This window comes from Rhizobium sp. LC145, from assembly GCF_001005825.1.
In the GTDB taxonomy this organism is placed as follows: domain Bacteria; phylum Pseudomonadota; class Alphaproteobacteria; order Rhizobiales; family Rhizobiaceae; genus Neorhizobium.
In genome coordinates this window covers 116,667-174,337 of record NZ_LBHV01000008.1, presented here as the reverse complement: position 1 = coordinate 174,337, position 57,671 = coordinate 116,667, and the positions used below count along the sequence as shown (strand labels likewise).

Annotated in this window: 42 protein-coding genes, 1 tRNA gene and 2 riboswitches (2 of these 45 cut by a window edge); of the genes, 14 read left to right on the top strand and 29 right to left on the bottom strand. The window is 60.7% G+C overall.

The window, feature by feature from the left end:
* The 7 genes from trxA to metA all read right to left on the bottom strand — a co-directional run.
* Window positions 1–130, bottom strand: the 5' portion of a protein-coding gene (gene trxA / locus YH62_RS20930; RefSeq protein ID WP_046796216.1) for a thioredoxin. It extends 863 nt beyond the left edge of the window; the window shows 130 of its 993 coding nt (coding positions 1–130); the start codon lies at window positions 128–130; the stop codon falls past the left edge of the window.
* A gap of 57 nt (window positions 131–187) precedes the next feature.
* Entirely contained in the window at window positions 188–697 is a 510-nt protein-coding gene (locus YH62_RS20925; RefSeq protein WP_046796215.1) for a prolyl-tRNA synthetase associated domain-containing protein, read from the bottom strand.
* Window positions 698–812: 115 nt separating this feature from the next.
* Window positions 813–2,408, bottom strand: coding sequence for an EAL domain-containing protein (locus tag YH62_RS20920; RefSeq protein ID WP_046796214.1), 1,596 nt, complete (start codon window positions 2,406–2,408; stop codon window positions 813–815).
* Between the two features lie 170 nt (window positions 2,409–2,578).
* Window positions 2,579–2,653 (bottom strand) — tRNA-Gly (locus tag YH62_RS20915).
* 270 nt (window positions 2,654–2,923) lie between these two features.
* Window positions 2,924–5,209, bottom strand: a complete 2,286-nt coding sequence (locus tag YH62_RS20910; RefSeq protein ID WP_046796213.1) for a CDC48 family AAA ATPase — start codon at window positions 5,207–5,209, stop codon at window positions 2,924–2,926.
* A gap of 82 nt (window positions 5,210–5,291) precedes the next feature.
* Entirely contained in the window at window positions 5,292–6,317 is a 1,026-nt protein-coding gene (locus YH62_RS20905) for an aldose epimerase family protein (RefSeq protein WP_046796212.1), read from the bottom strand.
* 86 nt (window positions 6,318–6,403) lie between these two features.
* Window positions 6,404–7,330 (bottom strand): homoserine O-succinyltransferase, encoded by a 927-nt coding sequence (metA, locus tag YH62_RS20900; RefSeq protein ID WP_046796211.1) that lies wholly within the window; start codon window positions 7,328–7,330, stop codon window positions 6,404–6,406.
* Window positions 7,331–7,387: 57 nt separating this feature from the next.
* A riboswitch (SAM riboswitch) is annotated at window positions 7,388–7,465 on the bottom strand.
* 177 nt (window positions 7,466–7,642) lie between these two features.
* On the opposite strand from metA, the gene YH62_RS20895 reads away from it, so the two are divergent.
* The 7 genes from YH62_RS20895 (at window position 7,643) to YH62_RS20865 (ending at window position 16,006) form a co-directional block, all read left to right on the top strand.
* Window positions 7,643–8,299, top strand: coding sequence for a thiamine diphosphokinase (locus YH62_RS20895; RefSeq protein ID WP_046796415.1), 657 nt, complete (start codon window positions 7,643–7,645; stop codon window positions 8,297–8,299).
* 5 nt (window positions 8,300–8,304) lie between these two features.
* A complete protein-coding gene (locus tag YH62_RS20890; protein WP_046796414.1) occupies window positions 8,305–10,122 on the top strand; it encodes an ABC-F family ATP-binding cassette domain-containing protein in 1,818 nt (605 codons plus the stop codon).
* Window positions 10,123–10,280: 158 nt separating this feature from the next.
* A complete protein-coding gene (locus tag YH62_RS20885; protein WP_046796210.1) occupies window positions 10,281–10,727 on the top strand; it encodes a response regulator in 447 nt (148 codons plus the stop codon).
* 41 nt (window positions 10,728–10,768) lie between these two features.
* A riboswitch (TPP riboswitch) is annotated at window positions 10,769–10,872 on the top strand.
* A 39-nt stretch (window positions 10,873–10,911) separates the two neighbouring features.
* Complete coding sequence (thiB, locus tag YH62_RS20880) at window positions 10,912–11,919, top strand: thiamine ABC transporter substrate binding subunit (protein ID WP_046796209.1); 1,008 nt, start codon at window positions 10,912–10,914, stop codon at window positions 11,917–11,919.
* A 4-nt stretch (window positions 11,920–11,923) separates the two neighbouring features.
* Complete coding sequence (gene thiP / locus YH62_RS20875; protein ID WP_046796208.1) at window positions 11,924–13,546, top strand: thiamine/thiamine pyrophosphate ABC transporter permease ThiP; 1,623 nt, start codon at window positions 11,924–11,926, stop codon at window positions 13,544–13,546.
* Window positions 13,533–14,255 (top strand): ATP-binding cassette domain-containing protein, encoded by a 723-nt coding sequence (locus tag YH62_RS20870; protein ID WP_046796207.1) that lies wholly within the window; start codon window positions 13,533–13,535, stop codon window positions 14,253–14,255. Before thiP ends, YH62_RS20870 begins: the two co-directional genes overlap by 14 nt.
* Before the next feature lie 284 nt (window positions 14,256–14,539).
* Window positions 14,540–16,006: a M48 family metalloprotease gene (locus tag YH62_RS20865; RefSeq protein WP_137326724.1), complete on the top strand. Its 1,467-nt coding sequence runs from the start codon at window positions 14,540–14,542 to the stop codon at window positions 16,004–16,006.
* 107 nt (window positions 16,007–16,113) lie between these two features.
* Here YH62_RS20865 and YH62_RS20860 read toward each other — a convergent pair whose 3' ends face one another.
* From YH62_RS20860 to YH62_RS20840, 5 genes are all read right to left on the bottom strand, one after another.
* Window positions 16,114–16,977, bottom strand: coding sequence for an RNA polymerase factor sigma-32 (locus YH62_RS20860; RefSeq protein WP_046796206.1), 864 nt, complete (start codon window positions 16,975–16,977; stop codon window positions 16,114–16,116).
* Between the two features lie 314 nt (window positions 16,978–17,291).
* On the bottom strand, window positions 17,292–17,861 hold the full coding sequence (locus YH62_RS20855) for a CarD family transcriptional regulator (protein ID WP_046796205.1): 570 nt from the start codon (window positions 17,859–17,861) through the stop codon (window positions 17,292–17,294).
* Between the two features lie 387 nt (window positions 17,862–18,248).
* Window positions 18,249–18,587: a ferredoxin FdxA gene (gene fdxA, locus YH62_RS20850; RefSeq protein WP_046796204.1), complete on the bottom strand. Its 339-nt coding sequence runs from the start codon at window positions 18,585–18,587 to the stop codon at window positions 18,249–18,251.
* A 224-nt stretch (window positions 18,588–18,811) separates the two neighbouring features.
* Window positions 18,812–19,168, bottom strand: a complete 357-nt coding sequence (locus YH62_RS20845; protein WP_046796203.1) for an RNA-binding S4 domain-containing protein — start codon at window positions 19,166–19,168, stop codon at window positions 18,812–18,814.
* A gap of 7 nt (window positions 19,169–19,175) precedes the next feature.
* Window positions 19,176–22,211, bottom strand: coding sequence for a helicase-related protein (locus YH62_RS20840; RefSeq protein ID WP_046796202.1), 3,036 nt, complete (start codon window positions 22,209–22,211; stop codon window positions 19,176–19,178).
* A gap of 717 nt (window positions 22,212–22,928) precedes the next feature.
* Between YH62_RS20840 and YH62_RS29600 the strand changes: the two genes are divergently transcribed.
* Window positions 22,929–23,084 (top strand): DUF3309 family protein, encoded by a 156-nt coding sequence (locus YH62_RS29600; protein WP_071006158.1) that lies wholly within the window; start codon window positions 22,929–22,931, stop codon window positions 23,082–23,084.
* 35 nt (window positions 23,085–23,119) lie between these two features.
* Window positions 23,120–23,374, top strand: a complete 255-nt coding sequence (locus YH62_RS20830; protein WP_046796200.1) for a YMGG-like glycine zipper-containing protein — start codon at window positions 23,120–23,122, stop codon at window positions 23,372–23,374.
* 243 nt (window positions 23,375–23,617) lie between these two features.
* Here YH62_RS20830 and YH62_RS20825 read toward each other — a convergent pair whose 3' ends face one another.
* Together YH62_RS20825 and YH62_RS20820 are read right to left on the bottom strand one after the other, a co-directional pair.
* The gene (locus YH62_RS20825) at window positions 23,618–24,343 is read right to left on the bottom strand and encodes a beta-ketoacyl-ACP reductase (RefSeq protein ID WP_046796199.1); all 726 of its coding nucleotides are present in this window, start codon (window positions 24,341–24,343) and stop codon (window positions 23,618–23,620) included.
* 125 nt (window positions 24,344–24,468) lie between these two features.
* Entirely contained in the window at window positions 24,469–25,650 is a 1,182-nt protein-coding gene (locus YH62_RS20820) for an acetyl-CoA C-acetyltransferase (RefSeq protein ID WP_046796198.1), read from the bottom strand.
* 241 nt (window positions 25,651–25,891) lie between these two features.
* Here YH62_RS20820 and phaR point away from each other — a divergent pair, with 241 nt between their 5' ends.
* The gene (gene phaR / locus YH62_RS20815; protein WP_046796197.1) at window positions 25,892–26,473 is read left to right on the top strand and encodes a polyhydroxyalkanoate synthesis repressor PhaR; all 582 of its coding nucleotides are present in this window, start codon (window positions 25,892–25,894) and stop codon (window positions 26,471–26,473) included.
* 147 nt (window positions 26,474–26,620) lie between these two features.
* Here the strand turns inward: phaR and rpmF are convergent, their stop codons facing one another.
* The 3 genes from rpmF to mtgA form a co-directional block, all read right to left on the bottom strand.
* A complete protein-coding gene (rpmF, locus tag YH62_RS20810; protein ID WP_025425225.1) occupies window positions 26,621–26,806 on the bottom strand; it encodes a 50S ribosomal protein L32 in 186 nt (61 codons plus the stop codon).
* 147 nt (window positions 26,807–26,953) lie between these two features.
* Window positions 26,954–27,601: a glutathione S-transferase family protein gene (locus YH62_RS20805; RefSeq protein WP_046796196.1), complete on the bottom strand. Its 648-nt coding sequence runs from the start codon at window positions 27,599–27,601 to the stop codon at window positions 26,954–26,956.
* Between the two features lie 73 nt (window positions 27,602–27,674).
* On the bottom strand, window positions 27,675–28,379 hold the full coding sequence (gene mtgA, locus YH62_RS20800) for a monofunctional biosynthetic peptidoglycan transglycosylase (protein ID WP_046796195.1): 705 nt from the start codon (window positions 28,377–28,379) through the stop codon (window positions 27,675–27,677).
* 179 nt (window positions 28,380–28,558) lie between these two features.
* Here mtgA and YH62_RS20795 point away from each other — a divergent pair, with 179 nt between their 5' ends.
* Window positions 28,559–29,473, top strand: a complete 915-nt coding sequence (locus YH62_RS20795) for a polyprenyl synthetase family protein (protein WP_046796194.1) — start codon at window positions 28,559–28,561, stop codon at window positions 29,471–29,473.
* A gap of 11 nt (window positions 29,474–29,484) precedes the next feature.
* Window positions 29,485–30,126, top strand: a complete 642-nt coding sequence (locus tag YH62_RS20790) for a LysE family translocator (RefSeq protein ID WP_046796193.1) — start codon at window positions 29,485–29,487, stop codon at window positions 30,124–30,126.
* A 34-nt stretch (window positions 30,127–30,160) separates the two neighbouring features.
* Here the strand turns inward: YH62_RS20790 and YH62_RS20785 are convergent, their stop codons facing one another.
* The 6 genes from YH62_RS20785 to YH62_RS20760 all read right to left on the bottom strand — a co-directional run bounded on the left by YH62_RS20785 (window position 30,161) and on the right by YH62_RS20760 (window position 38,704).
* Window positions 30,161–30,820 (bottom strand): OmpA family protein, encoded by a 660-nt coding sequence (locus YH62_RS20785; protein WP_046796192.1) that lies wholly within the window; start codon window positions 30,818–30,820, stop codon window positions 30,161–30,163.
* Between the two features lie 76 nt (window positions 30,821–30,896).
* The gene (gene ispG / locus YH62_RS20780) at window positions 30,897–32,147 is read right to left on the bottom strand and encodes a flavodoxin-dependent (E)-4-hydroxy-3-methylbut-2-enyl-diphosphate synthase (protein WP_046796191.1); all 1,251 of its coding nucleotides are present in this window, start codon (window positions 32,145–32,147) and stop codon (window positions 30,897–30,899) included.
* 112 nt (window positions 32,148–32,259) lie between these two features.
* Window positions 32,260–33,453 (bottom strand): MFS transporter, encoded by a 1,194-nt coding sequence (locus YH62_RS20775; protein WP_046796190.1) that lies wholly within the window; start codon window positions 33,451–33,453, stop codon window positions 32,260–32,262.
* The gene (locus tag YH62_RS20770; RefSeq protein WP_046796412.1) at window positions 33,450–34,262 is read right to left on the bottom strand and encodes a DeoR/GlpR family DNA-binding transcription regulator; all 813 of its coding nucleotides are present in this window, start codon (window positions 34,260–34,262) and stop codon (window positions 33,450–33,452) included. Before YH62_RS20770 ends, YH62_RS20775 begins: the two co-directional genes overlap by 4 nt.
* A gap of 114 nt (window positions 34,263–34,376) precedes the next feature.
* Window positions 34,377–37,838, bottom strand: coding sequence for a pyruvate carboxylase (gene pyc, locus YH62_RS20765; RefSeq protein WP_046796189.1), 3,462 nt, complete (start codon window positions 37,836–37,838; stop codon window positions 34,377–34,379).
* Between the two features lie 122 nt (window positions 37,839–37,960).
* Window positions 37,961–38,704 (bottom strand): LuxR family transcriptional regulator, encoded by a 744-nt coding sequence (locus tag YH62_RS20760; protein WP_046796188.1) that lies wholly within the window; start codon window positions 38,702–38,704, stop codon window positions 37,961–37,963.
* 416 nt (window positions 38,705–39,120) lie between these two features.
* Between YH62_RS20760 and YH62_RS20755 the strand changes: the two genes are divergently transcribed.
* Window positions 39,121–40,881 carry a glucan ABC transporter ATP-binding protein/ permease gene (locus YH62_RS20755; protein WP_046796187.1) on the top strand — a complete coding sequence of 587 codons (1,761 nt, stop codon included), beginning with the start codon at window positions 39,121–39,123 and terminating at the stop codon, window positions 40,879–40,881.
* Window positions 40,882–40,971: 90 nt separating this feature from the next.
* Here YH62_RS20755 and YH62_RS20750 read toward each other — a convergent pair whose 3' ends face one another.
* Entirely contained in the window at window positions 40,972–49,479 is an 8,508-nt protein-coding gene (locus YH62_RS20750; RefSeq protein WP_046796186.1) for a glucoamylase family protein, read from the bottom strand.
* A gap of 413 nt (window positions 49,480–49,892) precedes the next feature.
* Between YH62_RS20750 and YH62_RS20745 the strand changes: the two genes are divergently transcribed.
* A complete protein-coding gene (locus YH62_RS20745; RefSeq protein WP_046796185.1) occupies window positions 49,893–51,056 on the top strand; it encodes a M20 aminoacylase family protein in 1,164 nt (387 codons plus the stop codon).
* Between the two features lie 420 nt (window positions 51,057–51,476).
* On the opposite strand, the gene YH62_RS20740 is transcribed toward YH62_RS20745, so the two are convergent.
* From YH62_RS20740 to YH62_RS20720, 5 genes are all read right to left on the bottom strand, one after another.
* The gene (locus tag YH62_RS20740) at window positions 51,477–52,451 is read right to left on the bottom strand and encodes a threonine/serine dehydratase (RefSeq protein WP_046796184.1); all 975 of its coding nucleotides are present in this window, start codon (window positions 52,449–52,451) and stop codon (window positions 51,477–51,479) included.
* Between the two features lie 32 nt (window positions 52,452–52,483).
* Entirely contained in the window at window positions 52,484–53,917 is a 1,434-nt protein-coding gene (locus tag YH62_RS20735) for an aldehyde dehydrogenase family protein (RefSeq protein WP_046796411.1), read from the bottom strand.
* Window positions 53,918–53,986: 69 nt separating this feature from the next.
* Window positions 53,987–54,829 (bottom strand): endonuclease/exonuclease/phosphatase family protein, encoded by an 843-nt coding sequence (locus YH62_RS20730; RefSeq protein WP_046796410.1) that lies wholly within the window; start codon window positions 54,827–54,829, stop codon window positions 53,987–53,989.
* 69 nt (window positions 54,830–54,898) lie between these two features.
* On the bottom strand, window positions 54,899–56,359 hold the full coding sequence (cls, locus tag YH62_RS20725) for a cardiolipin synthase (RefSeq protein ID WP_046796183.1): 1,461 nt from the start codon (window positions 56,357–56,359) through the stop codon (window positions 54,899–54,901).
* 75 nt (window positions 56,360–56,434) lie between these two features.
* A protein-coding gene (locus tag YH62_RS20720; protein ID WP_046796182.1) for an aspartate aminotransferase family protein crosses the window boundary here: on the bottom strand, window positions 56,435–57,671 show its 3' portion. 122 nt of this gene lie beyond the right edge of the window; 1,237 of the gene's 1,359 nt are visible here — the last part of the coding sequence; its start codon lies beyond the right edge, outside the window; it ends in the stop codon at window positions 56,435–56,437.

Here is a 57,671-nt window from a genome sequence, read left to right as displayed (position 1 = left end):
CGTTGATATGGTTGCCGCCATTACCTGCGGACGCGGCAGCGGGCTGGGAGCCGTAGTTTGCCGAGGCGGTCATCTGGCCGCCATAGGAGGCACCGTAAGACCTGCCATATGGATTGTTGCTGCCGCTCATAGATGTTCTCCCGGAACGCTTTGGATATCAGGCTCTCTTGACCGCAAAGATCGTATGTCAGTCCGTCACTTTCAAGACAAGCGGCTCATGGCCGGTCGCCTTGAGAAAACGGACGAGGTCGTCGCGGCCGATGGAGGTCGTCGCATCGTTCGACAGCGGATGCCCGTTGATGATGTCGTGCTTCATCAGATCTTCATCCAGTACGAAGGTAACATTTCCATCGGTGTCGTTAAAGGCGCCGAAAACCGTCACTGCGCCTGGGATGACCCCGAGATATTCCATCAATTTCTCCGGCTTGCCGAAGGAGACCCTGCTGGAAGCCCCTATCGCCTTATGAACCGCCTTGAGGTCCACCGTTGCGCGCTCCTCCACGGTCAGAACGAAATACTGGTCCTTCTTGTCCTTCACGAAGAGGTTCTTCGTGTGCCCGCCGGGAATTTCATCACGCAGGCTCTCCGATTCCGAAACGGTGAAGACCGGCGGATGGTTCTTGGTGGAATGGGCAATGCTCAGATCATCGAGGAAACGGAAGAGATCCTCAGGCTTTTTCGGCGTGGAATTGTTCATGAGTTCGCGGGAGGGACTGGATTTTTGAGATGAGCCGGCGGGAACCGGCAGGTGGGTGGCACGACTATAGCTGCATTGCACTGACCGGCCAAGCGAATGTCTGTTCCTCGCAAGATCAGGCGGCACTTGCCCGGATTCTTTCCGGCGCGGATCCATGCCGCGCCTTGGATTGCCGATGGAATTTGATGAACTCGGCTGCGGGCAAGGGTTTGGAAAAAAGCCACCCCTGGCCAAAATCCACATCATGCTCCTTGAGGTATTCCGCCTGGCGCTCGGTCTCGATCCCTTCCGCCACGGTGAAAAGCCGAAGCTCCTTGGCCATGCCGATGATATACGGAGTAACGGAACTGGTGGCGGCCTCTATTCCGGCCGTATCGACGAAGGATTTATCGATCTTCAGGGCATCCAGCGGCAACTCCTGGAGATATTGCAGGCTCGAATAGCCGGTTCCAAAATCGTCTATGGCAACCGAATGCCCGCGCTGCCGTGCGATCTGCAGGGTCGTCCTGGCCGCTTCGATGTCGATGAAGCCGCGCTCGGTCGCCTCCAGCCAGATTTGCTCATGCCGGATGCCCGTGCCGCGAAGCCTGCCGTCGATGACATCGAGGATGCGGCCCGAAGCCATGTCCGCCGCACAAAGATTGATGGCGATGTGGACCGTACGATCCTCCAGCAGCATCGTCTTGAGATCGGCGATCACTGCGTCGACCACCTGGTCGGTGATCGGCATGATCAATCCGGTTTCTTCCGCAAGCGGGATGAACAGATCGGGCCGGACGAGAGAACCGTCTGGCCTCTGCCAGCGCACCAGCGCCTCCGCACCAACACATATGCCCGATTTGAGCTCGACGATCGGCTGATAATGGACGATGAATTCCCGCTTTCGGACCGCAACCTCCAAATCCGCAAGCGGGGAGAGACGCTTCCTGGAAAGCCAGACAATGGTTCCGACAACGAAGGCGGCGATGAACGCACCGATCGGCAGCAGGAGGAGTTGCTCGCTCCTGACCTTGGCGGCCAGATTGGCTTTCGGCTCCGTAGCGACTGCAACGAGGCTCTCACCACGCGACACTGCGAACATCGTGTTCCCGGCCACGCCGCTGCCCGCCTGTCCGAGCACCGAGCGCACGAGGGCTGGATCGGGGCCGTTCAGCCCGTCGAGCAGCATGCCGTCCTCATTGAGGACCGCCAGTGATATGGCGTCGTCGACCAGGATGTCCACGAAGCGGGAAGGGACCACGAGCGCATTATGGCTGCCGAAATGCATGGCCGTCATGCGGCGCCCGTGGCTGATGGCCGGCTGGACGCGAAGCGTAATCTCCATTCCGTCCGGCGTCACGTAGTCGACATGAGACTTGGCGATACCCTCGTCGCTCCTGCCCCAGGACGTGCATCTGAGTACGCCGCCTTCGAAATAGCCTACTTCCTCGATCGAAGGCGTGTTAACGGTCATCATCCGCATCCGCCTGATATGCTCCTCCGAGCATCGTGGAAGATCAGCAGCATCTGCCGCCTTGAGTGCCTTTCGAGCATCGTCGAAGGTTCTGCTCGCTCGCAGATAAGCCTGTTCCGCCGAACGCGTCAGGACCGCAAGCTCCTTATTGAGGGCGATCGCCCATGAAACATAGGCCATGGCGGCAACAGGAATCGCGGCGCCGAGAAGCCCAAGCACGATCGCGGTGGCGATTATGCGCGAACGCCGCATCTCCATGTCGCCGCTCCTTGCTCCATCACGGCATCTTGCTCGGGATGAATTAAGAAATCCTGAGACGACATTCGATGATGACTTCACAAGCGGGAGGAGCGCGGTCTTCTTTCACGCGTCAACACATACGCCGAAATCAATCTTCGGACGGTAAATCAATTTCTTTGGGAGAAAACTGGAGCGGGCGAAGGGATTCGAACCCTCGACCCCAACCTTGGCAAGGTTGTGCTCTACCCCTGAGCTACACCCGCTCATCAAACCTCGATCCGGGGTAGACGCTGGACCGTGGGCCGCGGCTTCTCGCCGGCGACGGGCGCTATATGGCGCAACCGAATTTCAAATGCAACAGAGAAATGACGAGAACGGCCAAGAATTTTTTCACCTGCGGAAAGCTCGGATTGAGCACAGCGCTTGAAGCGGGGCCATCCGAGGCATTCCCTCCGGTAAGGAAGTTAGCCTACTTACGGGCAGGGATTCGCAAGCTGGCCCGCAAGCTCGCCTCCAGCAAGCCTCCGCAGGAACTATTCTGCGGCCTGGCGAAGCGGCACGAAACCGATCTGCTGGCGATTGGGCCCCTGTTGCTTGAGGGTGCGCTGTATCTCCTCGTATTCCCGCTCCATTTCGGGCGTCACGGAAGGCCTGGTTTCGGAGAGCGCCTGCTCGAAATGCTTGCGCGTAACCTCCTGAATATCGAGCTTTTCACGTAAGGCCAAAAGTCCGGCCCGCCGGGTGAGGTCTTCCAGGTCCGCTCCGGTATAGCGCTCGGTCGCCTGCGCCAAGTGGTCGAGATCGACGTCACCGGCAAGCGGCATGTTCCTGGTGTGAATCCCCAGGATCTTCCGCCTGCCCTTTTCATCCGGGACCGGCACATAGACCAGTTCGTCGAAACGGCCTGGTCTCAGCAATGCCGGATCGAGGAGGTTCGGTCGGTTCGTGGCCGCCATCACTACGACCCCCTGAAGCTCTTCCAACCCGTCCATTTCCGCAAGCAGCGTATTCACGACGCGCTCCGTCACCGCGGGTTCTCCGATGCCGCCGCCTCGTGCCGGCGCGAGCGAATCGATCTCGTCGATGAAGACGACGGTCGGCGCCACTTGCCTAGCCCGCTGGAAAAGACGGGAAACCTGTTGCTCCGATTCGCCGTACCATTTGGAAAGGAGATCGGAGGACTTGGTCGCAACGAAATTGGCCTCGGCCTCCCGTGCCACGGCCTTCGCGAGGAGGGTCTTACCTGTTCCCGGCGGGCCGAACAGAAGGAATCCCTTGGCCGGTCGAATACCTATCCTGCGGAAAGACTGGGGCGATTTGAGCGGCAGCTCGACGCCCTCCCTCAGGCGCATCTGCGCCTCATCCAGTCCGCCGATATCAGCCCAGCCGACATCCGGCACCTGGATCATGATCTCCCGCAGCGCACTTGGCTGAATGCGCTTCATCGCGCTCAGAAAATCATCCTGCGTGACGCTGAGATTCTCCAGCACCTCCGAAGAGATGCCCTCGCGTAGGTTCAGGTCGGGAAGGATGCGCCTGAGCGAATCCATGGCCGCTTCCCTTGCCAATGCCCCGAGATCGGCTCCCACGAACCCATAGGTGGTTCGGGCGATCTCATCGAGATTGACATCCTCCGCGAGCGGCATGCCTCTCGTATGTATGGCCAGGACTTCCCGGCGGCCTTCCTGATCGGGAACGCCGATGACGATCTCGCGATCGAAGCGCCCAGGCCGCCGCAGGGCCTCGTCAATGGCATCCCGCCGGTTCGTCGCGCCGATCACCACGATGTTCTGACGAGGCTCCAGCCCATCCATCAAAGTCAGAAGTTGGGCGACGATCCTTCGCTCCACCTCGCCGGTCACCTGCTCGCGCTTCGGTGCGATGGAATCGATCTCGTCGATGAAGATGATCGCGGGCGCACTTTGGGCTGCCTCCTGAAAGACCTGCCTCAGCCGCTCCTCGGACTCTCCGTACCGGCTACCCATGATCTCCGGTCCGGCTATGTGGAAGAAATTCGCTTCCGTCTCGTTGGCGACGGCACGCGCGAGCAGCGTCTTGCCGGTTCCGGGCGGACCATGCAGCAATACCCCCTTGGGCGGCTCTATTCCCAAGCGCTGGAAGAGCTCGGGATGGCGAAGCGGCAGCTCGATCATCTCGCGCACCTGATCCACCGAAGAGCCGAGGCCGCCGATATCGTCATAGGTCACATCGGCTCGCCGGGCTTCCTTCGGCTCTTCGTATTGCGGCCGCAATTCGATCACCGTGCCCTCTCCGACCTGGACGACGCCGCGCGGCTGGGTAGAAACGACAGCCAGCCTGATCTCCTGCAACCCATAGGCCGGAAGGTCGACCATGCCGCGCAGCAATTCCTCCGGAATGCGGGAACTGCCCGCACGAACCCGCTGGTAGATCGAGGTGGAAATAACATCGCCGGCGACCATCGGCCGATGCAGGAAGGTGCGTTTCAGGGCCTCGCCGGATCCTTCCAGGCGAAGGTTCTTCTGCGCCGGAGCCAGCACGATGCGGGTGGCGGGCCGTGCCTCCGCCTTGCGTATCTCGACGAAATCGCCGCTGGAAACGCCCGCATTCACGCGCTGCAGGCCATCAAGCCGAACGAGCTTGAGCCCCTCGTCTTCGGGATAGGCGCGCACGGCGATAGCAGGCGTATGCCGCTTGCCCATGATCTCGATGATCTCGCCTTCGCGGACATCAAGGGCCGCGAGCGCTTCCTGGCTGAAACGTGCCAAGCCGTGACCGGCATCCTGAGGTCTGGTATTGGCGACTTGAAGCTTTACGCCCTGTTCCTCGGCTTCAGGCATCGGATCCTCCCTCGGAAGTCGATCGGCTTCCAATCAACGAAGCCGCAAATCGATTGTTCCCAAGCCGAGGCAAATGTCCTGATCAGCTTTTCGAGAAGACGTAGTCCGTTTCCTGGCGCAGCACCTCGCCGGGCCGCAGCACGGCGTTCGGAAAATTCTCGTGGTTGATGGCGTCGGGCCAGACCTGGGTTTCCAGGCAGAAGCCTGCGAAGGGGCCGTAACGCCGGCCTTCCAATCCCGGCACCGGAACATCGAGCTTGAAGGCGGCATAGAGCTGCACACCGGGCTCCGTGGTCCGCACCTCCAGCGAAACACCGGAATTGACGCTGCGGGCAAGCGCCACCGAACGTTTTTCCATGCGCTCGGAAGAGAGGCAGAAGTTATGATCGAAAAGCACCTGCTCGCCATTCTCGGAGCGCTTCATCGGCCCCATTTCCCTCAAATCGAAAGCGCTGCCGTCAACGGACCTGATCTCACCGGTCGGAACCTGTCTTTCATCGAGCGCAAGGAAATGATCGGCGGCGATCATGATGTCGTGACCGAGTGCATCCTCCCGCCCATCGAGATTGAAATAGGAATGCTGGCAGATATTCGCGATGGTCGGCTTGTCGGCCGTCGATTCGTAGATAACCGACAAAACCCCGTCGCCATGCAAGTGATAGGTGGCGGTAACGGTGCAATTTCCGGAATAGCCGGCCCGTCCGTCCGGATCGACGATCCGCAGCGTGACCTTGTCGGAGGAGAGATCAACGATTTCCCAGTTGCGCTTGCCCAGGCCATCGCTTCCGCCGTGCAGATGCGTCACACCCTTCTCGTTGAGTTCGAGCTGGTAATCCCGACCTTCGAGCGTGAACCGACCGCCACCGATGCGGTTGGCGCAACGGCCGGGCGTCGCGCCGAAATAGGAGGAATAGCGGGGATAATCGTCGAACGTGTCGAAACCGAGCACAAGCGGCGGCTGATGGCCTTCAAGCCGCAAATCCTGGATCACCGCGCCCCATGTAATGACCTTGGCCGTCAACCCACCGCCCGAAAGCACGACGCGGTAGACTGTCTCGCCCGCGGCCGTCTGACCGAAAACTTCGCGTTGATTTGCCTCGCCCGCCATGTCTCATCTCTCCCGTTCGATCGACCGGCGGCAAACTAGGCTGATTTCCCGCCTCTCCGCAACGGCTCCCGGCGGAAAAGCTTTTCCTAGACCCGTTCGGCGCCGATCTTCTCGGACTCGTAGGGAGTGGTCTGATAGATCTCGTTGATCCAATTGCCGAAGAGGAGATGTGCGTGGCTGCGCCAACGGTTCTGCGGCGTGAGCTCGGGATCGTTGTGCGGGAAATAGTCGTGCGGCATCTTGATCGGGATTCCGGCATTCACATCACGGAAATACTCATCCGCCAGCGAAGTGGAGTCATATTCCACGTGATTGAACATATAGAGACGCTTGCCGGCCTCCTCCTGCACCAGGCAGACGCCCATCTCATCAGATTCCATGAGGATGGCCAGTTCAGGCACCTTTTCGATGTCGGCCCTGCGCACTTCAGTCCAGCGTGACACCGGCACCTGAAAATCATCCGAGAAACCGTTGAGGTAAACGGACGAGGAGGCGAGATTACGGTGGCGATAGACACCGAAAGCCTTCTCCTTCAGCTCGTATTTCGGCACGCCATGGAAATGGTAGATCGCCGCCATCGCGCCCCAGCAAACGTTCATGGTCGAGTGCACGTTCGTCTGCGTCCAGTCGAGAATCTTCCGCATCTCGTCCCAGTAGGTGACCTCTTCAAACGGCAGCGTCTCGATCGGTGCGCCGGTGATGATGAAACCGTCGAACTTTCGGTGCTTCACCTCTTCCCAAGTCTCATAGAAGGAAAGCAGGTGATCTTCGGAGGTGTTCTTGGCCTTGTGGCCGCCGATGCGAACTAGCGACAGCTCGACCTGCAGCGGTGTCGCGCCGACCAGACGCGCCATCTGCAGCTCGGTCTTGATCTTGTTCGGCATGAGGTTGAGAAGGCCGATCTGCAGCGGGCGGATGTCCTGCCGGACTGCCGCAGTCTCGGTCATAACCCGTACACCCTCCTGAACGAGCGTGTCGAAGGCAGGTAATCTATCGGGAATTTTGATCGGCATGTATCAACCCACAAATGAAAAAACCGGCGGCGGAAAAAATCGCAGCCGGTCCGTGGGAAGCATCTTCTCGCGGCCCTTTAGCGACTTTTTTTACGTGGCTGCAAGCCGGCCGGCCAAATCACCACGGAATTCTCGATGCTTCAATTACGCCTTGCTTCGATGTCCGTCAATGGGAGCAAAATCTTCCACGGGCACAGGGTGTCATGAAAAACCTTGCGCTGCATCCCACCCTTCGCGGGAGAGAGGCGAATGAAGGTGGATAAGGCAAGCGGAACGCGGCTTTCCCTTTTGCCGCTGTTTGCGCTATGGGCAATGCCCATGACCACTTCGACCTTCACCATCCTGCTCGGCGGCCACCTCGCCATCACGGACCGTCTTCGTGCAGAGCTTGCCGGCAGCCGCTTCATCGCAGCCGATAGCGGCATGAAACACGCCGAGGAGCTTGGCGTCACGCCGGAACTATGGGTCGGTGATTTCGATTCCACCGATGCTGCGCTCGCAGCCCGGTGGCCGGGCGTGGAGCGGCAGCCCTATCCCCCCGCCAAGAACGAAACCGATGGCGAGATCGCCACGGCGGAGGCTACCTTGCGAGGAGCCAACCGGTTGATCTTCGCAGGCGCCATTGGCGGCGAGCGGAGCGACCACCTGCTTCAGCATTTCGTCTACGCCATGAGCCTTGCCGAACGAGGCCTGGACATTCTCCTGACCTCCGGTGAGGAAGAGGCCGTCCCGCTTCTACCTGGCAAGAAGGTTCTCGATCTGCCGAAAGGCTCGCTGTTCTCCATCATCGGCTTCTCGGCACTGGAAGGGCTCGACATCACCGGCGCCAGATATCCCTTGAAACAGTTTGGGCTGCCTTTCGGTTCGTCTCGTACAGTTTCCAATATCGCGGAAGGTCCGGTGGAGTTTTCGCTTTTCGTCGGCAGGGCCATGATCATCGCCCGCCCCCATGATTTTTCCGGAGCCTGATGCCCGTGGCACCTCCCATCCTCAAACTCGATGATATCTTCCTGAGCTTCGGCGGCACGCCTCTGCTGGCCGGCGCCAACCTTCAGGTGGAATCGGGCGATCGAATCTGCCTCGTCGGCCGCAACGGCTCTGGAAAGTCGACATTAATGAAAATGGCGGCCGGCATGGTCGAGCCTCAGTCGGGAGAGATCTTCCGCCATCCGGCGGTGACGATCCGCTATCTGGAACAGGCACCGGATTTCGCGGGCTTTTCGACAGTACAGTCCTATGCGGAAGCGGGCCTGGGACCGGGTGACGATCCCTACCGCGTCACCTACCTGCTGGAGCATCTGGGCCTGACGGGTGAAGAGGACCCGAAAACCCTCTCCGGCGGAGAATCCCGCCGCGCGGCGCTCGCCCGGGTCATGGCTCCGGAACCCGATATCCTGCTGCTCGACGAGCCCACCAACCATCTCGACCTGCCGACCATCGAATGGCTGGAAGAGGAGTTGCGCAAGACGAAGAGCGCATTGGTGCTCATTTCCCACGACCGGCGCTTCCTTGAAAAGGTATCGACGGCGACGGTCTGGCTGGATCGGGGCACTTCCCGCAGGCTTGACAAGAGTTTTGCCCATTTCGAAACCTGGCGCGACGAGGTGCTGGAAGCGGAGGAGGTCGAGCAGCACAAGCTCGGCAAGGCGATCGAACGCGAAGAACACTGGCTGCGCTATGGCGTGACGGCCAGGCGCAAGCGGAACATGCGCCGGCTTGGCGAACTCCAGTCCATGCGCGTAACCTATCGGGGCCACAAGGGGCCGCAAGGTACCGTTCAGGCATCGGCGAGCGAAGCGCGCGAATCCGGCAAGCTCGTCATCGAAGCGGAAAACATCACCAAGGCTTATGATCGCCCCATCGTGGCACCCTTTTCGATCCGGGTGCATCGTGGCGACCGGATCGGCCTCATTGGCCCGAACGGCGCCGGCAAGACCACGCTGCTGAAAATGCTGACGGGCCAGCTCCTTCCCGATAGCGGCATGGTGAAGCTCGGCACGAACCTGGAGATCGCCACGCTCGACCAAAAGCGCGAAGACCTCGACCCGGAGGATACGCTCTCGCACTATCTGACGGACGGCCGTGGCGAGACGCTGCTGGTGAATGGAGAGCAGAGGCATGTCGCCGGCTATATGAAGGATTTTCTCTTTCAGCCGGAGCAGATCAGGACGCCGATCAGAAATCTCTCCGGCGGCGAGCGTGCCCGGCTGATGCTCGCTCGCATCATGGCAAGACCCTCGAACCTGCTGATCCTCGACGAACCCACCAACGACCTCGATATCGAGACGCTGGACCTTCTGCAGGAGATCGTCGCCGGCTACAATGGCACGGTCATTCTCGTCAGCCACGATCGCGACTTTCTGGACCGCACGGTGACCTCGACGATCGCGCCCGCCAATCCGGAAGCGCCCGACGGCCGCTGGATCGAATATGCCGGTGGCTACACGGACATGCTCGCTCAGCGAAAGGGCGCTCAGGAGGAAAGGCGCAGGGCCGAGAAAGCCGAGAGGCCGAAGACAGAGGCCGTGCCTGCAGCAGAAGCGCCGAAGGCAAAGGGGAAGCTCTCCTACAAGCAGAAGTTCGCGCTCGAAAACCTGCCAAAGGAGATTGCCAAGGCCGAAGCCGAAATCGCCGCCCGTGAAAAAAAGATGGCGGACCCCGATCTCTTTTCGAAGGACCCTTCGGCTTTCAACAGACTGGCGGCCGAAATGGAGAAATTGCGCGAAAGCCTCGTGAAAATGGAAGAAGAATGGCTGGAGCTTGAAATGTTGCGCGAAGAACTCGAAGGATGAATTAACGAAATATTATTCATACCAGCCATTTAGATCGGAAATTCTGTCGCAAAACGGAACATTCTTCAAATCGAACCGTTCGAAAGTGCAATCTTGGACGGGATAGCTTGATCTTCTCGACCTGGATTTGAGAACCGATCAACGATGGGGACGTTCCCATGCTGACAAATGTAACGCGTCGTCGGCTGGCCGAGAATGCGATGAAACAACGGGTGCTGATTGTCGAGGATGAGTTCCTGATAGCGCTCGATATCGCCGAAACGATCGAAAACATGGGCCTGAAAGTGGCAGGTTTTGCCAATGCCCGAAAAAATGCACTGGAGTTGGCATCGAGGGCCGATCTGGCAATCGTCGATGTCAATCTTACCGACGGAAGAACCGGGCCGGAGATTGCCCGTGAACTGACCGAGCGCTACGGCGTCACCGTGATTTTCATGACGGGCACTCCGGAGGACATCGCCGATGAAGGGCAGAGCTCGCTCGGTGTCCTTACCAAACCGGTCATGCCTCACGTCCTTGAACAATCGGTCGAGTATGCGGTCGCAAGCCGCCTCGGGGCCATAGCCCCCGTCCCCCGCGAAATGCGGCTGTTCCGGCAGGCCTAACTTACCGCTTGTCAGCCGCAACGCCCGCCGCTAAATCTCGTTGCGATCTAACGGGGTGCCGCGCTGACGCGCGGCTGAGAGGCTCGGCCAACCCGCGGAACCTGATCCGGTTAACACCGGCGGAGGGATTAGACGGCTCATTTTCAGCGCCTATTCCCCGCAGCGACACAATAGGAGGGCGCCGATGCGAAGCACCATTTTTCTGTCGATCGCGGCCGCTGCCGGCCTCTGCTTTTCCTCCGCGAGTGCGCAGGAAAAGACGCTCACCATTTACACCTATGAAAGCTTCATCGCCGAATGGGGTCCGGGACCGAAGGTGAAGGAAGCCTTCGAGAAAACCTGCGGCTGCGTGCTTAACATGGTCGGGATCGCCGATGGGGTGGCGCTTCTCACCCGTCTGAAGCTCGAAGGCGAGAGCACCGGCGCGGATATCGTGCTCGGCCTCGACACAAACCTCATTTCCGAAGCCAAGGTGACCGGACTATTCGAGACGCACGGCATCGATACCTCCGCCGTGAATGTGCCTGGTGGCTACACAGACGACACCTTCATTCCCTATGATTACGGCCACTTCGCCGTCGTCTATGACACGCAGGCGATAAAGAACCCGCCAAAGAGCCTCAAGGAACTGGTGGAAGGCGATCCTTCGCAGAAAATCGCGATCGAGGATCCGCGCACGGCAACGCCAGGGCTCGGCCTGCTGCTCTGGATGAAATCGGTCTATGGCGATCAGGCGCCCGAAGCCTGGACGAAGCTGAAGAACCGCATTCTCACGGTGACGCCCGGCTGGTCGGAGGCCTATGGCCTGTTCACGAAGGGCGAAGTGCCGATGGTCCTCTCCTATGCCACCTCTCCCGCTTACCACCTGATCGAGGAAAATACCGACCGTTACCAGGCGGCAGCCTTTTCGGAAGGCCACTACATCCAGATCGAGGTCGCCGCCCTGCTAAGAACCGCATCCGATAAGGACCTTGCCCGGCAGTTCCTGAGCTTCATGATCTCGCCGGCCTTCCAGGACATCATTCCGACCACCAACTGGATGATGCCGGCCGCAAAGACCTCGCAGCCGCTGCCGGAAGCCTTCGGAAAACTGGTTCAGCCGCAAAAGACCTTCCTGATGGGTTCCGACGAGGTTGCCAAGAACCGCCGGGCATGGATCGACGAGTGGCTTGCCGCGATGAGCATGAACTGACCTCATGCTGACCGGCGTAGAGCGACGGCGCGGCATCGCCTTTGGAATGGCAAGCCTTCTGGGCATAGTGCTCTTCATCGGTCTCGCCCTGGGGGCGCTGCTTTCGTGGGATGCCGGGACATCCGGCGAGCGGCTTTTCACCGCCTATACCTGGCGCATCCTCCGCTTCACGCTCTGGCAGGCGACACTTTCCACTGTGCTTTCGGTGGGTCTTGCCATTCCCGTCGCGCTGGCGCTCGCTCGCCGGCCGAACTTCCTCGGTCGCATCTGGATCATCCGGTTGATGGCCGTGCCAATGGGCTTGCCGGTTTTGATCGGCGCGCTCGGCCTGATCGGCATCTGGGGCAGACAAGGAATGCTCAATGGCTTGCTGTTGAAGCTTGGGCTGGATCAACCTGTGAGTATATACGGCCTTTCCGGCATTCTGCTGGCGCATGTGTTCTTCAACCTGCCGCTCGCCGCTCGCCTGATGCTTGCCGCTCTTGAACGGCTGCCGGCGGAATACTGGTTTCTTTCCTCCAGCCTCGGCATGAAATCCCTCTCCATTTTCCGCTTCATCGAATGGTCCGCAATCAGAGGCGTCATTCCCGGAATTGCCGGATTGATCTTCATGCTTTGCGCCACCAGCTTCACGCTCGTACTCGTGCTCGGCGGGGGACCGGCGGCAACCACGCTCGAAGTGGCGATCTATCAGGCGCTGCGTTTCGATTTCGAGCCGCCGCGCGCCATTGCTCTCTCCTTCCTGCAGATCGGCGTGACGGCGCTGATCCTGATCGCCATCTCCCTTTTTCCGGCTCCGGAGGATTCAAGCGCCGATGTCGGCCGCGCAGTGCGTCGCTTCGACGGCAAAACCCCGACCGCTCGCCTTTGGGATTGTCTGGCGATCCTGCTTGCGACCGCCTTCCTGATCCTGCCGCTCGCCTCCATCATTCTGTCCGGCCTCAAGGCCGATCTCTGGAACCTTGTCACCAGCCCCATCTTTCTGCGTGCGGCCCTCACCAGCCTCACAATCGCGTTTACCGCCGGCTTGCTCGCCGTGACCGCTGCGCTTGCCATCATCACTGCCCGAAACGCCATCGCCGACATGAAGCTGCCGGGCGCGCCGGCCAAAAGTCTTTCGACATTGCTCGGCGGCATGTCCTCACTGGTGCTGTTGGTTCCGCCGGTCGTCCTCGGAACCGGCTGGTTCCTGCTCCTGCAGCCCTTCGGCGATGTCGCCCGTTTCGCGCCGGCCCTGGTCGCGGCCATCAACATGCTGATGGCACTTCCCTTCGTGGTGCGCGTTCTCGCGCCGGCCATGCAACTCCACCACAAGCGAACGGGCCGGCTCACCGCAAGCCTCGGAATATCCGGATGGGCGAAACTCTGGCGGATAGACCGGCCAGCCTTGACCAAACCCCTTCTTGTGGGGCTCTCCTTCGCCATGGCGCTTTCGCTCGGCGATCTCGGCGCGGTAGCGCTTTTCGGCTCCGCCGATCTAACGACACTTCCCTGGCTGGTCTATAGCAGGCTATCCAGCTATCGCACTAACGATGCTGATGGGTTAGCACTGATCCTGGGCGTGATCTGCCTCATCCTGACGATGATCGGCACTGCGGGATACAGAAAGGCCAATGATCGTGGTTGAAGAAGAAGGCGGCATCGTTCTGGATAAGGTCGAGCTCCGGCTAGGCTCGAATAATTTCCGCTTCGATTGTAGGCTGCCGGCCGGCGTGATCATCGCCGTCACAGGGCCTTCAGGTTCGGGCAAATCCACGTTTCTCAATCTCGTCGCCGGCTTCGAAACTCCGGATGCGGGGCAAGTGAGAATTGCAGGCGAGAACGTGACTGAAAGGCATCCTTCGGAACGGCCTGTCTCTATCATCTTCCAAGACAACAATCTCTTCGGCCATTTGGATCTCTTCACCAATGTCGGCCTTGGGATCAATCCGTCTCTGAAGCTGGGAGCGACGGATCGCCAAACGATTTCGGACGCGCTTCAACGGGTGGGGCTTGGCGACTACGAAAGGCGCATGCCCGGCATGTTGTCGGGGGGCGAGAGGCAAAGAGCAGCCTTTGCCCGCACCCTCGTCCGCCAAAAGCCCGTCCTGCTGATGGACGAACCCTTCGCCGCGCTGGACCCAGGCCTGCGGCTATCGATGGCGAACCTGCTTCTGGAACTGCACCAGGAGGCCGGTAACACGATCCTGATCGTCACCCATGATCCCGATGAATTGCGCCGGCTCGCCGACCATGCGATCTTCATCGATAACGGCAAAATTCTGCTGGAGGCGCCGATCGAGGAATTCCTGACGCGCACCGACGTCCAAGCTCTTTCGGACTTCCTGACGGCGTAGTCTCGAGACCCCTCGCCACAATTTGGACGTGCCACAATGGCATCGCCCCGCGGGGTTTCTTTGCAAAAGCATCGATGACACCAATTTCTATAAGAACATCTGTCCATGTGACGCAAAAATCGCTAAGCGACATGGAAGCAGAAAACCGAGCCGGCATGAAGATGGAGATGAGTTGCGTCTCCTGGACCGGTTTCGGAGGCGGGTCTTGAGGCATGAAGCTGCGGAACACGAACAGAGAGCGCGAAATGGCAGTGCTTGCCCCCATCAAGCGCTTTGCCCATACCATGCCCCGCTCGCGGGGTGTAACCGGTATCGTTCTTGCCGCGATCTTGCTCAGCGGCTGCCAGTCAGTGCTCGAACAGGCTTACCAGCCGAATGTTTCGCCCTCCTCGAACCCGCAGATCGTCGAAGAGGTACAGAAGAACGATCCTCGCGCGCAGATGGGCGCGCGTGAGCACCCCCGCATCGTCGCAAGTTACGGCGGCGAATATCATGATCAGAAAACGGAACGTCTGGTCGCCCGGATCACAGGCGCATTGACGGCCGTTTCGGAAAACCCGGCGCAGTCCTATCGCATCACTATCCTCAATTCTCCCGCTATCAACGCTTTCGCGCTGCCGGGAGGCTATCTCTATGTCACGCGGGGGCTGCTGGCGCTCGCCAACGACGCATCGGAGGTTGCTGCGGTGCTGTCGCATGAAATGGCGCACGTCACCGCCAATCACGGCATCGAACGGCAACGCCGCGAGGAAGCCGAGGTAATCGCAAGCCGCGTCGTGTCGGAAGTATTGTCGAGCGATCTTGCCGGCAAGCAGGCCTTGGCCCGTGGCAAGCTCAGGCTCGCCGCCTTCTCCCGACAACAGGAATTGCAGGCCGACGTGATCGGCGTGCGAATGCTCGGCGAAGCAGGCTATGACCCTTATGCCGCCGCGCGGTTCCTCGATTCGATGGCGGCCTATGCGCGTTATTCCGCCGTCGATCCCGATAGCGACCAGAGCCTCGACTTTCTCTCGAGCCATCCCAATTCGGCCCAGCGTGTCGATCTTGCCCGCCGCCATGCCCGCAATTTCGGACAGGAAGGGACTGTCGGCGACAAGGGACGCGACTACTATATAGCCGGCATCGACGGCCTTCTCTATGGCGACAGCCCGCAGGAGGGTTATGTCCGCGGCCAGACCTTCCTGCACGGTGGGCTCGGCATCCGCTTCGAGGTTCCGCCCGCATTCCGGATCGACAACAAGGTCGAGGCGGTGCTGGCGACCGGCCCCGGCGAGACCGCCATCCGTTTCGACGGCGTCGCAGCCGGTGAGTACGACAGTCTCACCAATTACCTTACGAGCGGTTGGGTCGCAGGGCTTCAACCGGAAACCGTAAGAGAAATTCAGGTGAACGGACTTCCGGCGGCGACCGCGCGCGCTTCCGCCGAGCGCTGGGATTTCGATGTCACGGTTATCCGCCTCAACGATCAGATATTCCGGTTCCTGACGGCCGTACCGAAGGGCAGCACGATGCTGGAGCCGACGGCAAACCTTTTGCGGACGAATTTCCGGCAGATGACGCCCCAGGAGACCGCCGCCTTAAAGCCCTTGAGAATCCGCGTCGTCACTGTTGCCCAGGGTGACACGATCGCCTCCCTCGCCGGCCGGATGATGGGGACCGACCGCAAGCTCGATCTTTTCAAGCTGATTAACGCGATGCCAGCCGGCGCGACAGTTTCGCCCGGCCAGAAGGTCAAGATAATTTCGGAATAGCCGATGCCTCCTTGAGGCATGTCACTCAAGATGGCCGGCGCCTTGCGAGTATGGCATGTGTAAAATCAAAGGCGCAGGAAGCAAATCCGACAAAATCGCCACCTGCTCTAGCAGGCGGCGGCCATTTGAGGGTTTGAGGAAACCAAAGCCGATTTCAGCTTCTCGATGGCGCGGCTTTCGATCTGCCGCACCCTCTCCTTGGAGATGCCAAGCTCCGCACCGAGCGCCTCAAGCGTTGCCCCGTCGTCAGTGAGGCGCCGGGCGCGAATGATTTTCTTTTCCCGTTCATTGAGCTTGGTGAGCGCACCCTGCAGCCATTTCAGCCGCCGCTCTCCGTCGATCATTCCGGAAACCTGTTCATCCGGCAGCGGTTCGGCGCTTGCCAGCATATCCAGTCTTTCGCCGCTATCCGTATCGCCGGCAATCGACGGAGCCTGCAACGAAGCATCATTGCCCGAAAGGCGGGCATCCATGGTCTGTACATCCGCGACGCTGACGCCGAGCGCTATGGCGATCTCCTCGTGAATGGCTCGAACTGTAAGATTGGAATCGCCACGCGCGAGCTTGGCCCGCAGCCGGCGGAGATTGAAGAACAGGGCCTTCTGCGCCGAACTCGTCCCGCCGCGCACGATCGACCAATTGCGCAGGATATAATCCTGCATCGAGGCACGAATCCACCAGCTTGCATAAGTCGAAAAACGTACGTCGCGGGCTGGTTCAAACCTTGCCGCGGCTTCAAGGAGCCCTACATAGCCCTCTTGAACGAGATCGCTCATCGGCAATCCGAAGCCACGAAACTTGGATGCCATGGCGATAACGAGGCGCATATGCGCAAGCGCGATCTGGTTGCGAGCGTCCTGATCCCGGCTGTCCTTCCAGCGGACGGCGAGATCCCGCTCCTCCTCGCGGGCTAGATACGGAGCCGACATCGCTATTTTGATCATGTTGCGGTCTGCGGACATGGCTTTCATCGTGTTCTCCGTCAAACGGGTCTGATCCGATAAAGACAGGAGATCTCGAGCAGACAAGCCGACGCGCCATGCCGTTGATTTGGAACGGACGGACTATGGACGCTGTGCAGTAACCTGTCGCTTTTGCTCCCCTCGCTGGTGATGCGAATTCGACCGGGCTTCTGCCGGACGTGTCCGCGCCATTGTCGAAACGGAAGAACTGATAGCGCAGCAGTCAGTTCGCCGTTCCGGCGGGTTAACGCGAGAGAGGCAAAAAAGTTCCAACAAAAAACCCGGCTCAAGGCCGGGTCTTTTAGGTTTTTTATGAGGTTCGATCAGGCTGCTTCGTCCTGGGACTCATCTTCGTCTATGGCCTTGCCGCGCTTGGGACCTTTGGCAAGGTTGACTTCGACGAGGCGAACGGCTTCCGTTTCAGACATCTTGTTCACGGCAGCGATTTCACGCGCCATGCGATCAAGGGCTGCCTCGTAAAGCTGACGCTCCGAGTAGGACTGCTCGGGCTGGTTCTCCGCGCGATAGAGATCGCGAACCACCTCGGCGATCGAGATCAGGTCACCGGAATTGATCTTGGCATCATATTCCTGCGCCCGGCGCGACCACATGGTCCGCTTGATGCGGGCCTTGCCCTGAACGACCTTGAGAGCGCGTTCGACAAAATCCGTTTCCGACAGCTTGCGCATGCCGATGCTGACCGCCTTGGCAACGGGAACCTTGAGGCGCATCTTGTCTTTTTCGAAATCGATAACAAAAAGCTCAAGCTTCATGCCCGCCACTTCCTGCTCTTCGATGGCGGTGATAGTGCCTACGCCGTGGGCCGGATAGACAATCGATTCACCAGTCTTGAAGCCCTGTCGTGCCGGAGATTTCTTCTGTTGAGTCGTCATTCGTTTCACAAACTCCCTATTACGCACCCGGATTGCCGGGTCGGGAACCGGGTCAATCAGGCCCGGATGAGACGGGGAAAACCGTCAAGCCATTTCCATACTGGTCCGACCAACGCGCGCGAAAAACAAACCCCATCGCGAATGGCGACTGACAACTTACAGCGTTGCAATGTCACGGGAACCGCGTTTCGGGTGATCTGTTGCTTTCGTGATGTTTTTTGGGCACGCGAGTGCCGCCTTGTGGAACAGTATTTGTTGTGTACCACAAAAAAGTGCCGAAATCAATAATTTGCTTTAGGAAGCCGATTCCGGCGCATCATTTGCTGCTGCCCAACAAAAAGGCAGAAGCAATGTACTATCGGAATATCGGGTTGACTTTAGGGGATTTCAATCCCCTTGGCCGGGCTCCGGCGAGAAGAACTTATCGAATTTGTTTTCGACGCCGTCCATCTCTTTGGCTTCGGGTAGCTCGTCCCGCTTGACCGTGATGTTCGGCCAGATTTGAGCGTAATCCGCATTCAGCTTCAGCCATTTGTCGAGGCCCGGTTCCGTATCCGGCTTGATCGCCTCGGCGGGACATTCCGGCTCGCAAACGCCGCAATCGATGCATTCGTCCGGATGGATAACGAGAAAATTTTCACCTTCGTAAAAGCAATCGACCGGGCAAACCTCCACGCAGTCGGTATATTTGCAGCGGATGCAATTGTCGGTCACGACATACGTCATTACGGCACTCCGAGAAAATCGCGGTCAGAGCAAAGGCGAACAGAAAAGGCGCCAGGGAAAACCGAAAACCTGCCCGTTTCCGGTTGGGGCACGTGACCGGATTTCGTCCGTCAGGTAAAGCCTTTGCAGGCATATAGCAAGGACAAACAATCCTTTAAACCGGCTCTCGGGAGTGCTTTATTCTCATCGAGATCAGATCGTAAAGCTTCCCGTTTCCGCGGCTCCTATCTTCGAAAAGGTCGGGATGCAGGTCCGCGCTGAGCACGCTCGAAAGGCGTGAGCGGCTTCTGCCGATCAGAGGGCGTCACGTCGTCGTAAAGCAGTCTCGCCTCTTCGAAAGGGCCGCGCCGAGCGCCGGGCGCGCGCACTACCAAAACGACGTCGCGCCTATCGAGCAGCATTTCGATCCTGTCGCCAGGCTTTACCATGCGGCTCGGCTGATCGCAGGCCTCGCCATTGATCGTCACCGCACCCGCTGAAATCAGCGACTGTGCAAGCGAACGCGATTTCACCATGCGGGCGAAGAAGAGCCACTTGTCGATGCGCTGCCGCGAATCTCGCTGTGGCTCCGTTTCCGTCATGAGAGACCTATTTCTTCATCTGCTCCTTGAGCGCAGCCAGTTTTGCGAAGGGCGAATCCGGGTCGATCGGCTTCTCCTTACGCGGGGGCTTGGCCTCGAAACGAGCAGGTTGCGACGTTTTGCCACGCTCCGCCCGATCCTGACGCTCACCACGGTCCGGTCGCGGCCCGCGGTCCCCCTTGTTCCCGTCCGGCCGACGGTTTTCGCGATTGGGTCTGCCACCCTCACGCCGGCCTTCCGCGCCGGCGCCGGCATTCCGCTGACCCTGACCTTGGCCCTGCCCCTGACCTCGCCGCTCACCCTGCTGTGGGCGACGCTGGTTGTCGCGGCCGCCACTCGGACGCCAGAGCAGGACCGGTTTCGGCTCTTCCGGCTCGGCGGCCTTGGCAGCCTCGGAGGCATCCCCCGCCTCTGTAGCAGGCTCAACTGTTGCTTCCTGAGCCGGAGCTTCGGCAGCCGTTTCTTCCACCTGTCCCTCAGCCGGCGCTTCCGCGGCCCGATCTTCGCCGAGAGCATCGGCCTCTTCGTCCGTGTCGGTCGAGCTTTCTACAGCCGGCGCGGATGTGGTCGCGGCACCGACGTCATGGCTCGCAAGGAAAGCCTGAGCCTCCTCGGCCTTGATCACGTCCGCCCGATAACCGAGCCCCTTGAGTATCTCCTCCATGTCGTCCGGCGTCGCACCGAGGATCGAGAGCATGGCGGTGGTCGTCGTGAAGCGCCGACCGTCATAGGCACCTTCCGGACGCGGCGTCGCGCCGGGCTTCCACTGCAGCAGCGGCCGGATCAGATCGGCAAGGCGCTCCAGGATATCGATGCGCACCGCGCGCTTTCCGAGGAAGCGGAAGCCTGCGAGCTTGTAGAACATCCGCTCGAAGCCTGGCTCCGCGACGACCGACGTGCGGCCGGCGGCAAGCGCTGGAATGAGGTCCCCATAACCCGGCTTGTCGAGACCGTCATTCTTCAACGCCCACAGCAGCGTAATGAGCTCTGCGGGAGCGGGCTTCAGAAGCGCCGGTATGAAAACATGATAGGCGCCGAAGCGGATGCCATAGCGGCGCATGGAAGCACGGGCATCCTGGTCGAGCGCCTTCACCTCGTCGGCGACATCGCGGCGGAAGAGCACGCCGAGGTTTTCGACGAGCTGGAATGCCAGTCCCTTTGCCAGCCCCTGAAGGTCCTCGGCACGGGAAAGATCATCGAGCGGCTTCAGAATCGTCGCGATGTGATGATTGACGAAGCGCTCGATGCGAGCATGGACATGGTCCCGCGCATTGCCGGTAAGCTGCTCGTCCGACAGAAGGATAACGCGGGGGCGCATCACGTTGTCGCCCGCGGCAAGGCGGCCCACGGGCTCTCCGAGCCAGCGCACGAAACCATCCGAGGCGAGCGCGAAGTCGCCGTTGCCCGCCGCGTAAAGCCGGGCGGCCCGGGCTTCGAACTCCAGAGCAAGCGCCTTTTGAGCCGCGGCCTGGATAGCCTTGGCATCCGGCCCTTCCGCACCCGCAACGGGCGTGAACCGGAACCCGGCCAATTGTCCGACGTGATGCCCCTCTACGAAGACATCGCCATTCACACTGATTTCTGCTTCCAGCATCGCATTCTCTCTAAGGCGCTTCATGAGCACAGATGTCCTGCGATCAACAAAGCGTTTCGTCAACCGTTCATGTAACGCGTCGGACAACCTATCCTCTATTTCCCGCGTCTTTTCTTGCCAGTGTGTCGGATCGGCAAGCCAGCCGGGGCGGTTTGAGACATAGGTCCAGGTGCGTATCTGCGCGATCCGGGCGGAAAGCGTGTCGATCTCGCCATCGGTTCGGTCGGCACGGCGAACCTGCTCGGCCATGAAATCTTCGTTCACCGTTCCCGCTCTTACGAGATCGAAGAAAAGCGTCGAAATCAGGTCCGCGTGCTGTGCAGGCGTTATACGGCGATAATCCGGCAGCGCACAGGTCTCCCAGAGTTTTTCGATCCGCGCGGGCGTGGTGGCGACGTCCTTCACCTCCGGATAGCGGGAAAGGTAATCGAGCGCCTGGCTGTCCGTAGCGGGGAGCGCCCGCGCCAATCCCGGCAGGGTCGGAGCCGTATCGAGACTGTCGCGCAGTGCCTTGAGCGAGGAAAAGTCGAAGCTCTTGGAACGCCACTGAAGCACCTTCACATGATCGAACTCATGGCCCTCGATCCTCTCGACAAGTTCGTCGTCCAAGGGCGCCACCTGCCCTGTGACGCCGAAGGTGCCGTCGCGCAGGTATCGACCGGCGCGTCCGGCGATCTGGCCGAGCTCGGCCGGGTTGAGATTGCGGAACTGGTAGCCGTCGAATTTCCTGTCCTGCGCAAAAGCTACGTGGTCCACGTCGAGATTGAGGCCCATGCCGATCGCATCGGTGGCGACGAGATATTCGACGTCGCCCGCCTGATAGAGCCCGACCTGGGCGTTGCGCGTTCGTGGGCTGAGAGCACCGAGCACGACTGCCGCTCCGCCGCGCTGCCTGCGGATCAATTCGGCAATCGCATAGACTTCGTCAGCTGAAAACGCGACGATCGCAGAGCGCTGCGGCAAGCGGGTGATCTTCTTCTGTCCGGCATAGAAGAGCTGCGAGAGACGCGGCCGTTCCACCACGGTGAGACCCGGAAGCAGTTTTTCCAGGATGGGGCGCATGGTGGCGGCCCCGAGAAGCAGCGTCTCCTCGCGCCCGCGCAGGTGCAGGATACGATCGGTGAAGATGTGGCCCCGTTCGAGATCGCCGGCCAGCTGCACTTCGTCGATAGCGACGAAAGCGGACTTGGTCTCGCGCGGCATCGCCTCCACGGTGCAGACGGAAAACCGCGCATTAGGGGGCGTGATCTTTTCCTCGCCTGTGACCAGAGCCACATGCGCGGTCCCGACCTTTTCCACCACGCGCGTATAGACCTCGCGCGCCAGCAGGCGCAGCGGCAGGCCGATGACGCCCGATCCGTGCGCCACCATCCTTTCGATGGCATAGTGAGTCTTGCCGGTATTTGTGGGGCCGAGTACGGCGGTTACGCCGCGCCCGCTGAGCGTCATGGGCTGGAAGTTCAAAGCCGGATCCCAAACATCCTATCCGGCCGCTCCCTCGCTTGCACGAAACGGCGACCGTGTCACACATGGCAATCCACGCAGCGAAAGGCAAGTCGGCAGAGCCCTTCCTTTCGCAAAAATCCGAGACATCCATCCCGAACCTGCGCTTCCCACACCCGAAAAACACCCGCTGGCGAACAAACGCGAACGAATCGGCTACGAATCGAAGACTCAAGAGGATTCAGTTTTTGTTCACCGCTATATTTAGTGAGAGCGGATGAAGGTGCCACGATATTCTGAATCTTGCCTGTTGCCGCCCTCTCCAGGCAGCAACAAAGGTGAAGGGGGCGCATGTTCAGAGAAAACCGAAAGAGTCAATCAATTGATTTGGTTAATTTTTCTTAGGCGCTCCAGCGCTTTCGCCGTCTCATGAAGCCGCTCCCGTTAACATCTCGACCAAAGGCGGAACGAATCACCGACGAATCGGTGACAGGAACACTTTCATGTTCTGTTCTCACAACATCTGGTAGGCCACCGCACGTGAAAGACACGAGAGACCGGTTTTTGAAACTCACTTTGGCGGGTGATCGGTGACCGTTGTTAACGTTTTCTCCTATTCCATTTACCCATTGTTTACAAAGACCGCCCTGTCTGGAACAAAACTGTTAACCCAGCGTTTGTTCCCGCACGTCTTGACAGATTCTGCAGAGGAGGAGGAAAACCATGCTCGGAACGATTTTACTCGTGATCCTCATTCTGCTCTTGGTTGGTGCGTTGCCAAACTGGGGCTACAGCCGAAATTGGGGATATGGCCCTTCGGGCGGACTTGGCCTGGTGGTCCTGATCCTCATCATCCTCCTGCTGATGGGCAGGATCTGAGCGGGGCACCCGCATAGAAGGGAAGGGAAAGTCAGATGAAAAAGTTCTTGCTCGCATGCGCCCTGATCGGAACGCTTGCATCCTGCACGTCCACCGAGAAGGGAACCGCGATCGGCGCAGCATCCGGCGCAGTCATTGGCGGTGCGGTCACCGATAGTTGGGGCGGCGCGGCCGTCGGCGCAGTGGCCGGGGGCCTGGTCGGCGCGGCAATCGGTGAATCCGAAAAGCGGCGCGGCTATTGCGTCTATCGCGACCGTTACGGCCGGACCTACGAGGCACGTTGCCGCTAAGCCGTACCGGCTATCGGGGACACTGAAACAAGCGGGCGCGGTCTAAAGCGGCGCCCGTTCATTTGCCGCCGTTAACTTTCGGGCCGAAACCGGAACGAATCGCTGACGAATCGGCGACGGATGCGTTTTCGTGTTTTGTTCACCGCTACATATCGTTGCAAAACAATCTGTTAACCACAAAATCCCGAGGTTTCCTGGTCGCTCTTCCATCCAATCGTTAATGATCGGACACGAAAGCACCCGTCAAACGAAGAGCTGACCGCCATTCACGGTGAGTGTCGATCCAGTGATGAAAGCTGCATCGTCAGAAGCGAGGAACACCACACATCGGGCAATTTCCTCCGGCTCGCCGAGACGGCCCACCGGGATTTGCGGGATGATTTTCTCGCTCAGCACCTTTTCCGGCACAGCCATCACCATCTCCGTCGCAATATAGCCAGGGCAAATCGCATTGACGGTGATGTTTTTCGTCGCCCCTTCCTGTGCCAGTGCCTTGGTGAAGCCGAGATCGCCGGCCTTTGCTGCGGAATAATTGACCTGCCCGAGCTGCCCTCTCTGGCCATTGATCGACGAAATGTTGATGACGCGCCCGAAGCCACGCTCGCGCATGCCCGGCCAGACCGGATGAGTCATGTTGAAGAGACCCGTCAGGTTGGTCGCGATGACCTCGTTCCATTGCTGCGGGGTGATCTTGTGGAACATTCCGTCACGTGTGATCCCCGCGTTGTTGACGAGGACATCCACCGGGCCGAGCTCCGCCTCGATCTTTGCTATGCCCTCGACGCAAGCCTGATAATCCGACACATCCCATTTGAAGACCGGAATACCCGTGCTCTCGTGGAAGGCATTCGCCTTTTCTTCGTTGCCGGCGAAATTCGCCGCGACGCGGTAGCCCGCATCCTTGAGTGCGATGGAGATCGCGGCGCCGATACCGCGTGTTCCTCCCGTAACCAGGGCGACCCTTCTCATGCTCGACATTTCCCCTTTTTGCTTAACCGCATCCGATTCTTGATGATCCGGTTAAGCGGTAATTCCACGAGCGTTTGTCATTCCCGATATATCCGCCTTCAAATCGTCGAGGCGCCTTCGACCGGCTACATGGCCTCAAAGCACATGGCGACACCCATGCCCCCACCGATGCAGAGTGTCGCAAGCCCTTTCCTGGCGCTGCGGCGCTTCATCTCGAAGAGCAGCGTATTGAGAATGCGAGCACCGGACGCGCCGATCGGGTGACCGATGGCAATCGCCCCGCCGTTGACGTTGACGATTGCCGGGTCCCAGCCAAGCTCCTTGTTAACTGCGCAAGCCTGCGCGGCGAAAGCTTCGTTGGATTCCACCAGATCGAGGTCGGCAGCCTTCCAGCCGGCCTTGTCGAGTGCCTTCCGCGAAGCAGGAATGGGGCCGGTTCCCATGACCTGCGGATCGACACCGGCCGTCGCCCAGGACACGATGCGCGCCAATGGCGCAAGACCACGGCGGACCGCCTCCTCTTCCGTCATCAGCACGGCGGCGGCGGCCCCATCGTTAATTCCGGACGCGTTGCCCGCGGTCACCGTTCCTTCCTTGTCGAAGGCGGGGCGAAGCTTGGCCATGGCATCGAGCGTCGCGCCGGCGCGAATATATTCGTCGCTGTCCACCGTCACGTCCCCCTTTCTCGTCTGAACGACGAACGGAACGATCTCATCCTTGAACCGCCCGGCAGCCTGCGCCGCCTCCGCCTTGTTCTGGGAGGACACGGCGAACTGATCCTGTTCATCGCGGGAAAGCTGCCATTGGCGGGCAATGTTCTCGGCGGTGATACCCATGTGATAGCCATAGAAGGCATCCGTCAGCCCGTCCTTGATCATCGTATCGATCAACTTCAAATCGCCCATTTTCACCCCGCCGCGCAGATGCGCGCAATGGGGTGCCATGGACATCGATTCCTGCCCGCCGGCGACGATGATCCGCGCATCGCCAAGCGCGATCTGCTGCATGCCGAGTGCCACGGCGCGCAGGCCTGAGCCACAGACCTGGTTGACGCCCCAGGCGGTCGCTCCCTGCGGGACGCCAGCCTTCATTGCCGCCTGCCGGATCGGGTTTTGCCCCTCGCCGGCCGACAACACCTGGCCGAGGATCACTTCGTCGACCTCGGCGGCATCGACGCCTGCGCGCGACAGCGCTCCCCTGATCGCAGTCGCCCCGAGTTCATGCGCCGGCACGGTCGCGAACGCTCCGTTGAAGGAGCCGACAGCGGTGCGGGCCGCCGATGCGATGACGATGGATGGGGTGGCCATGGATGTCTCCTCCTTATTGGTGCATTGCACGAGACTGGCAAAGCTCGCCTTCGGAGTCAAACGCCAGGCACGGCCGGTTATATGCTGTTAATGACCTTGAAAATACATGGATTTGCTGCGCAACACGAATGACATCGCGTTGCACAAAGAGATTGTCAGCCTGCGTCATTTGGGCTTACATTCATTTTGGGAGAAGAAATACCAAACATAAAAACACACCGACGGGACGAGGAGGCAAACTATGGCGAAAACCGAAGGCGAAATCATAATCAAGAAATATGCCAACCGGCGCCTTTATAATACCGGCACCAGCACGTATGTGACGCTGGAAGATCTCGCAAAAATGGTGAAGAAGGGTGAGGAATTCACCGTTCAGGATGCCAAGACGGGCGAAGACATTACCCATTCCGTGCTGACCCAGATTATTTTCGAGCAGGAATCAAAAACCGGCAACACGCTGCTGCCGGTTTCCTTCCTGCGCCAGCTCATATCCTACTACGGCGACCATATGCAGATGGTGGTGCCGACCTTCCTCGAGCATTCGATGAAGACCTTCGCCGACCAGCAGGCGCAGATGCGCGAGCAGATGACGCGGGCCTTTGGCGAAACGCCGCTGACCAAGAACCTGCAGGTCCCGATGCAGATGATGGAAGAGCAGGTGCGGCGCAACACGGAGCTGTTCCGGCAGGCCGTGCAGATGTTCTCTCCCTTCACGGCGCAGCCCCCGGCTCCCACGCCCAAAAAGGCAGAATCGAAGGATATCGACGAGCTGAAGGAACAGCTCCGCAATCTTCAGAACCGGCTCGACCGCTTGGGAAGCTGACGCGAGCCGAAGCCTCCCCTACCGCGATGCAGACCCTTATCGACGATGCGAGGCACCTCCAGCCGCCGTGTCGCTGCCTGCCTGAAAACCAAGAAACAAAAAAGGCCGGCAAAGCCGGCCTTCATGCAAACTTCCTGCAAGGAAAGCTTATGCGCTTTCCTTCGGCGTCAGAACCTGGCGACCGCGATACATGCCGGTCTTGAGGTCGATGTGATGCGGACGGCGCAGCTCGCCGGAGTTCTTATCTTCGATATAGGTCGGAGTCTTGAGCGCATCAGCGGAGCGGCGCATACCGCGCTTCGACGGGCTCGTTTTTCTCTTCGGTACAGCCATTTCTGTTACTCCACTTCGTGCAAGACATGATCCCCGGCCGGAATTGAGGCCGAACTCGTCACGTCTCGATTTCGGAAATTTGCCGGGCTTATACATGCCCGACAGGGCTTTGACCAGTCCCCGGCCGGATTTTTTCGAGAATTCCGCCTATGCCTCGCCTTCCGGTACGATCCAGGTCTCAGCGAGCGCCGCCTGCTGCCATTTCAGCCAGGCGGGGTGCGCCTTCACCGCCGCCATGTAGTCGAGCGTATCGCTGTCCGTCACCAGGTCATAGACCTCGAAACGGCTGACGACCGGTGCGAACATCGCGTCGGCCGCAGAAAATTGCCCGAACAGGAAAGGCCCGCCGGATTTCTTCCTGCACTCCCGCCAGATCGTCTCGATGCGGGCGATATCCTCCGTAACACCGTCCGGCAGGGCGATCTTTCCCTTCGGACGACGCATGTCCATCGGGCAGGCGCTGCGGAGCGCCCGAAAGCCGGACAGCATCTCCATGGAGATCGACCGGGCAACGGCACGGTCCGCTACCGCCCTGGGCCACAAGCTCTTGTCTGGGAAAAGCTCCGCCACATACTCGATGATCGCGAGAGACTCCCACACACGCACCTCACCGTGATGCAGGGCCGGCACGCGCCCCGTCGGCGAAATCCCCTTGAATTTCGGATTGCCGGCCGGAAAATCGAAGGGGATCAGAACTTCTTCGAAGTCGATGCCGACCGCCGTCAGCGCCATCCAGGGGCGGAAGGACCATGACGAATAGTTCTTATTGCCGATATAGAGGATCAACTTGTCCATGTGGGTTCCCCGATTGAGCACTGCTGCCCCTATACCGACCGCCATTCCTCACGACCAATGAAATCGCGGAAACTCAGTCATAAAGACATTTGATATAGTCGCCGGAGCTTCGCGCCCGGCGATCCACCAGGCCGGCAAGCCGCCGCATGCCGCGGCCGGGCTTGCCCGCCACGCGCTCGATCGGATTGGGAAGTGCAACGGCGAGAAGTGCGGCCTGCTGCCGGCTGAGTTGCGAGGCGGAAACACCGAAGTGATGCTTTGCCGCCGCCTCGACGCCGTAGATGCCGGGACCCCATTCCGCGACGTTGAGATAGATTTCCATCATCCGTCGTTTCGGCCAGACAAAGTCGGCCGCGATCGCAAGCGGCAGTTCCAGCACCTTGCGAAGGAAGGAGCGCCCGTTCCAGAGGAAAAGGTTCTTCGCCGTCTGCATGGATATGGTGCTTGCGCCGCGCGTCGCATCGCCTTTGATCGTCTGTTGGACGACCAGGCGCATTTCCCCCCAGTCGACGCCGCCATGGGCACAGAACTGTCCGTCTTCGGACATCATCACGGCGCGCACGAGGTTTGGCGAGATGTCCTCGAAATCTGCCCATTGCCGGTCATAGCCACGCAAAGCCGCAAGATCGGCCAGCATCAGCGTTGAGATCGGGCGAACGAAGGGGACTCCATAGACGAAGATCAAGAGATACGGCAGAAGCACGAGCGCAATGGCAGCGAGCACGACCCGCCGCAGACGCGACTGAAAGGGTCGCCTTCGGCCGGCTCGCGCTATCAACGGCTCATCCTCTCCGGCGGAACTGTTCCTAGCTGACGTCCAATGATCCCCACTCTTCCTCTCTTTCCCGGAAGTTTCATAGCCGCTGCGTACGGGCAAGGCGAGTCCGCCGATGAAAACTTCCCGTGTACTGGTGAATCGCCGTTGCCAGCCAGTCACCGTCATGCCAAACAGCGGCCATGACGATGGGACGGACAGCATTCGAAAACCACTTGCGGGAGAGGGCGGCGGAGACAGAAGCTCTGCTTGGGCTGCTGCTTTCCGATCAATGCCTTGCCGGCGAGATCGCCCGCCCGTCCCACCTGCTGGCCGCGATGCGCCACGGCGCGCTGAACGGCGGCAAACGGTTGCGGCCATTTCTGGTGGAGGAGAGTGCGGCGCTCTTCGACGGCGAGCCTGAAGCCGCGCGCCGCGTTGGGGCGGCCCTTGAATTCCTCCACTGCTATTCGCTGATCCATGACGATTTGCCGGCCATGGACGATGACGACCTGCGCCGCGGTCAGCCGACCGTCCACAAGGCTTTCGACGAAGCGACCGCCATTCTCGCCGGCGATGGTCTGCTCACCTATGCCTTCGATGTGGTCGCCGCGCCGGAGACCGATCTTCCTGCTCAAAGGAAGGCAGGCTTGGTGCTGGCGCTTGCGCGCGCTGCCGGCATTGGCGGCATGGCGGGTGGCCAGGCGCTCGATCTTGCCGCGGAAAAATCGCCCCCGGACGAGGCTGGCATCACCACCTTGCAGGCCATGAAGACCGGCGCGCTCCTGCGCTTCGCCTGCGAGGCCGGAGCCATCCTGGCGGGAGCGGGGGAGAGCGATCGCGAACGTCTCAGCCTTTTCGGCCAGAAGATCGGACTTGCCTTCCAGCTCGCCGACGATCTTCTCGATATCACCGCCGATGCCGCTACACTCGGCAAGGCGACAGGCAAGGACGCCGGACGCGGCAAGGGCACCCTGGTTGCCTTGCATGGAATTGCCTGGGCCGAGGAACGGCTCGCCACGCTGACCGTCGAGGCCGTGGATCTTCTTGCTCCCTACGGAGAAAAAGCTGAAATACTTCAGGAAGCGGCTCGTTTCATCGCCAGCCGCGAACACTGAGGAGCAGTTCGATGCCTGAGGTTTTCAGCTTCCTGCCGCAGATGTGGCCGGCCTATGTCGCCTATCTGATTGCCGTGGTGAGTCCCGGACCTGCGGTCTTTGCCATCATCGGCACCTCGATCGCGCAGGGCCGACGCGCCGGCCTGATCACCGCTTTCGGCATCAGCGGTGGATCGCTGACCTGGGCAACCGCAGCCGCGCTCGGGCTTGCCGCGGTGCTGCGGCACTATGCGATCGCGCTCGAAATCATGAAGATCCTCGGCGGGCTCTATCTGCTCTATCTCGCCTGGAAAGCCTTCAAATCGGCACGCCTGCCTGATGCTCAGGCAGCAATCGGCCAAGCGAAGACCAGCCTCGGTGCACGGCAGCTTTGGCTGAGAGGATATGCCATACACATGACGAACCCGAAGGCGATCTTCGCCTGGCTCGCCATCATCTCGCTTGGCCTGCCGGAAAATGCGCCGACCTCGGCGATCCTGCTGATCATCGGTGTCTGCATGATTTCCGGTCTGGTGATCTTCACGAGCTACGCCCTGCTGTTTTCGACGCCAAGAGCACTGCGCAGCTATCGAGCCGCGCGGCGTTGGATCGAAGGTGCGATGGCACTGTTCTATGGTGCCGCCGGCCTGAAGCTCCTGGCGAGCCGGATTTAGCCGGCCCCGCTTCTAGAGCGGCTCAGGGCGAACCTTAGCCTTGCGTGATCGGCGCGATCATTACCTCGACGCGGCGGTTCTGCGCGCGACCATCCGGCGTCGCGTTGGATGCAATCGGCTGCGACGGGCCGAAGCCCATGGTCGACATGCGGCGCTGATCGACCCCGCGGCCTGCAAGATAATTCGCGACCGATGCGGCGCGGCGTTCCGAAAGGCCCTGATTATGCGCCAGGCTGCCGGTGGAATCCGTATGACCGTTCACGTCGATATAGGTCTTGCCGAACTTGTTCAGCACGATCGCGACGGAATCGAGCGTCGCATAGAAGGGTGGGATCACCTGATCTTGGTCGGTTGCGAACGTGACGTTCGACGGCATGTTGAGCACGATGCGGTCACCCACACGCGTGACCGAAACGCCGGTGCCTTGCAGCTGCTGGCGCAGTTCCGCTTCCTGGCTATCCATATAGTTGCCGATCGCGCCGCCGGCGAGGCCGCCGATCGCTGCACCGATGAGCGCATTGCGGCCCTTGCTGCCGCCGCCGACCACAAGGCCGCCAAGCGCGCCGAGGCCAGCGCCAATCGCCGCACCGCCTGCGGTATTGGAAACTTTTTGCTCGCCTGTATAGGGGTCGGTAGTGGTGCAGGAGGAAAGATAGGTCGCGCAAAGCGCAACGATTGCGACTTTCTTGATCATTCGAATCGATATCCCCGTCGTCTGTGGCCACACTTCATTTATCATGAAATGCGGCGATAGCGAGGAGAACTCGAGCCTATTCGGCCGCCGTTCGCTGACCGAAGCGCTGTTCGATATATTCGATCACGAGCTTTTCAAAGTCTGCCGCAATATTGGGGCCGCGCAGCGTCATCGCCTTCTTGCCATCGATGAAGATCGGAGCCGCCGGCGTCTCGCCGGTTCCCGGAAGCGAGATGCCGATGTCGGCATGCTTGCTTTCACCCGGTCCGTTGACGATACAGCCCATTACCGCGACATTCAGCGCCTCGACGCCCGGATATTTCTCGCGCCAGACCGGCATGTTCTTGCGGATGTCGTCCTGGATGCGCTGGGCGAGTTCCTGGAAGACCGTCGAGGTCGTCCGGCCGCAACCGGGACATGCCGCAACGACCGGAATGAACTGGCGGAAGCCCATGACCTGCAGGATTTCCTGGGCCACCTGCACCTCGCGGGTGCGATCGCCGTTCGGCTCCGGCGTCAGCGAGACGCGGATCGTATCGCCGATCCCCTGCTGCAGCACATAAGCCATGGCCGCCGAAGAGGCCACAATACCCTTGGAACCCATGCCCGCTTCGGTGAGGCCGAGATGCAGGGCGTGGTTGGAGCGCTCCGCAAGCATGGAATAGCAGGCAATGAGGTCCTGCACCTGACTGACCTTCGCGGAGAGAATGATACGGTTACGGGGCAGACCGATGCTTTCGGCAAGCTCCGCCGAGATCAGGGCCGACTGGACGATCGCCTCATGCATGACCTGTCGGGCGGAAAGCGGGGAACCCGCTTCGGCATTCCGGTCCATCAGCGTGGTCAGGAGGTCCTGGTCGAGTGATCCCCAGTTGACGCCGATGCGGACCGGCTTGTCGTAACGGATCGCCATCTCGATGATGTCGGCGAACTGCTTATCCTTCTTGTCCTTGAAGCCGACATTGCCCGGATTGATACGGTATTTCGCAAGTGCCTCGGCACAGGCCGGATGATCGGCGAGAAGTTTATGGCCGATATAGTGGAAGTCTCCCACCAGCGGCACGTCCATGCCAAGCCGCAGCAGGCGTTCGTGAATCTTCGGCACGGCAGCCGCGCTCTCGTCGCGGTCAACCGTGATGCGGACAATCTCCGAGCCGGCCTTGTGAAGGGCCGCGACCTGAGCGACCGTCGCGTCGATATCGGCCGTATCCGTATTGGTCATCGACTGAACGACGACGGGCGCACCCCCGCCGACGATCACGCCGCCGACATCGACGGCAACAGTGGCGCGGCGCGGTTTCGGATCGTAATCGAGCGGTGAGGACATGGTCGCGGTCTCGGTGCCTTCAAGCAGAATTGCATTTCAGGTGGCGTATGCATTGCCGCTTGTCAACCACTCACCTGAGGCACTTTTGCGGCATGGCGACCATGCCGCTTCGTCAGTGATGCGCCCCGTCCGCATACCGCGCGAGACGCGATACGGCTAGTACGACGATGAGGAAGCCGGAAAGCGCCAGGAAGATCGATGCAAGCCCGGTATGTTCGGCTACGAAGCCGATCACCGATGGCGCGAGCAGGATACCGGAATAGCCCATGGTCGTGACGACAGAAAGCCCGACACCCGCCGCCATGCCGGGCAGGTTGCCGGCAGCAGAAAAGACGATCGGCACCATGTTGGAAATACCGATACCGGCGAGCGCAAAGCCCACGATGGCAACCGCCGAATTCGGCGCAAGCCCGATGATCGCAAGTCCGGCAATGGCGATCGTGCCGCAGATCCTGAGCGTCATGACAGCCCCCAGCCGGTCGCGGATGAGATCGCCTGCAAAGCGCATGATCGCCATGGTGAGCGAAAAACCGGCAAAGGCGAAGCCGGACAGCGCAACCGAGGCGCCGAGTTCATTGCGCATGTAAAGCGCGCCCCAATCGAGGACAGCGCCCTCCGGAATCATGCAGAACAGAGCAACGATGCCGATCAGCCAAGGCAGCGGTGTGCGCGGCAGGCGGCTGCGCGTTCCGTCCTTGTGTTCGTCGGGATGCGGCGCATCATGCAGCACGATTTTCCAGCTGGCGGCGATCATCAGCGCGGCGAACAGCGTGACGACAACGGCATGCGCAAGAACGCCGATCGACTGGATGAGAAAGCCGCCGGTCGATGCCCCGATAAGCCCGCCAAGGCTCCAGAACGCATGGCAAGACGACATGATGGCCCGGCGCATATGCTTTTCGGTCGCCACCGCATTCGCATTCATCGCCACGTCCATGGCGCCGATCAGCCCGCCGAACAGGAAGATGGCAATCGCACCGCTCCAGATCTCGCCGCTCAGCGAAAGGAGGAAAAGCATTGGCGTCAGAAGCACCGCGGCGAACTTCGACACCATGTTGGAACCGAAGCGGGCGATCTGGCTGCCGGCGATCGGCATCATGATTATGGAGCCGACGCCGAAGACCAGGATCATCAGCCCCAGTTCCTTTTCGCTCAAGCCAAGACGCTCGGCGAATTCGGGAATCTTCGGCGCCCAGGCTCCCACCATGAACCCGTTCATCAGGAAGAGCAGCGCCACACCGGCGCGTTCCCTGGTAAGATAGGACGCGAGCGGGCGCACCGTCTTTTCGACATCCGACTGGCTCATGGGGTGTTTCCTCTTGTTGGTCTTTTGTCGTTGATCGTACCGGCGGACGCACAGCGATGTACCTCGACACCCTGCCGGCCCAGTTGCTGGACCACCGCCGCATCCGCATCGGCTTCCACCACCAGCGACAGCGGTGCGGCGAGATCGTGCACATGAAATGCCGCCCGAAGCCCGAGCTTGTCCGAAGTGATCGCCGCGAGGCTACGTTTGCTAGCGGTGCTTGCCAGCCGCTTGAAGGCGGCGTCCTCGAAAACGTCCGCCGCCAGCCCTTCGTCCAGTGTCAGGCCGCAGGCGCCGAGGATGCAGAGGTCAGGGCGTATCGCCTCCAGTTGCCGGATCGCCGTCGCATCGATCGCCGCACCCACGGCTGGATCGACCTTCCCACCGATCATCACGAGTTCAATGCCGGCCCGGCCGGCAAGTTCGGCGGCGATGGCCGGTGTGTTGGTGATCGCCGTCAGCCGCAACCCTTCGGGAAGATTGCGAGCGATGGCCAGATTGGTCGATCCCGCATCGAAGAAGACGGCGCTGCCCTCGGCAAGCAGGCCCGCCACCGTCCGCCCCAGCACCGCCTTGCGGTCTGGCTCGTCGGCGATACGGACTCGAAGCGGCACCGTCTGCCCGGCAGACAGCAGTGCGCCGCCATAGACACGCTCGCACTCGCCCCGCGCCGCCATCTCGCGCAGGTCGCGCCGAACCGTATCCTCCGAAACGTCGAAAGTCTGCGCCAGTTCATGGGCAGAAACGCGCCCCTTGGCGCGCAACTGCGCCAATATCTCCGACTGTCTCTCGCTGACAAAATGATCCATGCGCGGCAACATGCACAATTCGGCACAAACATGCAATAACCGGCACTCGTTATTGCATCTCAACGCAGAAAGGCGGCCCTGTAGGCCGCCCGGAATATGGAGTGAAGGCGTCGTTCAGCCGCCGTAGACGACCAGCAAGTCCTTTGCGTCGATCTGGTCACCGGCCTTGACCAGCACCTCGGCGACAAGGCCGTCCTTTTCGGCATGAAGAGCTGTCTCCATCTTCATCGCCTCGATGGAGAGCAGCACGTCACCGGCCTTGACGGCTTGACCGGGCGCAACGAAGACGCGGGAGATGACGCCCGGCATCGGTGCGCCAAGATGGGCGGCATTGCCGCTTTCCGCCTTGCGGCGCACGGCTCCGCCGGAAGCACCATGCGCCCGGTCCGGCACCTTGATGCGACGCGGCTGGCCGTTGAGCTCGAAGAACACCGTCACCATGCCCTGCACATCAGTGGCGCTCATCGCCTGGTTGACGATGACGAGCGTCTTGCCTTTTTCGATATCGGCGAACAGCTCCTCGCCATCAGCAAGCCCGTAGAAATAGGCCTGTGTCGGAAGAACGGAGACCGGGCCATAGGTTTCCGCTGCCTGCGCGAAGTCTGTGAATACCTTCGGGTACATCAGGTAGGATGCGAACTCGAAGTCATCGATCTTGCGCCCGAGCTTCTCCTCGATCGTCTTCCTTTCCTGATCTAGATCGGCATCGGCAAGCAAGGAGCCGGGCACGGCCGTATAAGGCTCTTCGCCCTTGAGCGCCTTCTTCTGCAAGGCCGCTGGCCACCCGCCCGGTGGCTGGCCGAGATCGCCCTTGAGCATGGACACGACCGATTCCGGGAAGGCGATATCCTTATCCGGGTTCTCGACATCGGCAACAGTGAGATCCTGAGAAACCATCATCAGCGCCATGTCGCCGACCACCTTGGAAGACGGCGTCACCTTGACGATGTCGCCGAACATCTGGTTTGCGTCGGCATAAGCCTGCGCCACCTGATGCCAGCGGGTTTCGAGGCCGAGGGAGCGGGCCTGCTCCTTGAGATTGGTGAACTGCCCACCCGGCATTTCGTGCAGATAGACCTCCGAGGCGGGGCCCTTCAGATCGCTTTCGAAGGCGGCATACTGAGCGCGCACCGCCTCCCAGTAGAAGGAGATACGGCGGATCCATTCCGGGTCCAGGCCCGGATCACGCTCGGAACCGGCGAGTGCCTCGACGATCGAGCCGAGGCAAGGCTGCGACGTATTGCCGGAAAGGGCATCCATCGCCGAATCGACCACATCCACGCCGGCATCGACCGCGGCAAGCACGGTCGCCGCCGAGATGCCGGACGTATCATGGGTGTGGAAGTGGATCGGCAGGCTGGTCGCTTCTCGCAGCGCCTTGAACAGGACCCGCGCAGCCGCAGGCTTCAGCAGGCCGGCCATATCCTTGAGGGCGATGATATGCGCGCCCGCCTTTTCCAGTTCTTCGGCCAGTGCCACGTAATATTTGAGGTCGTATTTCGGCCGGGCGGAATTCAGGATGTCGCCGGTATAGCAGATCGCCGCCTCGCAAAGCCTGTTCTCTTCCTGGATCGCATCCATCGAGACACGCATGTTCTCGACCCAGTTCAAGCAATCGAAGACGCGGAAGAGATCGATCCCGCCTGCAGCCGCCTGACGGACGAAGTATTTGACGACATTGTCGGGATAGTTCTTGTAACCGACGCCGTTGGCGCCGCGCAGCAGCATCTGGAGGAGCAGGTTCGGCGCACCTTCGCGGATAAGCGCCAGCCGCTCCCACGGGTCTTCGGTCAGAAAGCGCATCGACACATCGAAGGTCGCCCCACCCCAGCATTCCAGCGAGAAGAGGTTGGGCAGCGCCCGGGCATACACCCCGGCGATGCGCGCGATGTCATAGGTGCGCATGCGCGTGGCGAGCAGCGATTGATGCCCGTCGCGCATGGTCGTATCGGTCATTAGAACACGCTTCTCGTCCCGCATCCATTCGGCGAACTTCTTCGGTCCGAGCGCGTCGAGCTTCTGTTTCGTGCCGTCGGGGATTGGTCCGTTGACATAGGGCAGCACCGGCTTGGCGGCCTGAGCCGATGGCTTCGGACGCCCCTTGGTTTCCGGGTGGCCGTTGACGGTCACGTCGGCGAGATAGGTGAGCAGCTTGGTTGCGCGATCCTGGCGCTTCACCTGCTCGAACAGCTCCGGCGTCGTGTCGATGAACCGCGTCGTATAGGAATTGTCGCGGAACTTCGGGTGACCGATGATCGCTTCGAGGAAGGTGAGGTTGGTGGCAACCCCGCGGATGCGGAATTCGCGCAGGGCCCGGTCCATGCGGCTGATCGCTTCTTCCGGCTTCGGAGCCCAGGCCGTCACCTTGACCAGCAGCGGGTCGTAGAAACGCGTGATGATCGCGCCGGAATAGGAGGTGCCGCCATCAAGCCGGATACCGAAACCCGAGGCCGAGCGATAAGCGGTGATGCGGCCGTAATCCGGAATGAAGTTGTGCTCCGGGTCCTCCGTGGTGATGCGGCACTGGAGCGCATGACCGTTGAGACGGATATTCTTCTGGGCCGGCACGCCGGATTCCGCCGTGCCGATTGCGAAGCCGTCGAGGATGTGGATCTGCGCCTTGACGATATCGATGCCGGTAACCACCTCGGTCACCGTGTGCTCCACCTGGATGCGCGGATTGACCTCGATGAAGTAGAACTTGCCGGTATCGGCATCCATCAGATATTCGACCGTGCCGGCACCGATGTAATTCGTCGCCTTGGCGATCTTCAGTGAATAGTTCGCCAGTTCCTGGCGCTGGGCGTCCGTAAGATAAGGCGCCGGCGCCCGCTCGACGACCTTCTGGTTACGCCGCTGGATAGAACAGTCGCGCTCGAAGAGATGCACGACATTGCCATGCGTATCGCCAAGGATTTGGCTTTCCACATGGCGGGCCCGTTCTACGAGCTTTTCCAGATAGACCTCGTCCTTGCCGAAGGCCGCCTTGGCCTCCCGCTTGGCTTCCGTCACCTCGCGGGCCAGATCGGCTTCAGAGCGGATGACGCGCATGCCGCGCCCGCCGCCGCCCCAGGAGGCCTTCAACATGACCGGATAGCCGATCTCGGCTGCCATCCTGGCGACGTCCGCCATGTCGTCGGGCAGCGGTTCGGTTGCCGGAACGACCGGCACGTCGACGGAGATCGCCAGATTACGCGCAGCGACCTTGTTGCCGAGCTGGCGCATGGTCTCCGGGGTTGGGCCGATGAAGATGATCCCGGCCTCGTTGCACGCCTCCACGAACTCGGGGCTTTCCGACAGGAGGCCGTAGCCGGGATGAATGGCGTCTGCCCCGGACAGCTTGGCAACTCGGATAATTTCCGGAATGGAGAGATAGCTTTCGATCGGCCCGAGATCGCGCTGGAGATGCGGGCCGCGGCCGATCTGATAGCTCTCGTCGGCCTTGAAGCGATGCAGCGAGAGCTTGTCTTCCTCCGCCCAGATTGCGACCGTTTTTATGCCGAGCTCATTGGCTGCGCGGAAAACCCGGATCGCGATTTCAGAACGGTTGGCGACAAGAATCTTCGAAATCGGCAAAGCGGTCCTCCTCAAAACCCCAGCAGAATGCTGCACTGCGAAGAAACCAATAGCGCCTTAACCGCTGGAGTTCAATTTCTCCTAAAACATCTTCTCAAATTAATGTGAACTCGCCCAGCCTCTCAAGCGACGAGACCATGTCGAAACGCGAAGGCAACCAGATGCTGCCTGTTTCGAGCATTGAGCTTGTCCTGAAGACCGTTGATGTACCAATCCACGGTATGATTGGAGATGCTCAGCGTCCGCGCGATGTCGTGAGAGGTCATCCCATCCGCCAAAAGACCGATCACCTCCATCTCCCGGCGGGTAAGAGGCGCGCCGAGAGCCGTTGCCTTTTCGAGCTTCTTCGCCTCACCGGCGAATTCCATCAGACGCCAGAAAACCTTTTTCGCCGCCGTTTCGAACAATGCCATTTCAGCTGGCGACAAATCGACGGAACGGCTGCTGCTGATCATCATGCTGCCGAGCAGGCCGCCGCGACCATGAACCGGAAATGTATAGCCGTCGTGGAGCCCGTGGCGACTGCTATCCTGCATCATGCGCTGCGCGCGCGGCCATAGCGGATCGTTTCTCAACATCGCGGAAGCCTCGCGCCATCGGAAGGATCTATGGGCAATACCCATTATTCGTATGGCTGGATCGATGAGGATATATTTTTTGGCTACATAATTTTCCCGCCAGCCCGCGGGCCAGTGCCCCGCCAGCATCATCTTCATCGGGTTCTCGTGAGATTTAGGCTGCGTCAGAACGCCATAATATTCAAATCCATAGGTCTTCAATAGAGATTCGAGCAACGTTACGAGATCGCTCTTTGTCTTAGTCTCGCTTACCAATACCAAAAGTTGGACGATAGATTGAATACTCAAGCTTGCCCCCGAAATTCTGCATTATGCCTTACGTCCTGTTCTCGCTCTGAGATAAAAATATCTTAATCGCGTAACCCATAGTTGATCGGTTTGGTTAGCAAATTACTGAAAACGGATAGCAAAATCTTGCATAGCGAGTCAAAAATCGTAACTGTCGAAACCTACCTTGAGCTGCAAGGGGTGAAACATTCTTGCAGAAGCCTATTATTTCCTGCATCCGTCGCGAAAATGTCGTTGCGGATCTCCTGGGTATTCATGTTCGCCGTTGAAATGGTGGAATAAATTCGCACGCAATCTTTTTTCGTATCTTTCAGGGTCGGTTCATTTCAACGGGAGTATGAGCACCTAACGCAGTATTGTCGCCGCATGTTCCTTCGACGAAAAGCGGCGTATGTCATGAAAGAGGGTTGCGCCAGTTGTCACTACTCCAGGTATATTCCCGAGCTCTGAAATATCTCGCAGCGAATCGCTTCCGGGTTTCGCTGGTCGTCATCGCCAACATCGTGCTCGCGGCAATCACCATCATAGAGCCGATTCTTTTCGGCCGAATCATCGATGCGATCTCCTCCGGAGGCAGCGTCACTTCCGTCCTCATGCTCTGGGCGGGCTTCGGCGTCTTCAACACGATCGCCTATGTTCTCGTCGCCCGCGAGGCGGACCGCCTCGCCCACGGCAGGCGCGCCACCCTGCTGACGGAAGCCTTCGGGCGCATCATCTCGATGCCGCTTGCCTGGCACCATCAGCGCGGCACCTCCAACGCCCTTCATACCCTGTTGAGGGCTGCCGAAACCCTGTTCGGGTTGTGGCTCGAATTCATGCGAACGCATCTGGCAACCGCCGTTGCCCTGCTTCTGCTGATCCCGACGGCAATCTCGATGGATTGGCGGCTCAGCATCGTTCTGATGGTTCTCAGCGTACTCTACTGGATCATCGGCAAGACCGTGATGAACCGCACCAAGGAAGGCCAAGCCTCCGTCGAGAGCCATTATCACAACGTCTTTTCGCATGTCAGCGATTCAATCAGCAACGTATCGGTGCTGCATAGCTACAACCGTATCGAAGCCGAAACGAAGGCGCTCAAGGATTACACCAAGGACCTGCTGGACGCCCAGTATCCGGTCCTCGACTGGTGGGCGCTCGCAAGCGCGCTGAACCGCACCGCCTCAACCGTCTCCATGGGCGTGATCCTGGTCATAGGCACCATCCTCGTGCAACGCGGCGAGATTCGCGTCGGCGACGTGGTGGCATTTATCGGTTTCGCCAATCTCTTGATCGGGCGCCTGGATCTCCTGCGCCAATTCGCGACCCAGATATTCGAGGCGCGCGCGAAGCTCGAGGATTTCTTCCGGCTGGAGGATTCCGTGCAGGAACGCGAGGAACCTGCCGGCGCTGGCGAGATGGGAGCCGTCCGCGGCGAGGTGGAGTTCCGCGACGTCTCCTTCGAGTTCAGCAATTCGACACAAGGCCTGCACGACATCTCCTTCATTGCCAAGGCCGGCGAGACGGTGGCCATCGTCGGTCCGACCGGCGCGGGAAAGACGACCCTCGTCAATCTCCTCCAGAGGGTCTACGATCCGCAGAAGGGAAAGATCTTCATCGACGGCGTCGATACCGGCACGGTCACGCGCAAGTCGTTGCGCTCTTCCATTGCGACCGTCTTCCAGGATGCCGGACTGCTCAACCGCTCGATCAGCGACAACATAAGGCTCGGACGGGAAGGGGCCACCGAGGAGGAGATCGCCGCCGCCGCTAAGGCTGCCGCCGCCACCGATTTTATCGAAAGCCGCCTCAGCGGCTACGAGACGCCCGTCGGGGAACGCGGCAACCGGCTGTCCGGCGGCGAGCGCCAGCGCATCGCGATCGCGCGCGCGATTCTCAAGAATGCGCCTATACTGGTGCTGGATGAAGCCACCAGCGCGCTCGACGTCGAGACTGAAGCGCGCGTGAAGGCCGCTATCGATCGGCTGCGCAGAAACCGCACCACCTTCATCATCGCTCATCGGCTCTCCACCGTCCGCGATGCCGACAAGGTGATCTTCCTCGACCAGGGCCGCATTCTCGAAATGGGCACCTTCGAAGAGCTCAGTCACAGTGGGGGCCGCTTCACCTCCCTTCTCAGGACGAGCGGCATCCTGACCGATGACGAGGCGAAGCGGGGCGAACCCGAGCCCGCCTGAGACTCACGTCACGTCCGACACGAAAGCAAAAGCCCGCCTCCGTTTATTTTCGGAGGCGGGCTTTTTCTCTTTTGGTCGACCTGATCCGCGTCAGCCGGAGACCGGCTGCACTTGCCGCTTTGTCTTTCCGGTTCCGAGGGCAAAGCCCTCATCTTCCTTTACCGCCTTGCCGTTGATGGTCACGACAAGATCACCCTTCTTTCTTTCGACGGCGATCTTATGGCTCTTGCCTTCGAGGACCAGTTCGGCGGAATAGCTATTCCAATCGGAAGGGAGAGCCGGCCGCACGAAGAGGCGGTCGCCCTGGCGGCGGATGCCGAGAATGCCTTCCACCGCTGCGCGATAGAGCCAGCCGGCGGAGCCCGTGTACCAGCTCCACCCGCCGCGCCCGGCATAATCGCCAGCCCCATAGACATCCGCGGCAACCACATACGGTTCCACCCGGTATTTCTCGGCGGCATCGCGATCGAGTGCATGGTTGACGGGGTTCAGTATCTGGAAGCACTTCCAGGCATCGTCACCCCGCTTGAGTGCGGCAAACGCCAGAACGACCCATATCGCCGCATGGGTATACTGCCCGCCGTTCTCGCGAACGCCTGGCGGATAGGCCTTGATGTAGCCGGGATCCTGAGCGCTCTCGGCAAAGGGTGGCGTGAAAAGCCGGATGATGCCGGTTTCCGCATCGACGAGCTTTTCCAGCACCGCGTTCATGGCCTGCTCTGCCCGCTGGGGATCGCCCTCGCCGGAAAGCACGCTCCAGGACTGAGCAAGCGAATCGATGCGGCATTCCTCACTCTGGCTGGAACCGAGCGGCGAACCGTCGTCGAAATAGCCGCGTCGATAGTAATCGCCGTCCCAGCCGGCCGTCTCCAACGCCAGTTTCAGAGACGTCAGATGGCTTTTCCATGCCTCCGCGCGGGTGGCGTCGCCACGTTCCTCGGCATAGCCGATGAAGTCGCGCAACGCACTCGCCAGAAACCAGCCCAGCCAGACGCTTGAGCCGCGTCCGCCGATGCCGACCCGGTTCATTCCGTCGTTCCAGTCGCCGCCGAGGATCAGCGGCAGGCCGTGTTCTCCGGTTCGCGCGATCGCCAGATCGAGGCCGCGGGCCGCATGCTCGTAGATGTTTTCCGCATCCGCGGACTGATCCGGCTTGAAGAAGGAATCGTGCTGGTTCTTCGCAAGCTGCGGTCCCTGAAGGAAGGGAAGCTGCTCGTCGAGAAGCGTACGGTCCCCCGTGGCGGCGACGTATTGATGGACCGCATAGGCGAGCCATACGACATCGTCGGAAATCATCGTCCGCACGCCGGCGCCGCTCTGCGGCAGCCACCAGTGCTGCACGTCACCTTCGGAGAATTGCCGCCCGGCGGCATTGACGATCTGCCGCCGCGCAAGTGACGGTTCGTGGACGAGGAATGCCAGCGTATCCTGCAGCTGGTCACGGAAGCCGTAGGCGCCGCTGGCCTGATAAAAAGCCGACCGCGCCATGATGCGGCAACCGAGTGCCTGATAGGGCAGCCAATGGTTGACCATATGGTTGAGCCCATCGTCCGGCGTCTCGATCTTCAGGCGACCCGTGAAGCCTTTCCAGAAATCCCTGTTGCCGGCGACAATCCGATCCGCGTCGTCGTAACGAAGCTGCGCCACCAATGCCTTGGCTTCCTCGCGGGTTTCCGCATCACCCAGGAAGATGTTGAGGAGCTTTTCCTCTCCCGGCCCGAGCTCGACATCGAAGGCGAGCGCCGCGCAAGGGTCCCCGTCGATCTCGAAGGTCCCGGCAAGCGGCACGGCGGCCGCGACCGCAGCCGGCCGGTCGATGCTGCCGAACCTTCCGACGAACTCGCGTCGGCTGGTCGTGACGCTCGAAGGCACTTCACTTGCCGAGAGGAAAGCGAAACGGCGAAAATCGACGCTGAACGGGTTGGTGGCGAAGAGCGCACCCGTTTCTTCATCCCGGCTCGTCAGGATGAACGGCAGCGAACGCTGGGGATTGTTGCCCAGCAGCCATTCCGCATAGGCATAAACCCTGAGATTGCGCGGCTTGGAACCGGTATTCTTGACCAGCATCGAGGAAAGCTTGACCGGCCTTTGCCGGTCGACTGTCTGGGTCAGTTCGACCGCCAGACCGTTGTCTTCGGTCGAGAAGCTCGAATAACCAAGCCCGTGGCGGGGTTCGAAGCGAGCCGACGGACGGCGAGACAACGACGCGAACGGCGTTACGATATCACCGCCCTCGCGATCGACGATGTAGAAGCCTTCACCCGGCCGGTTGATGACCGGATCGTTGGTCCAGGGCGTGAGCTGGTAATCTCGCGAGTTGCGGGACCAGGTAAAGCCGGCACCCTCCGCGGAGACGTGGAAGCCGAAGCTTTCGTTCGAGATCACGTTGATCCACGGCTGCGGCGTCGACTGGCCACCGGCAAGTCGGACCACATATTCGCTGCCATCTTCCGCGAACCCGCCGAAACCGTTCCAGAACTGAAGATCGCCAGCACCCTGCACCGCTTCGCCGGCGATGAAATCCTCGCCGGTGAGCAATGGACGCCGGTCTGGCTCCTGTACGCGCGGAGCGGCAAACAGGGTGATGGCGCGATTGAGCTGATCGACGATCTTGCCGTTCTTGGCATGAAGCACGACGCGAGAGGCCGCGAAGAGACCGTTCGCATCCTCTTCGGTCATCAGGTCGCGGCGCAGCGCGAAGACATGCTGGGCGCCTTCCTGCTGGCTCGTGCGGCGGGCATTATCCGAGACGCCCTCGATCGCGTGCTGCATGTCCTGGGCGTAGGAGGTCGCCCGCTCGTTGAAGACGACGAGATCCGCGGTGACTCCGCGCGAGCGCAGATATTCGTAAGCGCTTACCGCCTCGCGGGCGACCGGCATGTCCGTGTCGTCGTTGATGCGCAGCGTGAAAATCGGATAATCGCCGGAGACACTCTGAGGCCAGAGTGCAGACTGCGGCTGCATGCCGGATTCGATCGTCGCCTGGTCCGCCCGCAAATGCATGTCGGGATAGATGAGATAGCGGGCGAGATGCTGGAACGCGGCCGCCTGCTGCGAATTGATGCCGAGATGGCGCATCTGCACTTGCGTGCGGGTCCAGGACTGGACCAGCTCATGGGCAAAGGCATCCGGATGGCGGTAGCGCTCGATCGCCTGGTCCAGTTCCTCGCGCTTCGGCGCGGCTATCGTCCAGAAGATCACGCTGACCTTCTTGCCGGCCGGCACTCGAACGACGCGACGGAGCGACAGGACGGGATCGAGCGTGAAGCCGTCCGTGCCGGAAAGCGTCGCGCCGGCATCGAAGGCCGCCGCCTCGGCAAGCGTGCGACCGCGACCAAGGAATTTCCGGCGGTCGGTTTCGAACTCGGTCGGCCGGGCGGAGCCGGCATTGTCCGACGCAAGATGCGCGACGATCATATCCGGATCGCTGGGGTTGCGCTTGTTGCGCCATGCCCGGATCACGTCGCCGCGCTTGCCGATTTCGGTGCGGACGAACATGCGCGAGAACAGGGGATGCGCGCTGTCGTCGTTATCGCTGGCAAGCACCGGCTCCATATAGGAGGTGACTTCGATGAAGCGATCTTCCGCGCCCATATTGAACAGCGTGACCCGGCGCCCTTCCGCGTCGTGCTCGGTCGCCACGATACATTCGACGACACTCGTGAGGTCACCGACGGTCTTGTGGAATTCGGCCTTGTCATCGCCGAAGACGGTCTTTGCCTTCTCGCCCTCGGCGCGCCGCGGCTCTGTGGTGGTCGACCACCACTCGCCGCTTGCGGTATCGCGCAGGAAGATGAACTGGCCCCACCGGTCTTCCGTCGGGTCCGGTTTCCAGCGCGCGACCGAAAGTCCGTTCCAACGCGAATAGCCGGAACCCGCGGCAGTCAGCATGAGCGAATAGTGGCCGTTCGAAAGCAGCACCAGCTCCCGCTCGCTGAGCGCCGGATCGGCAACCGTGCGGATTTCCGAGCGAAGCAGCTCCGCCTGTCCCTTGCCGGGCGTCTCCTCGTGCTTGGCGCTCATCACCGGAATGTCGCGCGGCGCCTTTTCCTGCAGCAGCAGTTCGGCGGCCTCGATTACCGGATCGGAGTGGAAGAATTCGCGCAGGATGCCGTTGAGAACGACGTTGGCGACCGCCGCGATCGACATGCCGTGGTGATGCGCATAGTAGTTGTAGACCACCGCGCAACGCGCCCCGGTGGGCACGCGTGTCGGCGTGAAATCCACGGCGTCGTGGAAGCCATAGGCTCCGAGAGCGCCGAGCGAGCGCAATTCCTCTAGGTTTTCGAGTGCCGCCAGCGGATCGTACTGGCTGGCAAGGATCGAGGCATAGGGCGCGATCACCGCGTTCTGCCCGAGGCCACGCTTCAGGCCGAGCGTCGGCACGCCGAAGTTCGTGTATTGGTAGTTGAACAGATGGTCGCGTGCGTTGAAGGCCGCTTCGGAAATGCCCCAGGGCGTGCCGAGACGCCTGCCGTGGGCGATCTGTTCCTTGACCACCAGATTGTTGGTCTGGTTCAAGATGCCGCCCTGCCGCTCCTGCATGACGAGCGGCGGCATCAGGTATTCGAACATCGAGCCGGACCAAGAGACGAGCGCGCCCCGCGCGCCGACCGGAACGACCTGGCGACCGAGGCGGTACCAGTGCTCATTCGGAAGATCGCCCTTGGCGATGCCGAAAAGGCTCGTCAGGCGGCATTCGGAGGCGAGGAGGTCGTAGCAGGCCTCATCGAGTTCATTGGTCTCGACCCGATAGCCGATCGAAAGCAGCCTACGATCCTTCCGGAACAGGAAGGAGAAATCCATGGAAAAGGCAAGGTCGCGCGCACGGTCGCGCAGCGTGGCCAGACGCTCGCGCAACGGCTCGATGTTCGAGTGATCGAAGACGCTGTCGGCGATATGGGCTTCGCAGACATTGACCAGCGAGGAGGTCCAGCGCGTCACCTCGTCGCTCTGGGACGACTTCACCTCATGGTGCAGGTTGGTCGCAAGCTTCTGGATGTCGCGGGCCAGCACGGCCAGATTGATGATGCGGATGGAGGCAAACTCGTGCTCGCGTTTGACGGCAGCAAGGGCATTGCTGAACCCCGCAATACGCTCTTCCAGCCGGCGGCGCAGTGGCCGCACGGTCTTGCGGTCGTCCGGCAGGGCTTTGAGCGTTTCGGCAAGAATGCCGGCAACGTCGCCTATACCGTCGAGACTACCCTGAAGATGCGCCGAGGGCGCCTCGGCCCAGATGCGGCAAGCGGAGGAAACGGCGATCAGATGACCCGCCAGATTGCCGCTATCGACCGCCGAGACGTAGCGCGGTCCGAGCGTCTGCAGACTATCGGTATGGTACCAGTTGAAGAGGTGGCCACGATACTTCTCCATCCGCTCGACAGTCGCGATGGTCCGCTCCAGCCTCTCGATGGTATCGGTGAAGTTCACCCAGCCGAAATTGCGCGCCGAGATGACGGAAAGCAGGTAGACGCCGATATTCGTCGGAGAGGTGCGCTTGGCCAGAATCGGTTCCGGACGCTCCTGGAAGTTGTCGGGTGGCAGGAAGTTCTGTTCCTCGGTCACGAAGGCTTCGTAATAGCGCCAGGTGCGGCGCGCGATCTTGCGCAGCTCCACGGAGACCGGTTCGGGAACGAAGAGGCGGTCTTCGGTCTCGGCCGACTGGCTGACATACCAGGCAACCAGCGGTGATAGTATCCAGAGTATGGCGAATGGAATGCCCACCAGGAAAGCGTTGTCGCCGGGGATTGCCGACAGAATGATGCTGAGCACCGCGATCGCCGGCGCATGCCACATGGAGCGATAGTAGTCCTGCGGGCTGCCCTGGGCGCTCGACTGGATACTGGCAGCCGTGCGCCATTCCAGCATCAGCTTGCGGCTGACGAAGAGACGGTAAACGGACCGGGCGATTGCATCGGTCATGATGCAGGCGCTATCGGCAATGAAGACGATCCGCAGTGCAACTTGCGCATTTGCCGAACGAATGTCCGACCAGACGGAATAGAAATGCGCTCGCGGAATAATATCGGTCGAGCGGGGGAAGATGCCGGTCACGAGTGAAAGCGTCGGCGCGACGAAGAGCGAGAAGATCAGCAGTATCTGCCAGACCAGCGCCCCAAGCGGGTCCATGAAATACCAGCCCAGCACGGAAGCGAAGAACCAGGCGATCGGCGTGAGCGAGCGGCGCAGGTTATCGATCATCTTCCAGCGGCCGAGCGCGGTGACGCCGTGCTTGGTATCGAGGATATAGGGCAGGAGCTGCCAGTCGCCGCGAGCCCAGCGATGCTGGCGGGAGACTTCGACCTCATACCGTGTCGGGAAGTCCTCGACCAATTCCACATCGGTCACCAGGGCGCAGCGCGCGAAGGAACCTTCGAGAAGATCGTGGCTGAGCACCGAGTTCTCGTCGATGCGGCCCTTCAGCGAAGCCTCGAAGGCATCGACATGATAGAGCCCCTTGCCGGTGAAGCTGCCTTCTCCGGTCAAATCCTGATAGACGTCGGAGACGGTGAAGACGTAAGGATCGAGGCCCCGCCCGACGGAATAGACGCGCTGGAAGACCGAAGCATCCTTGCCGGTCGTCAGTGACGGCGTCACGCGCGGCTGGAGAATGCCGTAACCGTGGGTCACCCGGTTCGTCTTCGGATCGAGGACCGGACGATTGATCGGGTGGTGCAGCTTGCCGACGAGCTTCGTCACCGCGTCCCGCATCAGCCGCGTATCGGCATCGAGCGTCATCACGTATTGCACGTTCTCCGGCACCGTATTGGCGCCCGGCAGATAGCTGGTATCGCGGTCACCGCGCAGCAGCAGGTTCAACTCGTGCAGCTTGCCGCGCTTGCGCTCCCAACCCATCCACACGCCCTCGTTCGGGTTGAAGAGCCGGCGGCGGTGCAGGAGGTGGAAACGCGTCTTTCCGTCATGCGTGTAGCGCGCATTCAGCGTCGCGATCTCGCGCTTGGCATAGTCAAGAATCTCGAGGTCAGCGGCACTTTCCTCGACATTGCTGTCGCGCCAGTCGCTCAGGAGCGCAAAGGAAATTTCCCCGCGCGGGTTGGCGAGATAATGGACTTCCAGATTGCGGATCAGCTCGTCGACGCTGTCGCGGTTGGTAATTAGGCACGGCACAACGAGAAGCGTCTTCGCATCCTCGGGTATGCCTTCCTTGAACTCGTAACCCACCAGCCTCGTCGGCCGCACGAAATAGGTGACGAGCGTGTTGAAGAGGCCGGTTGCGCCCTCGGAGGCAGGCAGTGCGAACATCAACATGAAGAAGGAGATGACCGGCCAGGACATATCCGCCTGCACCATGAACCAGCCGACGATCGCCATGGCCAGCACGGTCAGCAGGATCACCGGCCCGGCAATCGCGAACCAGTTCAGGCGGCGAACGAACCGGAGGGTCTGCTGCAACATCGCCGGCGGATAGCCGATCCTCGCTTCCAGTTTCCGCCGATGGCGGCCAACGATGAAAGCGCCGATATTGGTCTCGCGGGGATCGGCGCTGCCGTTTGCGGCCGCCTCCTCCGCAAGCGCGACTGCCGCGAGCGCCACTTCGGTCTCGCTCTTACGCGAGCGCCGCGCGAGCTTTTCGATGCGATTGCGATAGGCATTGCGCGAGCCGAAATCGAGCGCCTCGTAATCGGTGTGCTCACGGAAGATCTTGTCGACCTTGGAGACTTCCTCGAACCAGACGCTCCATTCGGTATCGTCGATCTCGCGCAAGCTCTTGATGATGTTGCCCATCGTCACATTGCCGGACGAGAGGCGGTTCTGCTCGGCGAGCATCACCTCTTCGATATCCGTGCCGGCGCGCTCCAGGCGCTCTTCTATCCAGGCGACCGCGAAACCGGATGTCTGCGCGGCATTGCGCAAGCGATAGAAGAACTGTGCGATGAAGGTATTGTCGTTCGCAAACGCTTCGGCGCGCTTCAGAACATCGAGGCTTGCCGTCTCGTCGTTGAGACGGATGATCTCATCGGCGACTTCGTTGGCCTTGCCACGCATATTTCGTGAGCGCTCGACCCGGGTCGCGATACGCCGCAGGTTTTCGATCAGGACGAAGCGGATGAAGGAGGGCAGTGCCCACAGCTCACCGATTTCCAGCGATTCCTTGTCCTGAAAACCATCGACCATCGCTTCGAGCGCGTCGGTGGAGACGGTGCTGTGGGTGTGCGCGACATAAAGCCAGGCGAGCGCCAGCACGCGCGGTATTTCATTGCCGCCGACCGACATGCGCGGCAACTGTCCATAGAACCGCCGGGGGAAGTCCCGCCTTACTTCCTGGATGGCCTCCTCGACGATGTAGTGATTGTCGAGCAGCCATTCCGCTGCGGGAGTGATGGTCGCACCGGCATCCACATCGGCCGCCGTCGCGCGATAGACGCGAAGGATTTCCTTTTCATTCTCCCGATGCCGCTGGAAGAAGTCGAAAGGACCGAAACCCGGCAGGCTGCGCGCTCCGTCGCGGCTGAGCTCTACCCCGCACGCCCGCAGCTCCTCGGTGTTGAAATAAGTCGAGCGGATCGAATCGTTATGGTCGATCTGCTTGGCTTCGTTCTCGCGTTGGGAACCGGTCGGCGTGGTATGAAGGGACATGGATACGACTTTTCGGTGAGAACTGGTTAGCTGTCGGCCTTGCCTGGATCGGCTGCCCGGGAGATGCCGCTCATCACGTCATTGATGAGGGCCGACCGGATGCACATCCGCGGAGGAAAGAAATAGAGGGCGGCAACGATATTGCAAACGATTGAGCGCAACTGCTGCCTGCTTCTTTACGGATTCTCGCATCACTTGCATCTATCTCCGCGAGCCTGAATAAAGCCTGAACGAAACCAGCCGCTCGAGCGAGAGGATTCTTCGCACCTTCCGCACGCCATCTCGTTTTCCGACGGCGGACGCTATCCGCAGCAAGCGAATTATTACGGCCTATTTTAGCGGAAGTGACCTTACCGCCGCGAGTTCACGTTGCTATTCATGGCGCTCCTGACATGAAACATTGGTGTTGCGCGATGACGATCCAGTTTTCGAACTACATGGCGGAGGTGGTCGCAACGCGGCACTACCTTCACCAGCATCCCGAACTCGGGCTTTCGGAGTTCAATACGTCCGATTTCATTGCCAAGCGGCTCACCGAACTCGGTTACGAAGTCACGCGCGGGCTTGGCAAGACCGGCGTCGTCGCCACTCTGAAGAATGGCACCAGCACACGTTCCGTTGGCATTCGCGCCGATATCGACGCGCTACCGATCCGGGAGGAGACCGGGGCGGAATATGCAAGCAAGAACGAGGGGTTGATGCATGCCTGCGGCCATGACGGGCACACGGCCATGCTGCTCGGCGCGGCGAAGATCATAGCCGAGCGCCGCAATTTCGACGGCACCGTCCATCTCATCTTCCAGCCCGCGGAGGAGAATTTCGGCGGCGCCAAATTGATGATCGAGGACGGGCTTTTTACGCGCTTTCCCTGCGATGCCGTCTTCGGGCTGCACAATGACCCCGGCCTCCCGTTCGGCAAGATCTACGTGAAGGACGGCCCGATCATGGCGGCCGTGGACGAGTGCCGGCTCGTCATCAACGGCCGCGGCGGCCATGGAGCCGAACCGCAGGATACGGCCGACCCGATCGTTGCGGGAGCCAGCATCATCATGGCGCTCCAGACCGTGGTCTCGCGCAACATCCATCCGCTCGATCCGAGCGTCGTCACCGTCGGCGCCTTCAATGCGGGGATTGCCAGCAACGTGATCCCCGAACGGGCGGAAATGGTGATGACCATCCGCTCCTTCGATCCTGCCGTTCGCGATAAGCTGGAGAAACGCATCCGGGCGATCGCCGAGGGCCAGGCGGCAAGCTACGGCATGACAGTCACCATCGAATACAACCGTGGCTATGAGGCGACCGTAAACCACAAGGCCGAGACCGATTTCGTCCGGGATCTTGCCAGGCGCGCGGTCGGCGAGGAGAACTTGGGAGAGATCTCTCGCCCGATGATGGGCAGCGAAGATTTCGCCTATATGCTGGCCGAGCGGCCGGGGTCCTATTTCTTCCTGGGGACGCGCCGGACGGATAACGACCCGCCGCTTCACCACCCGCGTTTCGATTTCAACGATGACGCCCTGCCGATCGGCACCGCCTTCTGGGTGGAGCTGGCGGAAGCCTATCTGCCGGTGGAATAACTCATTGAAATAAAACACCTCCCGCGCCAGCAGGCGCGAGAGGCGTTCGGGTCGGGAACCCTCTTCGTTCCTCGCGATCCAGGGAGGATCAGCGGATCACGGGAACAAGCCGAGCGTCACGGCGCCTACGAAAAGGAAAGCCGCGGTAACGAGCGCGGCATGGGCGGCTGCCTGCCATCGGTGAGCGGAATGGGCGCCTCGGACCGGCATAGACCGCGTATGAACACTGTGCCTGAACTGCCGCATCTGATCTCTCCAAGCCTTTGCGCTGCAATGAGCGTGATCCAATGCTAGCTTATCTCTAGTAAGCCGATAGAGATAAGTTTCTAAGTGGCTGGAGGTTCCGTAGAAAATCTGTTTTCGAGCGGCGGCGATTTCGGAGATTAACGGTTTATTATGCTCTGAGGCAAAATCGAGGCTTCAGTGACCAAACCGATCGAGCGCTATCCGGAAGATATCGGGGTCGATATTGCCGCCAGAAGCAACGGCGATCACGGTGTCGCCGAGCGTCTCACCGTGGAAGAGCGCGGCCGCCAGAGCAACGGCTCCACCCGGCTCGATGACGATCTTGAGACGGTTGAAGGCAAGGGCAACCGCACGGAGCGCCTCATCTTCGCTAACGACGATGCCGGGACCGCAAAGCCGCGCCATGATCGGAAAGGTGATGTTGCCCGGCTGCGGCGTGATGATCGCATCGCAGAGCGAACCAGAAACCGAAGCGTTGCGCTCGATCCTGCCGGATGCGAGCGAACGAGTGACATCATCGAACCCCTGGGGTTCGCACGGGCAGGCCCGAAGCCGCGAGGCCTTTGCCGCTAGGGCGAGCGCCACACCGGAGATAAAACCACCGCCGCCCGTAGGCACCAGCACGTCCGCGCTGCCAATACCCTGTTCCTCCGCCTGTTCCGCAATCTCAAGGCCCGCCGTGCCCTGCCCGGCGATCACCAGCGGCTCGTCGAAAGGCTTGATGAGCGTCAGCTCTCGCTCCTCGGAAAGTCTGTCGCCGATCGCATCGCGATCTTCGCTCGCCCGGTCATAGAAAACGACCTCGGCGCCATAGGCTCGGGTATTCTCGATCTTGATGCGCGGTGCATCCGACGGCATGACGATGACGCTTGGAATACCGTGCATTCTTGCGGCCAGCGCAACGCCTTGCGCGTGATTACCCGACGAAAACGCGATGACGCCTTTCGCTCTCACCTGCGGCTCGAGCGCTGAAATCGCCGACCATGCACCGCGGAACTTGAACGAGCCGGTATGCTGCAGGCATTCCGGTTTCACGAAGATCCGTCGTCCTGCAATCTCATCCAGGAATGGAGAGGAAAGCAGGGGCGTACGACGAATATTGCCGCCCAGACGTTTCCGGGCGGCTTCGATCATGGCGATATCGGTCATACGAGTATCCGAAGTGAAAAAGGCCTGTCTGGTCAAGCCAGCGTATAGGCGGTTTTCACGACGGTAAAGAACTCTGCGGCATATTTGCCCTGTTCGCGCGGGCCGAAGGAGGATGCCTTGCGACCGCCGAAAGGCACGTGGAAATCGACGCCCGCCGTCGGCAGGTTCACCATCACCATGCCGGCCTCGGAATTGCGCTTGAAGTGGGTCGCGTGCTTCAGGCTGGTGGTCGCGATGCCGGCGGAGAGCCCGAACGGCGTGTCGTTGGCGGTTGCCAGCGCTTCCTCGTAGTTCTTCACCCGGATGACCGATGCGACCGGTCCGAAGATCTCCTCGCGCGAGATCCGCATCTGGTTGGTCGCTTCGGTGAACAGCGTCGGCTGCAGATAAAAGCCGGGCGTGTCACGCTTCACGAGTTCGCCGCCGAAGGCGAGCTTGGCGCCCTCGTTTTTGCCGATCTCGATATAGTCGGTGTCCTGCTTCAGCTGCTTGTCGTCGACGACCGGGCCGATATGGCTGCCGGCCTTCATGGCGTTGTCGACGTTGAGCGTCTTCAGCTTCTCGGTGAGTGCCGCCACGAACTTGTCGTGGATGCCTTCCGTCACGATCAGGCGAGACGAAGCGGTGCAACGCTGGCCGGTCGAGAAGAAACCGGAATTGGCGGCGGCTTCGACGGCGACGTTGAGATCCGCGTCGTCGAGGACGATCATCGGGTTCTTGCCGCCCATTTCGAGCTGGAACTTGCGGTTATGCTCGATCGAGGCGAGCGCGACGCGCTTGCCAGTGCCAGTGGAGCCGGTGAAGGTGATGCCGGCGAGATCTGGGCTGTCGAGCATGGCCTGGCCCACGACCGAGCCGCGGCCCATGACGAGGTTCAGGACGCCCTTCGGCAGGCCGGCGCGGTGGAGGATGTCGACGATCGCCCAGCCACAGCCAGGCACCAGATCGGCAGGCTTGAAGACGACGGTATTGCCGTAGCAGAGCGCCGGCGCGATCTTCCATGCCGGGATGGCGATCGGGAAATTCCACGGCGTGATGATGCCGATGACGCCGAGCGGTTCGCGGGTTATCTCGACGCCGATATTCGGACGGGCGGAAGGCACCAGTTCGCCGGTCAGGCGCAGTGCTTCGCCGGCGAAGAAATCAAAAATCTGGGCGGCGCGGATGACTTCGCTGGTCGCTTCCGGAAGGATCTTGCCTTCCTCGCGGGCGAGAAGCGCGCCGAGCTCGTCCTTGCGGGCGAGGATTTCGTCGGAGGTCTTTCTAAGGATCGCGTGGCGTTCGAGGATGCCGGAGCGCGACCATGCGGGAAACGCTGCCTTTGCCGCGGCGATCGCGGCCTTGGCGTCTTCGGCACCACCCTGCGCGTACATGCCGACGACATCGTTGATATCGGAAGGATTGATGTTCTTAGAAGCCTCGCTCCCAACCCATTCGCCGTCAATCAGATTCTGGTAGATGGTCATGCTCAGCTCCTCTCGCTTCATCGATGGCTGCTGCTTTACGATGCCAGAGCCGAGCATTCAATAGTATGACTAAATGTTTTCCTCGACCGCGGCCAAGGACCCCGACGCGGAGGCCACGCCTAGCTTCACCAGGGCCTTGACGGGAAGGTGGTCGGAAGCGAGACGTGCAAGAGGGCTATCATGGGCCTCAACGCTTTCGATGAGGCCCGGTCTGTTAGCCATGATGCGATCGAGCGCCAGTACCGGCAGGCGGGAAGGAAAGCTCGGAATCGCCGGAGGCAGACCGAAAACGGTGGCGAGCGTGTTGAGCGAGGATCGGTCTCCGAGCCGCCATTCGTTGAGGTCGCCGAGCAGGATAGTGGGCTGCTCCTCGCGAGAACGCAGGATATCGATGATCATCCGCGTCTGCTGATGGCGCGATCGATGGAGAAGGCCGAGATGCGCGGCGATGATCCTCAGCGCGCGTCCGTTGTTGAGCTCCAGTTCCGTGATCAGCGCGCCGCGCGGCTCAAGCCCCGGCAGTTTCACCTGATGGACGTCGCGCACCAATCCTTCCCGGAAGAAGACGGCATTGCCATGCCAACCATGCGCCCTTGAGACCCCTAGAAGCGGCACAGGAAAGAGACCCGCCTCCCGCTCAAGCCATGCGAGGTCCAGCAGGCCTCGACGCTCTCCAAACCGGGTATCGGCCTCCTGCAATGCGATGAGATCCGGCGCGATTTCGCGAATGACGTGGCTCGTGCGGGCGGGATCGAACTTGCCGTCCACGCCTACGCATTTATGCACGTTGTAGGAGGCGATCAGCATGCTGGCGGGATCGCGCAGCGGGATGCTTCCTCTTCCGCCGCGATTCTTCCTGTCACGGATCGAAGCGATAATCCTTGCCGGAAGAGTGTCGCCTTTTTTTCGCATGACCGTCATTACGTTCGCAGATGCACGAAATTATAAAAGGTTTAACCGGCCGGGCCAGCAGTTTCCTATTCAAAGATAGGGGGACCCGAGCCACAGCACCCGTTCGATGAGCCGCACCGGGAACGGTCGTGATCGCAGGCCCTCCAGCGTCACTTCCGTTGCTGAGGAAATGGCCAGATCGATCCTTCGTTCCAGCGCCTCGGCAAAAGGTCGATCGAGAACTTCCAGATCAACCTCGAAATTCAGCCGCAGGGAACGCGGATCGAGATTGGAGGAACCCACATAGGACCAGCATCCGTCGATCACCAGGAGCTTGGAGTGATTGAAGGGCCCGGATGCTCTCCAGATGCGGCAGTAATTCTTGAGCATCTGGTCGAACTGGGCGGTCATCGCCCGGTCGACCAAAACAAGATTGTTCGCGGTCGGAACGACGATATCCACCTCGACGCCACGCCTGGCGGCAGTGACGAGCGCCGTGATGAGCTCGCGGTCCGGCAGGAAATAGGGTGAGACGATGCGGATTGAGGAGCGGGCCACGGAAAAGGCTCCCATCAGCATCTTGTGGTTGGTCTCCACGCTGCGGTCCGGCCCGGAGGAGACGGCTCGAATGGCCACGGGTGATCCCGGTTCCGTGCTGGGCGGCAGGAGCTTCCAGGCTTCGCCTTCCAGCACCTCATCCGTCGCGAAGCGCCAGTCGGCCGCTGCGATCGCGAAAAGATCCCCCGCCACAGGACCGGTGACGCGGAAATGTGTGTCGAAGGCGCATTTATTGCCGCTCATCTCGCTCGAAAAACCCTCGCGGATGTTCATGCCGCCAGTGAAGGCGATGCTCCCGTCGACCACCATGATCTTCCGGTGCGTGCGCAGATTGGCATAGGGAAGCCGCAGCCCCATGATGACATTGCCGTTGAAGACATCCGCGGTGACACCTCCTTCGCGCAGCACTCCCAGGACGCTCGGCACCGAATACCGGGCGCCCACCGCGTCGATCAGCACCCGCACCGTCACGCCACGTTTGACTGCAGCGACAAGGGCGTCGACGAAGCGGTGACCGATCCTGTCGCGATCGAAGATATAGGTTTCGAGAATGATGCTGCGGCTGGCGGTGTCGATCGCCTTCAGCATCGCGCCGTAGGCCTCGTCGCCGGTATCGAGCAGGGTAATCGTATTGCCGCTCGTCAGCCGGTGGCGGGTCACCCGATCTCCGAGCGTCTTCATGGCGCGAAACCGGTGGCCGAACCTCTTGGCCGTCATCTCGCCCGTCACGTCATAGGAGGCAACATGGTCCCTGATATATCCCTGAACATCCGAGCGGCGGTCACCAATGACGTTGCGGCGGATTCGATTGATACCGGCGATGAGATAGAGCAGCGCCCCGATAATCGGCGAAAGCACGATGATGCCGACCCAACCGATTGCGGAACGGACCTCCTCCTTGGTCATCGCGGCATGGATCGCCGCCGCCGTCCCCGCCAGGACCGAAACAGTGAAAAGGATATGCGGCCAGTGGGTTTCTGCGAGTTCCAGCATCACGCGAAGATATAGGCACGCGCACGACCTGCGCAATCGGAGCCGGAACAAAGCCTGTTCCGGCTCCGCAATGGCTCAGAGAGCTTCGAGCTGTTTCGCGAAAGCGTCGAGCGAGGCTTCGAAAGTATCGAAGATGAAGTCGATTTCCTTTTCCGTGATGATGAGCGGCGGGCAAAGCGCCAGCGAATCCCCGATCGCTCGTGAAATCAGTCCTTTCTCCAGCATCACCGAAAACAGCTTCGGACCGAGCTGCCCGGCGCTGTAGCCTTCGCGCGGCTTGAGCTCCAGCGCTCCGATGAGCCCGACACCGCGCGCCTCAATGGCCAGCGGATGGCCTTCCAGCGCCTTCAGCCTCTTCAGGAAATGCGGGCTCAGCGCCCGGACATTGCCGAGGAGGTCGCGCTCCTCGATGATGGCGATGTTTTCCAGTGCGACCGCCGCCGCGACCGGATGGCCGGCGGCCGTGACGCCGTGGCCGAAGGTACCGATCTTCGCCGACTCGTCCGCCAGCGGCTCATAGACCTTCTCGTTGATGAGAAGCGCCGAGATCGGCTGGTAGGAGGAGGAAATCTGCTTGGAAAGCGTAATGATATCCGGCTGCAGGCCATAGGTGGTCGTGGCGAACATCTCGCCGGTGCGCCCGAAGCCGCAGATCACCTCGTCGGCGATCAGAAGGATGTCGTATTTCTTCAACACTTTCTGGATCGCTTCCCAATAACCGGCTGGCGGCACGATGACACCACCAGCGCCCATCACCGGCTCACCGATAAAGGCGGCGACAGTCTCCGGCCCTTCCTTGAGGATGAGGTCCTCCAGCTCCTGGACGCAGCGCTGCACGAAGGCTGCTTCCGTCTCTCCCTCCTGCTTGAAGGCGCGATAGTGCGGGCAGGACGTATGCAGGATGCCGGCAATCGGCAGATCGAAGGAACGGTGATTGTTCGGCAGGCCCGTCAGGCTGGCGCTGGCGATGGTGACGCCGTGATAACCCTTCACGCGCGAAATGATCTTCTTCTTCTCCGGCTTCCCCAGCGCATTCGACCGGTACCAGACGATCTTGACCGCCGTGTCGTTGGCCTCCGACCCCGAATTGGTGAAATAGGCCTTCGACATGGGAACCGGCGCCATCTGGATCAGCTTTTCGGCGAGATCGACAGACGGTCCGTGGGTCCGGCTTGTGAAGGTGTGGTAATAGGGCAGCTTCGCCATCTGGCGCGCGGCGGCTTCTACCAACCGGTTCTCGCCGAAGCCGACCGCCACGCTCCAGAGGCCGGACATGGCTTCCAGATACTTCTTGCCGTTGTTGTCGTAGACA

What these genes read in the sequence shown, in the direction of transcription:
- YH62_RS20795 (WP_046796194.1), top strand. Translation starts at nt 28,559, where the DNA reads ATGACGATGGGACGGACAGCATTCGAAAACCACTTGCGGGAGAGGGCG.
- YH62_RS20860 (WP_046796206.1), bottom strand. Translation starts at nt 16,977, where the DNA reads ATGAAAGCCATGTCCGCAGACCGCAACATGATCAAAATAGCGATGTCG.
- YH62_RS20845 (WP_046796203.1), bottom strand. Translation starts at nt 19,168, where the DNA reads ATGACGGAAACGGAGCCACAGCGAGATTCGCGGCAGCGCATCGACAAG.
- YH62_RS20770 (WP_046796412.1), bottom strand. Translation starts at nt 34,262, where the DNA reads ATGGATCATTTTGTCAGCGAGAGACAGTCGGAGATATTGGCGCAGTTG.
- YH62_RS20730 (WP_046796410.1), bottom strand. Translation starts at nt 54,829, where the DNA reads ATGCGAAAAAAAGGCGACACTCTTCCGGCAAGGATTATCGCTTCGATC.
- YH62_RS20920 (WP_046796214.1), bottom strand. Translation starts at nt 2,408, where the DNA reads ATGGAGATGCGGCGTTCGCGCATAATCGCCACCGCGATCGTGCTTGGG.
- thiP (WP_046796208.1), top strand. Translation starts at nt 11,924, where the DNA reads ATGCTGACCGGCGTAGAGCGACGGCGCGGCATCGCCTTTGGAATGGCA.
- YH62_RS20905 (WP_046796212.1), bottom strand. Translation starts at nt 6,317, where the DNA reads ATGGCGGGCGAGGCAAATCAACGCGAAGTTTTCGGTCAGACGGCCGCG.
- ispG (WP_046796191.1), bottom strand. Translation starts at nt 32,147, where the DNA reads ATGTCCTCACCGCTCGATTACGATCCGAAACCGCGCCGCGCCACTGTT.
- YH62_RS20820 (WP_046796198.1), bottom strand. Translation starts at nt 25,650, where the DNA reads ATGGCCACCCCATCCATCGTCATCGCATCGGCGGCCCGCACCGCTGTC.
- cls (WP_046796183.1), bottom strand. Translation starts at nt 56,359, where the DNA reads ATGCTGGAACTCGCAGAAACCCACTGGCCGCATATCCTTTTCACTGTT.
- YH62_RS20840 (WP_046796202.1), bottom strand. Translation starts at nt 22,211, where the DNA reads ATGACGCTCAGCGGGCGCGGCGTAACCGCCGTACTCGGCCCCACAAAT.
- phaR (WP_046796197.1), top strand. Translation starts at nt 25,892, where the DNA reads ATGGCGAAAACCGAAGGCGAAATCATAATCAAGAAATATGCCAACCGG.
- YH62_RS20790 (WP_046796193.1), top strand. Translation starts at nt 29,485, where the DNA reads ATGCCTGAGGTTTTCAGCTTCCTGCCGCAGATGTGGCCGGCCTATGTC.
- YH62_RS20750 (WP_046796186.1), bottom strand. Translation starts at nt 49,479, where the DNA reads ATGTCCCTTCATACCACGCCGACCGGTTCCCAACGCGAGAACGAAGCC.
- YH62_RS20925 (WP_046796215.1), bottom strand. Translation starts at nt 697, where the DNA reads ATGAACAATTCCACGCCGAAAAAGCCTGAGGATCTCTTCCGTTTCCTC.
- YH62_RS20855 (WP_046796205.1), bottom strand. Translation starts at nt 17,861, where the DNA reads ATGACGACTCAACAGAAGAAATCTCCGGCACGACAGGGCTTCAAGACT.
- YH62_RS20870 (WP_046796207.1), top strand. Translation starts at nt 13,533, where the DNA reads ATGATCGTGGTTGAAGAAGAAGGCGGCATCGTTCTGGATAAGGTCGAG.
- YH62_RS20885 (WP_046796210.1), top strand. Translation starts at nt 10,281, where the DNA reads ATGCTGACAAATGTAACGCGTCGTCGGCTGGCCGAGAATGCGATGAAA.
- thiB (WP_046796209.1), top strand. Translation starts at nt 10,912, where the DNA reads ATGCGAAGCACCATTTTTCTGTCGATCGCGGCCGCTGCCGGCCTCTGC.
- YH62_RS20910 (WP_046796213.1), bottom strand. Translation starts at nt 5,209, where the DNA reads ATGCCTGAAGCCGAGGAACAGGGCGTAAAGCTTCAAGTCGCCAATACC.
- YH62_RS20805 (WP_046796196.1), bottom strand. Translation starts at nt 27,601, where the DNA reads ATGGACAAGTTGATCCTCTATATCGGCAATAAGAACTATTCGTCATGG.
- YH62_RS20865 (WP_137326724.1), top strand. Translation starts at nt 14,540, where the DNA reads ATGCCCCGCTCGCGGGGTGTAACCGGTATCGTTCTTGCCGCGATCTTG.
- YH62_RS20830 (WP_046796200.1), top strand. Translation starts at nt 23,120, where the DNA reads ATGAAAAAGTTCTTGCTCGCATGCGCCCTGATCGGAACGCTTGCATCC.
- YH62_RS20895 (WP_046796415.1), top strand. Translation starts at nt 7,643, where the DNA reads ATGCCCATGACCACTTCGACCTTCACCATCCTGCTCGGCGGCCACCTC.
- YH62_RS20775 (WP_046796190.1), bottom strand. Translation starts at nt 33,453, where the DNA reads ATGAGCCAGTCGGATGTCGAAAAGACGGTGCGCCCGCTCGCGTCCTAT.
- YH62_RS29600 (WP_071006158.1), top strand. Translation starts at nt 22,929, where the DNA reads ATGCTCGGAACGATTTTACTCGTGATCCTCATTCTGCTCTTGGTTGGT.
- YH62_RS20785 (WP_046796192.1), bottom strand. Translation starts at nt 30,820, where the DNA reads ATGATCAAGAAAGTCGCAATCGTTGCGCTTTGCGCGACCTATCTTTCC.
- metA (WP_046796211.1), bottom strand. Translation starts at nt 7,330, where the DNA reads ATGCCGATCAAAATTCCCGATAGATTACCTGCCTTCGACACGCTCGTT.
- YH62_RS20735 (WP_046796411.1), bottom strand. Translation starts at nt 53,917, where the DNA reads ATGACCATCTACCAGAATCTGATTGACGGCGAATGGGTTGGGAGCGAG.
- rpmF (WP_025425225.1), bottom strand. Translation starts at nt 26,806, where the DNA reads ATGGCTGTACCGAAGAGAAAAACGAGCCCGTCGAAGCGCGGTATGCGC.
- YH62_RS20740 (WP_046796184.1), bottom strand. Translation starts at nt 52,451, where the DNA reads ATGACCGATATCGCCATGATCGAAGCCGCCCGGAAACGTCTGGGCGGC.
- YH62_RS20745 (WP_046796185.1), top strand. Translation starts at nt 49,893, where the DNA reads ATGACGATCCAGTTTTCGAACTACATGGCGGAGGTGGTCGCAACGCGG.
- fdxA (WP_046796204.1), bottom strand. Translation starts at nt 18,587, where the DNA reads ATGACGTATGTCGTGACCGACAATTGCATCCGCTGCAAATATACCGAC.
- YH62_RS20825 (WP_046796199.1), bottom strand. Translation starts at nt 24,343, where the DNA reads ATGAGAAGGGTCGCCCTGGTTACGGGAGGAACACGCGGTATCGGCGCC.